The 55,797-nt window shown below is 70.6% G+C and carries 56 protein-coding genes (2 of these 56 cut by a window edge); 11 read left to right on the top strand and 45 right to left on the bottom strand.

The annotated features are described in order from the left end of the window. The 8 genes from LG391_RS25990 to paaZ form a co-directional block, all read right to left on the bottom strand. Positions 1–381 carry the 5' portion of a glutathione S-transferase family protein gene (locus tag LG391_RS25990; protein ID WP_225770962.1) on the bottom strand. Its footprint begins 243 nt before the window's first position, so 381 of the gene's 624 nt are visible here — the first part of the coding sequence; its start codon is at positions 379–381; its stop codon lies beyond the left edge, outside the window. A 110-nt stretch (positions 382–491) separates the two neighbouring features. Further along, a complete protein-coding gene (pqqE, locus tag LG391_RS25995) occupies positions 492–1,619 on the bottom strand; it encodes a pyrroloquinoline quinone biosynthesis protein PqqE (RefSeq protein WP_225770963.1) in 1,128 nt (375 codons plus the stop codon). Further along, entirely contained in the window at positions 1,616–1,900 is a 285-nt protein-coding gene (pqqD, locus tag LG391_RS26000; protein ID WP_225770964.1) for a pyrroloquinoline quinone biosynthesis peptide chaperone PqqD, read from the bottom strand. The genes pqqE and pqqD overlap by 4 nt, the downstream gene beginning before the upstream one ends. Further along, entirely contained in the window at positions 1,897–2,634 is a 738-nt protein-coding gene (pqqC, locus tag LG391_RS26005) for a pyrroloquinoline-quinone synthase PqqC (protein ID WP_225770965.1), read from the bottom strand. Before pqqC ends, pqqD begins: the two co-directional genes overlap by 4 nt. Before the next feature lie 10 nt (positions 2,635–2,644). After that, positions 2,645–3,562 carry a pyrroloquinoline quinone biosynthesis protein PqqB gene (gene pqqB, locus LG391_RS26010; protein WP_225770966.1) on the bottom strand — a complete coding sequence of 306 codons (918 nt, stop codon included), beginning with the start codon at positions 3,560–3,562 and terminating at the stop codon, positions 2,645–2,647. Between the two features lie 60 nt (positions 3,563–3,622). Further along, positions 3,623–3,703, bottom strand: a complete 81-nt coding sequence (gene pqqA / locus LG391_RS35080) for a pyrroloquinoline quinone precursor peptide PqqA (RefSeq protein WP_034852526.1) — start codon at positions 3,701–3,703, stop codon at positions 3,623–3,625. Between the two features lie 165 nt (positions 3,704–3,868). Further along, complete coding sequence (locus LG391_RS26020) at positions 3,869–4,306, bottom strand: YidH family protein (RefSeq protein ID WP_225770967.1); 438 nt, start codon at positions 4,304–4,306, stop codon at positions 3,869–3,871. Between the two features lie 70 nt (positions 4,307–4,376). Further along, positions 4,377–6,401 (bottom strand): phenylacetic acid degradation bifunctional protein PaaZ, encoded by a 2,025-nt coding sequence (gene paaZ / locus LG391_RS26025; RefSeq protein ID WP_225770968.1) that lies wholly within the window; start codon positions 6,399–6,401, stop codon positions 4,377–4,379. A 133-nt stretch (positions 6,402–6,534) separates the two neighbouring features. Here paaZ and paaG point away from each other — a divergent pair, with 133 nt between their 5' ends. The 3 genes from paaG to paaK are packed head-to-tail and all read left to right on the top strand — an operon-like array spanning position 6,535 to position 9,096. Continuing rightward, complete coding sequence (gene paaG / locus LG391_RS26030; protein WP_225770969.1) at positions 6,535–7,323, top strand: 2-(1,2-epoxy-1,2-dihydrophenyl)acetyl-CoA isomerase PaaG; 789 nt, start codon at positions 6,535–6,537, stop codon at positions 7,321–7,323. Continuing rightward, the gene (gene paaI / locus LG391_RS26035; RefSeq protein ID WP_225770970.1) at positions 7,320–7,772 is read left to right on the top strand and encodes a hydroxyphenylacetyl-CoA thioesterase PaaI; all 453 of its coding nucleotides are present in this window, start codon (positions 7,320–7,322) and stop codon (positions 7,770–7,772) included. Before paaG ends, paaI begins: the two co-directional genes overlap by 4 nt. Before the next feature lie 22 nt (positions 7,773–7,794). After that, complete coding sequence (paaK, locus tag LG391_RS26040; protein WP_225770971.1) at positions 7,795–9,096, top strand: phenylacetate--CoA ligase PaaK; 1,302 nt, start codon at positions 7,795–7,797, stop codon at positions 9,094–9,096. A gap of 133 nt (positions 9,097–9,229) precedes the next feature. On the opposite strand, the gene paaE is transcribed toward paaK, so the two are convergent. The 10 genes from paaE to LG391_RS26090 form a co-directional block, all read right to left on the bottom strand. Next, the gene (gene paaE / locus LG391_RS26045; protein ID WP_225770972.1) at positions 9,230–10,309 is read right to left on the bottom strand and encodes a 1,2-phenylacetyl-CoA epoxidase subunit PaaE; all 1,080 of its coding nucleotides are present in this window, start codon (positions 10,307–10,309) and stop codon (positions 9,230–9,232) included. Further along, positions 10,309–10,797, bottom strand: coding sequence for a 1,2-phenylacetyl-CoA epoxidase subunit PaaD (paaD, locus tag LG391_RS26050; protein WP_225771254.1), 489 nt, complete (start codon positions 10,795–10,797; stop codon positions 10,309–10,311). Before paaD ends, paaE begins: the two co-directional genes overlap by 1 nt. 170 nt (positions 10,798–10,967) lie before the next feature. Then, complete coding sequence (paaC, locus tag LG391_RS26055) at positions 10,968–11,732, bottom strand: 1,2-phenylacetyl-CoA epoxidase subunit PaaC (RefSeq protein WP_225771255.1); 765 nt, start codon at positions 11,730–11,732, stop codon at positions 10,968–10,970. Further along, positions 11,732–12,019, bottom strand: coding sequence for a 1,2-phenylacetyl-CoA epoxidase subunit PaaB (gene paaB, locus LG391_RS26060; protein ID WP_138888754.1), 288 nt, complete (start codon positions 12,017–12,019; stop codon positions 11,732–11,734). The genes paaC and paaB overlap by 1 nt, the downstream gene beginning before the upstream one ends. Before the next feature lie 13 nt (positions 12,020–12,032). After that, the gene (gene paaA, locus LG391_RS26065; protein WP_225770973.1) at positions 12,033–13,031 is read right to left on the bottom strand and encodes a 1,2-phenylacetyl-CoA epoxidase subunit PaaA; all 999 of its coding nucleotides are present in this window, start codon (positions 13,029–13,031) and stop codon (positions 12,033–12,035) included. Positions 13,032–13,142: 111 nt separating this feature from the next. After that, entirely contained in the window at positions 13,143–14,009 is an 867-nt protein-coding gene (gene paaX / locus LG391_RS26070; RefSeq protein WP_225770974.1) for a phenylacetic acid degradation operon negative regulatory protein PaaX, read from the bottom strand. A gap of 5 nt (positions 14,010–14,014) precedes the next feature. Further along, positions 14,015–14,659, bottom strand: a complete 645-nt coding sequence (locus LG391_RS26075; RefSeq protein WP_225770975.1) for a TetR/AcrR family transcriptional regulator — start codon at positions 14,657–14,659, stop codon at positions 14,015–14,017. 81 nt (positions 14,660–14,740) lie between these two features. Then, the gene (locus tag LG391_RS26080) at positions 14,741–15,769 is read right to left on the bottom strand and encodes a YihY/virulence factor BrkB family protein (protein ID WP_225770976.1); all 1,029 of its coding nucleotides are present in this window, start codon (positions 15,767–15,769) and stop codon (positions 14,741–14,743) included. 65 nt (positions 15,770–15,834) lie between these two features. Further along, positions 15,835–16,446: a LysE family translocator gene (locus LG391_RS26085; protein WP_225770977.1), complete on the bottom strand. Its 612-nt coding sequence runs from the start codon at positions 16,444–16,446 to the stop codon at positions 15,835–15,837. 225 nt (positions 16,447–16,671) lie between these two features. Further along, positions 16,672–17,145, bottom strand: coding sequence for an Lrp/AsnC family transcriptional regulator (locus tag LG391_RS26090; RefSeq protein WP_225770978.1), 474 nt, complete (start codon positions 17,143–17,145; stop codon positions 16,672–16,674). 158 nt (positions 17,146–17,303) lie between these two features. On the opposite strand from LG391_RS26090, the gene LG391_RS26095 reads away from it, so the two are divergent. The 3 genes from LG391_RS26095 to LG391_RS26105 all read left to right on the top strand — a co-directional run bounded on the left by LG391_RS26095 (position 17,304) and on the right by LG391_RS26105 (position 20,933). Next, positions 17,304–19,394, top strand: coding sequence for a transketolase C-terminal domain-containing protein (locus tag LG391_RS26095; RefSeq protein ID WP_225770979.1), 2,091 nt, complete (start codon positions 17,304–17,306; stop codon positions 19,392–19,394). A 160-nt stretch (positions 19,395–19,554) separates the two neighbouring features. After that, positions 19,555–20,115 carry a biotin/lipoyl-containing protein gene (locus LG391_RS26100; RefSeq protein ID WP_225770980.1) on the top strand — a complete coding sequence of 187 codons (561 nt, stop codon included), beginning with the start codon at positions 19,555–19,557 and terminating at the stop codon, positions 20,113–20,115. After that, entirely contained in the window at positions 20,070–20,933 is an 864-nt protein-coding gene (locus LG391_RS26105) for a 2-oxo acid dehydrogenase subunit E2 (RefSeq protein ID WP_225770981.1), read from the top strand. Before LG391_RS26100 ends, LG391_RS26105 begins: the two co-directional genes overlap by 46 nt. A gap of 159 nt (positions 20,934–21,092) precedes the next feature. Here the strand turns inward: LG391_RS26105 and LG391_RS26110 are convergent, their stop codons facing one another. The 9 genes from LG391_RS26110 to LG391_RS26150 all read right to left on the bottom strand — a co-directional run bounded on the left by LG391_RS26110 (position 21,093) and on the right by LG391_RS26150 (position 30,196). Then, the gene (locus LG391_RS26110) at positions 21,093–22,142 is read right to left on the bottom strand and encodes an S-adenosylmethionine:tRNA ribosyltransferase-isomerase (RefSeq protein WP_225770982.1); all 1,050 of its coding nucleotides are present in this window, start codon (positions 22,140–22,142) and stop codon (positions 21,093–21,095) included. Continuing rightward, entirely contained in the window at positions 22,139–22,864 is a 726-nt protein-coding gene (locus LG391_RS26115) for an SDR family oxidoreductase (RefSeq protein ID WP_225770983.1), read from the bottom strand. Before LG391_RS26115 ends, LG391_RS26110 begins: the two co-directional genes overlap by 4 nt. Positions 22,865–23,069: 205 nt before the next feature. Then, a complete protein-coding gene (locus tag LG391_RS26120) occupies positions 23,070–24,170 on the bottom strand; it encodes a 5-methyltetrahydropteroyltriglutamate--homocysteine S-methyltransferase (RefSeq protein ID WP_225770984.1) in 1,101 nt (366 codons plus the stop codon). Between the two features lie 137 nt (positions 24,171–24,307). Next, on the bottom strand, positions 24,308–25,036 hold the full coding sequence (locus LG391_RS26125) for an ABC transporter ATP-binding protein (protein ID WP_225770985.1): 729 nt from the start codon (positions 25,034–25,036) through the stop codon (positions 24,308–24,310). Then, positions 25,029–25,781 (bottom strand): ABC transporter ATP-binding protein, encoded by a 753-nt coding sequence (locus LG391_RS26130; protein ID WP_225770986.1) that lies wholly within the window; start codon positions 25,779–25,781, stop codon positions 25,029–25,031. The genes LG391_RS26125 and LG391_RS26130 overlap by 8 nt, the downstream gene beginning before the upstream one ends. Next, on the bottom strand, positions 25,778–26,788 hold the full coding sequence (locus LG391_RS26135) for a branched-chain amino acid ABC transporter permease (protein ID WP_225770987.1): 1,011 nt from the start codon (positions 26,786–26,788) through the stop codon (positions 25,778–25,780). Before LG391_RS26135 ends, LG391_RS26130 begins: the two co-directional genes overlap by 4 nt. Further along, positions 26,785–27,645 (bottom strand): branched-chain amino acid ABC transporter permease, encoded by an 861-nt coding sequence (locus LG391_RS26140; RefSeq protein ID WP_225770988.1) that lies wholly within the window; start codon positions 27,643–27,645, stop codon positions 26,785–26,787. Before LG391_RS26140 ends, LG391_RS26135 begins: the two co-directional genes overlap by 4 nt. A gap of 7 nt (positions 27,646–27,652) precedes the next feature. After that, on the bottom strand, positions 27,653–28,822 hold the full coding sequence (locus LG391_RS26145; RefSeq protein ID WP_225770989.1) for an ABC transporter substrate-binding protein: 1,170 nt from the start codon (positions 28,820–28,822) through the stop codon (positions 27,653–27,655). A gap of 54 nt (positions 28,823–28,876) precedes the next feature. Beyond that, on the bottom strand, positions 28,877–30,196 hold the full coding sequence (locus tag LG391_RS26150; RefSeq protein WP_225770990.1) for an MFS family transporter: 1,320 nt from the start codon (positions 30,194–30,196) through the stop codon (positions 28,877–28,879). Between the two features lie 78 nt (positions 30,197–30,274). Between LG391_RS26150 and LG391_RS26155 the strand changes: the two genes are divergently transcribed. Next, positions 30,275–31,177 carry an IclR family transcriptional regulator C-terminal domain-containing protein gene (locus LG391_RS26155; RefSeq protein WP_374200785.1) on the top strand — a complete coding sequence of 301 codons (903 nt, stop codon included), beginning with the start codon at positions 30,275–30,277 and terminating at the stop codon, positions 31,175–31,177. Here the strand turns inward: LG391_RS26155 and LG391_RS26160 are convergent. The 5 genes from LG391_RS26160 to LG391_RS26180 all read right to left on the bottom strand — a co-directional run bounded on the left by LG391_RS26160 (position 31,174) and on the right by LG391_RS26180 (position 35,393). Beyond that, positions 31,174–31,947, bottom strand: a complete 774-nt coding sequence (locus LG391_RS26160; RefSeq protein ID WP_225770991.1) for a coniferyl-alcohol dehydrogenase — start codon at positions 31,945–31,947, stop codon at positions 31,174–31,176. The two genes, LG391_RS26155 and LG391_RS26160, sit on opposite strands and share 4 nt — an antisense overlap. A 4-nt stretch (positions 31,948–31,951) precedes the next feature. Then, positions 31,952–32,533, bottom strand: a complete 582-nt coding sequence (locus tag LG391_RS26165; RefSeq protein WP_225770992.1) for a histidine phosphatase family protein — start codon at positions 32,531–32,533, stop codon at positions 31,952–31,954. A 40-nt stretch (positions 32,534–32,573) separates the two neighbouring features. Further along, a complete protein-coding gene (locus LG391_RS26170; protein WP_225770993.1) occupies positions 32,574–32,972 on the bottom strand; it encodes a Rieske (2Fe-2S) protein in 399 nt (132 codons plus the stop codon). Beyond that, positions 32,969–34,093: a 4-hydroxyphenylpyruvate dioxygenase gene (gene hppD / locus LG391_RS26175; RefSeq protein WP_225770994.1), complete on the bottom strand. Its 1,125-nt coding sequence runs from the start codon at positions 34,091–34,093 to the stop codon at positions 32,969–32,971. Before hppD ends, LG391_RS26170 begins: the two co-directional genes overlap by 4 nt. A gap of 526 nt (positions 34,094–34,619) precedes the next feature. Then, the gene (locus LG391_RS26180) at positions 34,620–35,393 is read right to left on the bottom strand and encodes a ferredoxin--NADP reductase (RefSeq protein WP_225770995.1); all 774 of its coding nucleotides are present in this window, start codon (positions 35,391–35,393) and stop codon (positions 34,620–34,622) included. 220 nt (positions 35,394–35,613) lie between these two features. Between LG391_RS26180 and LG391_RS26185 the strand changes: the two genes are divergently transcribed. Then, on the top strand, positions 35,614–36,813 hold the full coding sequence (locus LG391_RS26185) for an amidohydrolase family protein (RefSeq protein WP_225770996.1): 1,200 nt from the start codon (positions 35,614–35,616) through the stop codon (positions 36,811–36,813). 18 nt (positions 36,814–36,831) lie between these two features. Here LG391_RS26185 and LG391_RS26190 read toward each other — a convergent pair whose 3' ends face one another. Beyond that, positions 36,832–38,022: a calcium-binding protein gene (locus LG391_RS26190; protein WP_225770997.1), complete on the bottom strand. Its 1,191-nt coding sequence runs from the start codon at positions 38,020–38,022 to the stop codon at positions 36,832–36,834. A gap of 231 nt (positions 38,023–38,253) precedes the next feature. On the opposite strand from LG391_RS26190, the gene LG391_RS26195 reads away from it, so the two are divergent. After that, the gene (locus tag LG391_RS26195; RefSeq protein WP_225770998.1) at positions 38,254–39,774 is read left to right on the top strand and encodes a calcium-binding protein; all 1,521 of its coding nucleotides are present in this window, start codon (positions 38,254–38,256) and stop codon (positions 39,772–39,774) included. 123 nt (positions 39,775–39,897) lie between these two features. Further along, positions 39,898–40,524: a hypothetical protein gene (locus LG391_RS26200; RefSeq protein WP_225770999.1), complete on the top strand. Its 627-nt coding sequence runs from the start codon at positions 39,898–39,900 to the stop codon at positions 40,522–40,524. Positions 40,525–40,762: 238 nt separating this feature from the next. Here LG391_RS26200 and LG391_RS26205 read toward each other — a convergent pair whose 3' ends face one another. From LG391_RS26205 to LG391_RS26260, 12 genes are all read right to left on the bottom strand, one after another. Next, the gene (locus LG391_RS26205; protein ID WP_225771000.1) at positions 40,763–41,209 is read right to left on the bottom strand and encodes a MarR family winged helix-turn-helix transcriptional regulator; all 447 of its coding nucleotides are present in this window, start codon (positions 41,207–41,209) and stop codon (positions 40,763–40,765) included. Positions 41,210–41,221: 12 nt separating this feature from the next. Beyond that, entirely contained in the window at positions 41,222–41,926 is a 705-nt protein-coding gene (locus LG391_RS26210; protein ID WP_225771001.1) for an ABC transporter ATP-binding protein, read from the bottom strand. Continuing rightward, positions 41,923–42,717, bottom strand: coding sequence for an ABC transporter ATP-binding protein (locus tag LG391_RS26215; protein WP_225771002.1), 795 nt, complete (start codon positions 42,715–42,717; stop codon positions 41,923–41,925). The genes LG391_RS26210 and LG391_RS26215 overlap by 4 nt, the downstream gene beginning before the upstream one ends. Next, a complete protein-coding gene (locus LG391_RS26220; RefSeq protein ID WP_225771003.1) occupies positions 42,714–44,600 on the bottom strand; it encodes an ABC transporter permease in 1,887 nt (628 codons plus the stop codon). Before LG391_RS26220 ends, LG391_RS26215 begins: the two co-directional genes overlap by 4 nt. A 107-nt stretch (positions 44,601–44,707) precedes the next feature. Further along, entirely contained in the window at positions 44,708–45,910 is a 1,203-nt protein-coding gene (locus LG391_RS26225; protein WP_225771004.1) for an ABC transporter substrate-binding protein, read from the bottom strand. 52 nt (positions 45,911–45,962) lie between these two features. Beyond that, positions 45,963–46,547: an amino acid synthesis family protein gene (locus tag LG391_RS26230; RefSeq protein WP_225771005.1), complete on the bottom strand. Its 585-nt coding sequence runs from the start codon at positions 46,545–46,547 to the stop codon at positions 45,963–45,965. Then, the gene (locus tag LG391_RS26235; protein ID WP_225771006.1) at positions 46,544–47,128 is read right to left on the bottom strand and encodes an amino acid synthesis family protein; all 585 of its coding nucleotides are present in this window, start codon (positions 47,126–47,128) and stop codon (positions 46,544–46,546) included. The genes LG391_RS26230 and LG391_RS26235 overlap by 4 nt, the downstream gene beginning before the upstream one ends. Further along, entirely contained in the window at positions 47,121–48,005 is an 885-nt protein-coding gene (locus LG391_RS26240) for a UPF0280 family protein (protein WP_225771007.1), read from the bottom strand. Before LG391_RS26240 ends, LG391_RS26235 begins: the two co-directional genes overlap by 8 nt. 9 nt (positions 48,006–48,014) lie before the next feature. After that, positions 48,015–49,502 carry a 6-hydroxynicotinate reductase gene (locus LG391_RS26245; RefSeq protein ID WP_225771008.1) on the bottom strand — a complete coding sequence of 496 codons (1,488 nt, stop codon included), beginning with the start codon at positions 49,500–49,502 and terminating at the stop codon, positions 48,015–48,017. Between the two features lies 1 nt (position 49,503). Beyond that, on the bottom strand, positions 49,504–52,260 hold the full coding sequence (locus tag LG391_RS26250) for a molybdopterin cofactor-binding domain-containing protein (RefSeq protein WP_225771009.1): 2,757 nt from the start codon (positions 52,258–52,260) through the stop codon (positions 49,504–49,506). Position 52,261: 1 nt separating this feature from the next. Continuing rightward, the gene (locus LG391_RS26255) at positions 52,262–53,098 is read right to left on the bottom strand and encodes a xanthine dehydrogenase family protein subunit M (protein WP_225771010.1); all 837 of its coding nucleotides are present in this window, start codon (positions 53,096–53,098) and stop codon (positions 52,262–52,264) included. Positions 53,099–53,235: 137 nt separating this feature from the next. Continuing rightward, positions 53,236–54,012 (bottom strand): MOSC domain-containing protein, encoded by a 777-nt coding sequence (locus LG391_RS26260; protein ID WP_225771011.1) that lies wholly within the window; start codon positions 54,010–54,012, stop codon positions 53,236–53,238. 260 nt (positions 54,013–54,272) lie between these two features. On the opposite strand from LG391_RS26260, the gene clpB reads away from it, so the two are divergent. Next, on the top strand, positions 54,273–55,797 hold the 5' portion of the coding sequence (gene clpB, locus LG391_RS26265; protein WP_225771012.1) for an ATP-dependent chaperone ClpB. The gene runs 1,082 nt beyond the window's last position; only the first 1,525 of its 2,607 coding nucleotides appear in the window; the start codon lies at positions 54,273–54,275; its stop codon lies beyond the right edge, outside the window.

Consider the following 55,797-nt stretch of genomic DNA (forward strand, 5'->3'; position numbering starts at 1 on the left):
CAGAGCCTTCTGGTTGGCGGGCCGCGACATGAATTGCGGCCGGATCAGGTTCTCGAAATAGAACACGTCGCCGGCCCGGGTGAAGTGATGGGGGCCCCAGCTGACCCAGCGCAGCATCTCGACCATGCGCTCGTCGGTCGGCCAGAACTCGCCGCCGGCCAGGGTCGACAGCCGGTAGGCGATGGCGTCGGTCTCCCACAGCGGGGCACGGCCCTCCTCGACCAGGATCGGCACCCGGGTGTTCGGGTTCAGCGGCCGGAACTCCTCCCGGTAGCGCGGGTCCATCGGGCGGGCGCGGACGAACTCGACCGGCGAGCCGAGATATTTCGCCACCGCCACGGCGACGCGCGGGTTGAGGTTCGGAGAATAATAGAGCTTCACGGCGCTGCCTCCTGTCCGGCACGGGTCGCGGGTTGATCACCTCGCAGCCATGGTCGTGGCGGAGTGGACGGAATCGACAGTACCAGATCGAAATATCGACTTGCGGGCGATCACCCCCGTGACGCCGGCTCCACGGGGCTGCGCATGCGCCGGTAGACGAAGTCGGGCGGCGCCTCGCTGTGCGCCGCGGTCTCGGCCAGCCCCAGCATGGCGTCGTGGAAGGGCGACAGCACGCAGGCCGGGTCGGTCGCGTCGGCCTGGCCGGTCAACGCCAGGGCCTGGCAGCGGCAGCCGCCCCAGTCGACCTCGCGCTGCGAACAGCTGCGGCACGGCTCCGGCATCCAGGCGGTGCCGCGGAAGCGCTGGAACGCGTCCGACGCCGCCCAGATCCGGGCCAGCGGCTGGTCGCGCACCGATTCGAAGCCGAGGCCGGGAATGGTCTCGGCGGCATGGCAGGGCAGCACCTTGCCCGACGGCGTGATGTTCAGGAAGCGCCGGCCCCAGCCGCCCATGCAGGCCTTGGGTCGCCGGGCGTAGTAGTCCGGCACGACATAGTCGATCACCAGGGCGCCGCGCAGCCGCTCCCGCGCCGCCTCGACCACGGCGCTGGCCCGGTCCAGCTGCTCCCGGCTCGGCATCAGCGCGTCGCGGTTGTGCAGGGCCCAGCCATAGTACTGGACATGGGCGACCTCGATCCGCGCGGCGCCGATCTCGACCGCCAGCTCGATCATCTCGCCCAGCCGGTCGAGATTCTGCCGGTGGACGACCGCGTTCAGGGTCAGCGGCAGGCCTTCCTCCCGCACCCAGCCGGCGAAGGCCAGCTTCTTCGGCTGCGCCCCGGGATAATGGCCGATGCGCTCCGCCGACTGCGCTTCGGTGTCCTGGATGCTCAGCTGGGCATGGTCCAGCCCGGCCTCGACCAGGCCGTGGAAGCGGTCGCGGTCGATGGCGACGCCGGAGGTGATCAGGTTGCTGTAGAGGCCGGCCTCCCGGGCGCCGCGGACGAGATCCTCCAGGTCGCGCCGCACGGTCGGCTCGCCGCCGGAGAAATGCACCTGCAGGATGCCGAGATCCGCCGCCTCCCGGATCACCCGCAGCCACTCCTCGGTCGACAGCTCGTCGCGCGCCCGGTCCATCTCCAGCGGGTTGGAGCAGTAGGGGCATTGCAGCGGGCAGCGATGCGTCAGCTCCAGGAGCGCGGCGAGAGGTGGCTCGAGGCGGGGGGCGATGTGGTTCATGGCAACATGACCCGCTTGGTCAGGAGGTCGTCCAGCAGCCGGGCGACATCGGCTTCGACCTCGTCCGGATCGGCCTCGAATTGTTCGACCAGGTCGGTGACGACATCGCCGAAGGTATGGGTGCCATCGAAGCGCCGGACGATCTCGTAGGCGATCTCGTCCAGCAGGATCACCCGCTCCGGCGCCAGCAGCACCCAGCTCTGCCGCGCCTCGTCCCAGCGCAGCCGCGATCCCGGCGCCAGCCGCGGGCGAGGGAAGTCGTCTTCGGTCGCCGTCGTCACCGCCGCCCCTCGGGCACGAAGGCGCCGGGCGGGATGTTGCCGGGCTCGACATAGGCGTGGTGCAGCGCGTCCAGCTGGGCCCACAGCACGTCGCATTTGAAGATCAGCGCGTTCATCACGTCCTGCTGCTGGTCCGGCCGCCGCGCCTCGCGCTTGACGTAGTCGAGGGCGAAATCGGCGTCGCGCGGCGCCTGGGTCAGGCGCTTGTCGAAATAGGCCAGGGCCTCGCGCGACACGAAGTCGTAATTCGCCAGCATGCCGGCGACGCGGTTGCCGATGATGGTCGGCGCGAACAGCTCGGTCAGGGAGGAGGCGATGGCCTCCAGCAGCGTGCGCTCGCGCACGAAGCGGACATAGGCGTCGACCGCGAAGCGGGTGGCCGGCAGGATGCCGCGGCCGTCGATCACCTGGGCGCGGTCCAGCCCCAACGCATCGGTCAGGTGCAGCCAGCGGGCGATGCCGCCTTCGCCCTCCTGCTCGCCGTCATGGTCGACCACGCGCTGGCGCCAGGCGCGGCGCAGCGCCGGATCCTCGACACGCGACATCAGGGCGGAATCCTTCAGCGGGATACGGCTCTGGTAGTAGTAGCGGTTCAGCGCCCAGGCCTGCACCTGCCCTCGGTCCAGCTTGCCGCCGTGCAGCAGGGCGTGGAAGGGATGGCGGTCGTGGTACCGCTCGCGCCCGATCGCGCGCAGCGCCGCCTCAAGCCGGTCGGGGGTCATGAGCTCGGTCATCGGCGCATCCTCACAGGGCGATCTCCATGCCGTCCTCCGCCACCTCCCAGCCGGCTTCGGCCAGGGCGGCGCGCTCGGGCGAGTCCTCGATCAGGACGGGGTTGGTGGTGTTCACATGGATCAGGATCCGGCGCCGGGCGTCGAGATCGGCGAAGGCCGCGATCGTGCCGTCCGGGCCGTCGATGCTCATATGGCCCATCCGTCGGCCGGTCTTGGCGCCGACGCCGGTCGTGATCAGCTCGTCGTCGCGCCACAGCGTGCCGTCGAAGAACACCAGCGGCGATCCCTGCAGCCGGGCCCGCAGCTGCGGCGTCATCGCGGCGCAGCCGGGGATGTAGTGGAACCGCGCGCCGTCGGCGGCGATCTCCAGCCCCAGCGTCTCGTCCGGCGCGCCGGACAGGTCGTCGCCGGCCTGGCCCTCGAGGTACAGCGGCACCTTGCCCGGGACCGGAAAGGCGGTGATGGTCAGGCCCAGCCCGCCGCCGGGGCCGGCGATCGGGAAGGGGCCGTTCGGCACCACGGCGTGGCGCTCGACGGAACGGGGGCTCAGCGCGTCGAAGATCGGATTCGCGGCCAGGGCGGCCAGCACCGGCGGCGCCGCCCACAGGGCGAAGGGCTGGGATTCGCGCATCGACAGCAACCCGGCGACGTGATCGATCTCGCCGCTGGTCAGGATCACCGCCGCGATCGGGGAATGGCGCAGCCCCTGCTGCGGCCACAGCGCCGGCGTCGCCGCCACCTGCTGCCGGAAATCGGGGGAAGCGTTCAGCAACAGCCAACGCTCGCCGTCCGCACTGACGGCGAGGGAAGCCTGGGTGCGCGGTTTGGCGCGCAGACTGCCTGTTCGCACCCCCCGGCTGGTGGGCGCGTTGCAGTTCCATTGGGGAAAACCTCCGCCGGCGGCGGAACCGAGGACGACGATGCGCATGGTCTCAGCCCCGCTTTCGGCAGCCTCGCCGGATCCGCCGCATGGCGGAGGTTGGTCGACTTACACGGTCGCGCAGGCGTAGGCGTTGATCTCGCAGCCCACGGAGATTTCGCGGATCTTCGGTGTCTTCCAGCGCTTCATGAGGCTCCTCCAGTCAGGGCAAGCTCTCCCGGGATGACGCCTCGACCCGGACCTTGGTTCCGGGCCGCGAGCATCATGAGCATGATGCGCCTTCCACGCGTCAGGGGAATACTACTTTGGAGCCATGTCCGGCGTTTCTTGTCGCACCGGCGCGGGCCGGCACACTCAGCCCGTCACCGGGCCGAGCCAGACGCCGATCATGGCGGCGACGCTGACCAGGGCCAGGAAGCCGTTGACGGCGATCAGCAGGGCCGCGGGCAGGCGCTGCACGTCCGGCCGCGGCGGCGGCACTCCCGGCGACAGGTTGCGCCAGACCGCGGCGGCGAAGCAGAAGGCGCTGAACAGCACCAGCAGCATGCCGGTGCCGAAGATCATCCACTCCGCCACCAGGCCTTCCAGCAGCTTGCGGCTGCCGATGCCGGCGGCCAGCGCGCCGAGGCCGAGCTGGGTCCAGGAGGCGTAGGTCCGTTCCGCCGCCAGCACCGTCCTCGTCGCCGCCAGTTCGGTCCGGCGGTCTGCCGAATCCGCCATGTCCACCGTCATCGTGGTGCGCTGGGCGGCCATGCGCGTCCGCCGCGCCTCCTCTCTGCTGCTGTCCGCCATCGGGATCTCCGGCAAGGCTCTGCCGTGACAACACGACGGCACGGCCGGCAATCCCGCAAAAGGCGGGATCTCAGGCCGCCGCCGGTCTGGCGCTCATGGTCAGCAGGTCGTAGCGGGCGACCGTTTCGTCATTCTGGTTGAACACCTCGACGTCCCAGCGCACCTCGCCGTATTCCGGCATGCGGGCGGCGGTCTTGCGCTTGACCGTCAGCCGCACCCGGATCGAGTCCCCGGGCGACACCGGCTTCAGGAAGCGCAGGTTGTCGAGGCCGTAATTGGCCAGCAGCGGCCCGGGCGCCGGGTCGACGAACAGGCCGGCGGCGAAGGACAGGATCAGATAGCCATGCGCCACCCGGCCGGGGAAGAACGGGTTCGCCCTGGCCGCCTCCTCATCCATATGGGCGTAGAAGGCGTCGCCGGTGAATTCGGCGAAATGCTCGATGTCCGCCAGCGTGATGGTGCGCGGCCCGGTCTCCACCGTCTCGCCGATGGTCAGCTCGTCATAGTTGCGGCGGAACGGGTGGGTGGCTGGCACCGGCGCCGGGGCGCCGTGCAGCCAGGTGCGGGTCAGGGCGGAGAGGCGGGCCGGCGATCCCTGCAGGGCGGTGCGCTGCAGGTAGTGATGCACGCCGCGGATGCCGCCCAGCTCCTCGCCGCCGCCGGCGCGGCCGGGGCCGCCATGCACCAGCCCGGGCAGGGGCGAGCCGTGGCCGGTCGATTCGCCGGCGCAGTCGCGGTCGACGATCAGGATGCGGCCATGGAACGGCGCCAGGCCGAAGACCAGGGCATCGGCCACCGCATTGTCATGGGTGAAGACCGAGGCCACCAGGCTGCCCTCGCCGCGGCGCACCAGCTCCACCGCCTGGTCCAGCCCGTCATAGGCGATCACGGTCGCCACCGGCCCGAAGGCCTCGACCGTGTGCACCTTGCGCGCCCGGGCCGGGTCGGTGCAGCGCAGCAGCACCGGGTTCATGAAGGCGCCGCCGGGGGCGTCGTTGGCAGGCTCGCCCAAGACGATCTCCGCCTCCTCCACCAGCTCGGCGATGCGGGCGCGCACGTCGTCGCGCTGGGCGGTGCTGACCAGCGGTCCCATCCGCGTGCTCTCCAGCCGCGGGTCGCCGATGGCGAGGCCGGACAGCTTCTGCGACAGGGCGGCGACGACGTCGTTCTCCAGCGCCCGCGGCACCAGGATGCGGCGGATGGCGGTGCATTTCTGACCGGCCTTCGCCGTCATCTCGCGCACCACCTCCTTGACGAACAGGTCGAACTCCGGCGTGCCCGGCGTCGCGTCCGGGCCCAGCACCGCGGCGTTCAGCGAATCCCGCTCGGCGACGAAGCGCACCGCGTTGCGCGAGATCGCCGGGTGGTTGCGCAGCTTTTCCGAGGTCTCGATCGACCCGGTGAAGGCCACCAGGTCCTGGCCGGTCAGGTGGTCCAGCAGGTCGCCGGCGCCGCCGGCCACGAATTGCAGGCTGCCCGCGGGCAGGATGCCGGACTCGGTGATCAGCTTCACCAGCGCTTCGGCGACATAGGCGGTGGCCGAGGCCGGCTTGGTGATCACCGGCACCCCGGCCAGGATCGCCGGCGCCAGCTTCTCCAAGAGGCCCCAGCACGGGAAGTTGAAGGCGTTGATGTGCACGGCGACGCCGGTCAGCGGTGTCAGCACGTGGACGCCGACGAAGCTGCCGCCCTTGGACAGGCGCTCGACTCCATCCTCCAGCAGGAAGCGCTCGCTCGGCAGCTCGCGCCGCCCGCGCGAGGCATAGGCGAACAGGGTGCCGATGCCGCCGTCGATGTCGATCAGGTTGTCGCGCTTCGTGGCGCCGGTGTCGGCGGCGAGGGCATAGAGCGGCTCCTTGCGCTCGGACAGGTACAGCGCCAGCGCCTTCAGCATGTCGGCGCGCCGGTGGAAGGTCAGCCGGCGCAGCGCCGGGCCGCCGACCTCTCGGGCATGGCCGACCATCGCCGCGAAGTCCAGGCCGCGGCTCGACAGCCGGGCCACCACCCGGCCGTCGATGGCGCTGGCGATGTCGGCCAACCCCTCGGTCGGGGCGATCCAGCGGTCCTCGGCGTAGTTCTGCAGGATGGCGGTCATGGCGTCCTCCCAATGCCCCGGCCTCGGCGTCGGTTGGCGATTGACAGGCCGGGTCTCGGGCCTAAGAATTAACCGACCGATCGTTCAATTCAAGAGGCCCGGCGCAACCGGCCCTGCTGGAGGAGGATGCCCCGTGGAGCCAACGGTTCTGGTCGACCGCCGTGACGGCTGGAGCGTCCTGACGCTCAACCGCCCGGACCGGCTGAATTCCTTCAATGAGGAGATGCACCGCGCCTTGGCCGAAGCGCTGACCGGGGTCGAGGCCGATGCCGGCTGCCGGGCGGTGCTGCTGACCGGGGCGGGGCGCGGCTTCTGTGCCGGGCAGGATCTGAACGACCGCGCCACCAGCGGCCAGGCGCCCGATCTCGGCGCCACGCTGGAGGGGATGTACAACCCGCTGATCCGCCGCCTGCGGGCCTTGCCGAAGCCGGTGGTCTGTGCCGTCAACGGCGTCGCCGCCGGGGCTGGGGCCAACATCGCCCTGGCCTGCGACATCGTGCTGGCCGCGCGCTCCGCCAGGTTCATCCAGTCCTTCGCCAAGATCGGCCTGGTGCCCGATTCCGGCGGCACCTATGTGCTGCCGCGGCTGGTCGGCGCCGCCCGCGCTCGCGGCCTGGCGCTCTTGGCCGAGCCGCTGCCGGCGGAGAAGGCGGAGGAATGGGGCCTGATCTGGAAGGCGGTGGACGACGGGGCGCTGATGATGGAGGCCGAGGCGCTGACCGCCCACCTGGCGTCCCAGCCGACCCAGGGTCTGGCGTTGATCAAGCAGGCGCTCGATGCATCGGCCGACAACAGCCTCGACGCCCAGCTCGACCTCGAGCGCGACCTGCAGCGCCGGGCCGGGCGCACACCGGATTATGCCGAGGGCGTGCGAGCCTTCATCGAGAAGCGGCCGGCCAGGTTCACGGGGCGGGCGGAATGAAGGCGACGACAGGGGCCGAGGCCGAGGCGGTCGCGAAGGCCGCGGCCGAAACGATGTGGCGCGACGACGGCGCCAGCCGGGCGCTGGGCATGGAGATCCTGGAGGTCGGACCCGGGCGGGCCAGGCTGGCCATGACCATCCGGCCGGACATGACCAACGGCCACGGCACGGCCCATGGCGGCTTCATCTTCACCCTGGCGGATTCGGCCTTCGCCTTCGCCTGCAACTCCGGCGGAGAGCGCACGGTGGCGGCGCATTGCAGCATCACCTTCCTGCGCCCCGGTGCGCTCGGCGACCGCCTGGTGGCGACGGCACGGGAGGTGTCGCGCTCCGGCCGCTCGGGCCTCTACGACGTCAGCGTCGCGGTCGGCGAGACGGTGATCGCCGAGTTCCGCGGCCATTCCCGAACCGTCGGCGGCTCGTTCATCGACCGGGCGACAGAAGACTAAGAAGCAGCACGGGGAGGAGACGATGACGGAGATCCCGGGGCTGGATGCGGCCGAACGGGCCTCGCGCGACGAGATCATGGCGCTGCAGCGCGAACGTCTGTCCTGGACGCTGCGCCACGCCTACGACAACGTCCCGCATTACCGCCGGGCCTTCGATGCCGCCGGCGTGCACCCGTCCGATTTCCGCGACCTGCTGGATCTGGCGAGGTTCCCCTTCACCACCAAGCAGGACCTGCGCGACGCCTATCCCTTCGGCATGTTCGCAGTGCCGCGCGAGCGCATCGCCCGTATCCACGGCTCTTCCGGCACCACCGGCAAGCCGATCGTGGTCGGCTACACCCGGGCCGATCTCGACATGTGGGCGGAGGTCATGGCGCGCTCGATCCGCGCCGCCGGCGGCCGGTCCGGCATGATGGTGCATGTCGCCTATGGCTACGGCCTGTTCACCGGGGGCTTGGGCGCCCATTACGGGGCGGAGCGGCTGGGCTGCACCGTGGTGCCGATGTCGGGCGGCATGACCGAGCGCCAGGTCCAGCTGATCACCGATTTCCGGCCCGACATCATCATGGTGACGCCCAGCTACGCGCTGGCGATTCTCGACGGCTTCCGGGCCCGGGGGCTGGACCCGCGCGACAGCTCGCTGCGCTTCGGCATCTTCGGGGCGGAGCCCTGGACCAACGCGATGCGGCAGGAGATCGAGCAGGCCTTCGCCCTCGACGCCACCGACATCTACGGCCTGTCGGAGGTGATCGGCCCCGGCGTCGCCCAGGAATGCGTCGAGACCAAGGACGGGCTGCATGTCTGGGAGGACCATTTCCTGCCGGAGGTGATCGACCCCGAGACCGGCACGGTGCTGCCGGACGGCGAGATCGGCGAGCTGGTCTTCACCTCCCTGACCAAGGAAGCCTTCCCGGTCATCCGCTACCGCACGCGGGACCTGACCCGCCTGCTGCCCGGCTCTGCCCGGCCGGGCATGCGGCGGATGGAGAAGGTGACCGGCCGTTCCGACGACATGATCATCCTGCGCGGCGTCAACGTCTTCCCGACCCAGATCGAGGAGGCGCTGCTGGCCTGCGACTGGTGCGGCGGCCACTTTCTCATCGAACTGAGCCGCCCCGGGCGGCTCGATGAGATGACGGTGCTGACGGAGGCGCGGCCGGAGCATTGGGACGGCGCCGGCCTGACCGTGGCGGCCGAGCGGCTGACGCTGCGGATCAAGGACACGGTCGGGGTCTCCGCCCGGGTGGTGATCCAGCCCCCCGGCACGATCGAACGCTCCGCCGGCAAGGCGAAGCGGGTGATCGACAGGCGGCCGAAGGGGTGAGCTGGCGGACAATGCCCCCTTTTCTGTCATGCCCGGGCTTGACCCGGGCATCCAGGAAATGCCGAGGCCGTTCTGGATGGCCCCTGGATTGCCGGGTCAAGTCCGGCAATGACAACGAAGAAGGCGGGCCACCTCACACCTGGTCGTAGTCCACCACCACCCGGTCGGTCCTCGGATGCGACTGGCAGGTCAGGATGAAGCCGGCCTCGAGCTCCCAGGGCTCCAGCGAGTAGTTCAGGTCCATCGCCGCCTCGCCTTCGACCAGCCTGGCCCGGCAGGTCGAGCACATGCCGCCCTTGCAGGCATAGGGCAGGTCCATGCCGGCGCGCAGGGCCGCGTCCAGAATGCTCTCGCCGTCCGCCACCGGCACCTCGCGGCGCTTGCCGTCGACGGTCAGCACGGCGGTGCGGCTCGGCGCGTCGGGGGCAGGGGCTACGGGTTTCGGCCGCGGCCGGCCGCCGAGGGCGGAGACGAACAGCTCGACATGCACCTTTTCGGGTGCCACGCCCAGCTCGGTCAGCACCGCCTGGATCTCGCGGCTCATGCCTTCCGGCCCGCAGAGATAGACCTCGTCGACCGCCTCGGCCGGCACCACCAGACGCAGCAGGCGCCGCGCCTTGTCGCCGTCCAGCCGGCCGGAGAGGACCGGCAGGGCCTGCTCCTCCTGCGACAGCACGTGGAACACCGAGAGCCGGCCGAGGAAGCGGTCCTTCAGCTCCTCCAGCGCCTCGCGGAACAGGATCTCGCCGGTGGAGCGGTTGCCGTAGAACAGGAAGAAGCGGCTCTCCGGCTCGCGCGCCAGCACGCCGCGCAGGATCGACAGCACCGGGGTGATGCCCGACCCGGCGGCGAAGCCGACATGAATCCGTGGCTGCTCGGAAATGCCGGATGCGCCGAAGCGGCCGGTCGGGGTCATCACCTCGATCGCGTCGCCGGGCGTCAGCATGCGGTTGACCCAGTCGGAGAACACGCCGCCTTCGACCCGCTTCACCGCGATCCGCAACTCGCCGTCATCGGGGCCGGAGCAGATCGAGTAGGAGCGGCGCAGATCCTCGCCGTCGACGGTGGCGCGCAGGGTCAGGTACTGGCCGGGCGTGAACCGGTAGTCGTCGGCGAGCGTGCCCGGCACGTCGAAGGCGATCGAGACCGCGTCGGCGGTCTCGCGCCGCACGTCCTGGACCGTCAGGCGATGGAAGCGCGGCGTGGCGGACATCAGTGGCACTTGAAATAGTCGAACGGCTCGCGGCAGTCGGTGCAGCGCCACAGCGCCTTGCAGGAGGTCGAGCCGAACTCCGACAGCCGCTCGGTCCGGGCCGAGCCGCAATGCGGGCAGGGCACGGATTCGGCTCCGAACAGGGCGCGCCGACCGGCGCCGTCCTGCGGCGGGGCCACGCCGTATTCGGCCAGCTTGCGGCGGCCTTCCGGCGTCAGCCAGGCGGTGGTCCAGGCCGGCGACAGCACGGTGCGCACCCGGGCGCCGCCGATGCCCGCTCGCTCCAGCGCCAGCCCGATCTCCAGCGCGATGACGCTCATCGCCGGGCAGCCGGAATAGGTCGGGGTGATCGCCACCTCGACCTGACCATTCCGCACCGTCACGTCGCGCAACACGCCGAGATCGGCGATGGTCAGCACCGGCAGCTCCGGGTCGACCACCGCGGCCGCGGCTTCCCGGGCGCGCCGGCGAAGAGTGTCCGAGTCCAGTTCTTTGCGTTGCCTCTCCCGCGTGGCGGGAGAGGTCGGGCTCGCGGAGCGAGACCGGGTGAGGGCTGGCACCGGCCTCGACAAACTCCCCTCACCCGGAGTCGCTGGCGCGGCTCCGACCTCTCCCGCAAGCGGGAGAGGCAACGCATAAGCCTGGTCCGTCTGCCTGCTCACCACGTCGCCCCCGGATAGGTCCGCTGCAGATATTGCAGCTCGCTCAGCAGATGGCCGAGATGTTCGCTGTGCCGGCCGTCGCGGCCGCCGCGCTGGGACCAACCGGCGGGCGGGGCGGCCAGGGTCGCCTCGGCCAGCACCGTGGCCACCGTGCGCGACCAGGCCTCGCGCAGGCTCTCGGGATCGACCGCGACGCCCTGGGCGATCAGCCCACGCTCGGCCTCGTCCGGCAGGAAGATCTCGCCGGTGTAGGGCCACAGCTCCTCCACCGCCGCCTGCGTCCGGGCGTGGCTCTCCTCGGTGCCGTCGCCGAGGCGGATCACCCATTCGGCGGCATGGCGCAGGTGATAGGCGCTCTCCTTCTCCGACTTCGCAGCGATCGCCGCCAGGGTCGGGTCGGTCGAGGCGATCATCGCCCGCCAATAGGGATCGGCGAAGGCGGAATAGAACAGCTGGCGGACGATGGTGCGGGCGAAGTCGCCATTCGGCTGCTCGACCAGCAGCAGGTTGCGGTACTGCCGCACGTCGCGCAGATAGGCGTAGCGGTCCTCGTCGTTGCCCGCCGCCTCGACCTCGGCGGCGTAGCCGTAGAGGGCGCGGGCCTGGCCGATCAGGTCCAGCCCGATATTGGCCAGGGCCATGTCCTCTTCCATCATCGGTGCGTGGCCGCACCATTCCGACAGGCGATGGCCCAGGATCAGGGCGTCGTCGGCCCGCGCCAGGGCGTAGCGGACCAGCGGCGTCTCGGCGACGGTGATCATCACATGTGCCCGATCTCGTCGGGCACGTCATAGAAGGTCGGGTGGCGGTAGATCTTGCTGGCCGCCGGCTCGAACATCATGCCCTTGTCGGCGGGGTCTGACGCGGTGATGGCGTTGGACGGCACCACCCAGATCGACAGCCCCTCGCCGCGGCGGGTGTAGAGGTCACGCGCCGCCTGCAGCGCCATGGTCGGGTCCGCCGCGTGCAGCGACCCGACATGCTTGTGCGCCAGCCCGTTGCGGCTGCGGATGAAGACTTCCCAGAGGGGGAAATTCTGCGTCGTCATGGCGTCTCCTCCCTCAGGCCGCCGCCCGGGCGCGGCGCTTTTCGGCATGGGCCAGCGCCGCCTCTCGCACCCAGGCGCCGTCGTCATGCGCCTTGCGGCGCGCGGCCATCCGGTCGCGGTTGCACGGGCCGTTGCCGGCCAGCACCCGCTTGAACTCCTCCCAGTCGATCGGCCCGTGCCGCCAATGCCCGGTCTCCTCGTCGAAGCGCAGCTCCGGGTCGGGCGGGAACAGGCCGATGAACCGGGCCTGCGGCACGGTGGCGTCGATGAACTTCTGGCGCAGCTCGTCGTTGGAGAAGCGCTTGATCTTCCACTTCATCGAGGTGTCGCTGTGCTGGCTGGCCGAATCCGGCGGGCCGAACATCATCAGGCAGGGCCACCACCAGCGGTCCAGCGCGTCCTGCGCCATCGCCTTCTGCTCCGGCGTGCCACGGGCCAGGGTGACCATGATCTCGTAGCCCTGGCGCTGGTGAAAGCTCTCCTCCTTGCACACCCGGATCATGGCGCGGGCGTAAGGCCCGTAGGAGCAGCGGCACAGCGGGATCTGGTTCATGATCGCGGCGCCGTCGACCAGCCAGCCGATGGCGCCGATATCGGCCCAGGTCAGGGTCGGATAGTTGAAGATCGAGGAGTACTTGGCGCGGCCGGTCAGCAGCTGGTCCACCAGCTCCTCCCGCGCCGTGCCCAGCGTCTCGGCGGCGGCGTAAAGGTACAGGCCGTGGCCGCACTCGTCCTGCACCTTGGCCAGCAGGGCCGCCTTGCGCCGCAGCGTCGGCGCCCGGGTGATCCAGTTGCCCTCCGGCAGCATGCCGACGATCTCGGAATGGGCGTGCTGGGAGATCTGGCGGGTCAGGGTCTTGCGGTAGGCCTCGGGCATCCAGTCGTTCGGCTCGATCCGCTCCTCGGCATCGATCCGCTCCTGGAACCGGGCGGCGAGGGCGGCGTCCTCGACCGGCCCCTTGGCGCTTGGGCGGGCAGCCTGATCGGCGGCGTTGAGGGCCTGCGTGTACATGGGCGTCCTCCCTGACCTTGATCCGATCATATGTCACAGAAATATAGGTAGTCAACAATTTTGGTAACATATCGTAGGTTGGGTTCGCCGTGGCGAACCCAACCTACGATACTATCGGAACCGGGCGTGCAGCTCCGGGCCGGGCGGGGGCAGGGGGCCGGCTTCGGCCTGGCCGTTCGCATCGAGCCAGCGCTCGGAGGCCGGCAGCAGCCGGTGGTAGAGGTCGGCGCAGAGGGCGCGGGCGGCGGTGCCGGGCCAGTCCGGCGGCAGCAGGTCGGCGGGCAGCACCGGGTCGCGCAGCACGATGCGGCGCCAGGCATGGATCAGCAGGATGCGGGCGATGAAGCTGTCCTGGTCGGACAGCGTGCCGCCCGCCGCCAGCGCTGTCCGCAGCGGCTCGAACTCCGCCAGGAAGCGGCGATAGGCGGCGGCCGTCTGGTCCAGCGGCCAGCTCTGGGCCGCCAGCCGGCGCCGGGTTCCGGCGTCGGCCGAGGCGTCCAGGCGCAGCGCGTCTCCCGCTTCCGGCGGAACCGCCGTGCCGGCCGGCGCCACCCAGACGCCCGGCGCGGCGCTGCCGAAGCCGGCCGCCTGCAGCGCCGTCCGCGTGGCCTCCCGGTCGCCTCCGTTGCCGGCCAGCACCAGCACGAAGCCGCTGCCGGGCGGCGGCGGATGGGCATTGTAGATGTGCTCGGTGGCGGTGCGGAACGTCTCACGCCCGCGCTCGGCCAGACGATAGAAGCTGTTGCGGCCGACCCGGCTGCGCTCCAGCCAGCCATCGGCGGCCAGCCGCGACATCGCCGTGCGCACCACGCCGTCGCCGATGTCGATCGCGTGCAGGAAGGCGGACAGGGTGCCCAACCACAGCGACCCGCCGCGCGGCGCGATGGCGTCGCCATAGACGGTGATGATGATCGACCAGGTGCGCGACGGCTCGGCCTTCAGGCCCTCCAGGATCCGGCGCAGGGCGGTGCGGGGCATGAGGCTCAGGCGGTCTCCATCCGCCGGCGGAGCGCGGCCTTGCCCTCCACCGCCGCCACGGCGTCCGCGGCGCCGGACAGCACCAGCTCGGTCGCGAGCCGGGCATAGTCGGCGCGGCTCAGCCCCTTGCCTTCACGGAACCAGAGATAGTGCCAGTTCAGCATGCCGAACAGCGACATGGTCAGCGGCATCAGCAGCGTGCGGTCGGATCCGACCTGCGGCACCGCCGCGGCCAGCGCCTCGGCGAAGATCCGTACCAGGGTCCGCTCCATCTCCTTCAGCTGCTCCTGCTGCTCCGGCGGCAGCAGCTTCAGGCTGGTGATCTGCACCTGGTGCTCGGCATCGGCGTCGCGATAGGCGTCGAGCAGCGCGGCGACGATCGCGTGCAGCCGTTCGCGCGCGCTGGCGGGGGCGGCGGCCGCCTCCTCGACCACCGCGACCAGGGTCGACAGATGGTCGGCCAGGATGTCGAACAGCACCGCGTCCTTGTCGCGGTAATAGTGGTACAGCAGCGCCTTCGAGATGCCGCAGGCCTCGGCGATCTTGGTGATCGAGGCGCCGGTGAAGCCGTGCCGGGCGAACAGCTCCGCCGTCCGATGCAGGATCGCCCGCCGTTTCTCGTCGTAATCATGGGCGCGGGTGCGGGCCATGACCTCCGGTCCGTCTCAGATGTCGGTGGAATCAGACTCGGCGTGTCGCGGCCGCAGATCAAGAATTCTCTGAACGCTCGATCAATGAATTCCCGAGGCATCGCCGTCGGAGGGGCGATCCTGGCCCGAGGGCTCCCCGCGCCACGGCTTCGTCTTCCCCAGCGTGTCGGCCATCACCGCGCCGCGCCGGCCCATCGGCTTGTCGCCGTCGACCGTGCTGTCGCGGGCGGTCTGGTGCTCCGTCTCCGCGTTCAGCTCGGCGCCGATCAGGAACACGACGGTCGACAGCCAGATCCAGGTCAGGAAGCCGACCACGGCCCCGAGCGAGCCGTAGGTCGCGTCATAGCTGCCGAAACGGGCGACGTACCAGGAGAACAGCATCGACCCGCCGATCCAGACCAGGGCCGCGACCGCGCTGCCCCAGCTGATCCATTGCCAGCGGGGCTGGCGGCGGCTCGGGCCGAACCGGTACAGCAGCGACAGCCCGACGATCGTCAGCGCCAGCAGCGCCGGCCAGCGCAGCAGCCAGACCAGCGTGCCGGCCACCGATCCGAGGCCGACGAAGTTGAGGACGACCGGCACGACCACGACGCCGACCAGGGCCAGGACGACGAAGACCAGGGCGAGGGCAGTGAACAGCAGCGAGACGGCGTTCAGGCGGAAGAAGCCGCGCTTCTCGGTCTCGTCATAGACGACGTTCAGGGCATCGAACAGCGCCTTCATTCCCGCATTGGCGCTCCACAACGAGATGGCGAGGCTGGCGAAGAAGGCCAGCCCCAGGGCCGGGCGGGGCTGGCTGGCGATGCGATGCAGCTGGCCGCCGATCACCTCCATCCCGCCGCTCGGCAGGATGAAGGCCAGCTCGGCGACGTTCCGCTCGACCGTGGCGGGATCGGCCATGAATCCGTACAGCGACACGATCACGCCGATTGCGGGGAACAGGGCCAGAAGGGCGTAGTAGGCGACCCCGGCGGCGAGGGCGAAGATGCGGTCGTCGTCGATCTCCGCCCAGACCCGCCACAGGATGTCCAGCCAGCCGCGCCGCGGGATCTCGACCGGCGAACGCGCATAGCGGCCGTGCCTGTCCTCCGTCGACGGCGGCGTCGTCATCGGGCTCCCCAACCGATACCGGACCTCTCAGTCGAACGGTGGGGAGAGCGGAGGCGTTCCGCCGGCTACCGCTCGGTCAGGGCCAGCTTGGCGCCGAGGGCGACGAAGGCGGCGGCGAAGCTGCGGCGCAGCCAGGCCATCACCCGCGGGCGCGTGATCACGTGGTCGCGCATCGCGGCGGCGAACAGGCCGTAGACGGCGAAGACCAGGAAGGTCATCAGCATGAACACACTGCTCAGCTCCAGCATCCGGGCCAGTGGCTGGGCCTCGCCGGCGCTGACGAACTGCGGCAGGAAGGCGACGAAGAAGATCGACAGCTTCGGGTTCAGGATGTTGATCAGGATCGCGGTCACGGTGACCTGCAGCGCCGACCGGCCGCCGGCCTGCTTCTCCACCGTCAGCGCCCCGTGCTCGCGCAGCGTGGTCCAGGCCATCCACAGGAGATAGGCGACGCCGAGATACTTGAAGATCTCGAAGGCCAGGGCGCTGGCGTGCAGCAGCGCCGCCAGCCCCAGGATCGCGGCCGCCAGATGCGGCACGATGCCGAGGGTGCAGCCGAAGGCGGCGACGACGCTGGCGCGCGACCCGCGGGTCAGCCCGGCCGCGATGGTGAAGAGCGCGCCGGTGCCGGGCGAGGCGACGATGATGAACGAGGTGATCAGGAACTCGATGCTCACGCTGGCGCTCCTCCCGTCGGTCTGCGGCCGCCACGATGCCTCGGAGCCAGCGGGCGAGCAAGGGCGACGCGGATAGTCCGGAGCCACCCCCTCACCCGAAATCGCTGCGCGATTTCGACCTCTCCCCAAGGAGAGGTAAAGGGGGACGGCCTTGTTTTCCCTCTCCTCGGGGAGAGGGAGGGGCCCGTCGCGTTGGCGACGGGAGGGTGAGGGGGCGGCTCCGCCTCAGACCGGGATCGCCACGCTGTTCTTGATCTCGCGCAGCGCGAAGTTCGAGCTGATGTGCTGCACCGCCGGGCTGGTGAACACCACCTCCTTCAGGAATCTCTCGTAGTCCAGCGGGCTGCGGGTGACGATCCGCAGGATGTAGTCGGCCGAGCCGGTCATCGAATAGAACTCCAGCACCTCCGGCCGCTCGGCGATCTTGCGCTCGAAGGCCTCGATCTGCTCGCCGTCATGCTTGGCCAGGGTGACATGGGCGAAGGCGGTCTCGCCGTAGCCCAGCCGGGCCGGATCGACCCGGGCGACGTAGTCCTTGATCACGCCGCGCTCCTCCAGCGCCTTCAGCCGCCGCCAGGTCGGCGAGGTCGACAGGCCGACCGCGTCGGCCAGCTCCTGCACGCTCTGTCGGGCGTTCCGCTGCAGCGCCGCCAGGATGGCGCGCTCGAACCGGTCCAGCTCTTCGGCACCCGTGGGCATGAAACCTCCGCAATCTCCTTGATCCGGGAAAATCATACCTCAGATCAGATGGTGCTGCGCCTACATCGGCAAAACTTTTCCCCGATCCCGGCGCATCCTTTGCCTGGAGATGCGCGCTTCGCGCGTCCCGGTCGGAAACCCAGCGGAAGGACGACCCGGTGACCGCTCTCGCCTATCAGCAGCCCCGCCTCCTGGCGAACGCGCCCGACCCCGGCTTCGACTGGCGCCGCGTCGCCCACCTCCTGCACCTCTCCCGCGCCCTGGACGCGCTGGAGGAGACGGTGCTGGCGCCGCAGAAGAAGGTGCTCTACCAGTTCTCCGCCCGCGGCCACGACCTGGCGCAGATCCTGCTGGGCACCCGGCTGACCGATCCCCGGGACGCCGTCTCGGGCTATTACCGCTCCCGGCCGATCCTGCTGACTCTCGGCGTCGACCTTGTCGACGCGCTCGGCTCCGCCATGGCGCGCGACGGGGGCTATTCCGCCGGCCGCGACATCGGCGTGGTGTTCAACTTCCCGAACTCGGCCGGCCCCTCGGCGCTGCCGATGTGCGGCGGGGTCGGCACCCAGTACACCCCGGCCGCCGGCTGGGCCCAGGCGCTGGAATACGGCCGCACCGTTCTGCACGATCCGGCCTGCGACCACGCCATCGCCGTGGTGCTGGGCGGCGACGCCTCGGTCGCCACCAACGGCTTCTGGTCGGCGCTGACCATCGCCGCCACCCAACGCCTGCCGGTGCTGTTCCTGATCGAGGACAACGGCTACGGCATCTCGGTGCCGTCGCGGTTCCAGACCCCGGGTGGCGACATCGCCGCCAATCTCGCCAGCTTCCGCGGCCTGCACATTCTGGCCGGCGACGGCACCGACCCGGCGGAGGCGGCGCGTCTGGCCGACGCCGCCGTCGCCCATGTCCGCGGCCGCAAGGGCCCGTGCCTGCTGCGGCTCAGCGTGCCGCGGCTGGAGGGCCACAGTTTCCAGGATACCCAGGCCTACAAGCCGGCCGAGACCGTGGCGGCGGAATGGGCCCGCGACCCGCTGCCCAAGCTGAGGCAGTTCCTGGTCCCGGCCGTCATGGAGGCGGCGGAGTGGGACGCGCTCGCCGCCGAAGCCGAGGCGCAGGTCGAGGCGGCCCGGGCCCGGGCCGAGGCGCGCCCCGCCCCCGACGCGGCGGTGGTGACGCGCCATGTCTTCTTCGAGGGCGAGCCGCAGGCGATGGGGGGCTTGCGCAGCCTGGGCATCGTCCCGGCCGCCGGCAGCGAGACCCCGCGGCCGGAGGGGCCGCGGATCAACATGGTCACCGCCATCCGCCGCACCCTGGACCATGAGCTGTCGGTCAATCCGCGCATGGTGGTGCTGGGCGAGGACATCGGGCCGAAGGGCGGTGTCCATGCCGTGACGCTGGGACTGCAGGAGAAGTTCGGCGCCGCCCGGGTGATGGACACCAGCCTGTCGGAGGAGGGCATCGTCGGCCGCGCCGTCGGCATGGCGCTGGCCGGGCTGCTGCCGGTGCCGGAGATCCAGTTCCGCAAATACGCCGACCCGGCGGTGGAGCAGATCAACGATTGCGGCACGATGCGCTGGCGCACCAGCAACCGCTTCGCCGCGCCGATGGTGCTGCGCATGCCGGTCGGCTTCCTGAAATGCGGCGACCCCTGGCACAGCCAGACCAACGAGGTGCAGTTCGTGCACGCGCCGGGCTGGAAGGTGGCGGCGCCGTCCAACGCCGAGGACGCGGTCGGGCTGCTGCGGGCGGCTTTGCGCGGCGACGACCCGGTGATGTTCCTGGAGCACCGCGCCATGCTCGACGCCGCCTGGGCGCGGCGGCCCTATCCCGGCGACGATTACGTCCTGCCCTTCGGCCGGGCCCGGACCACGATGGAGGGCCGGGACCTCACCATCGTCACCTGGGGCGCCATGGTCGAGCGGGCGGAGGAGGCGGCGCGGAGCAGCGGCCGGTCGGTCGAGGTGATCGACCTGCGCACGCTGATGCCGTGGGACAGCGCGGCGGTGCTGGCCTCGGTGGCGCGCACCCGGCGCTGCCTGATCGTGCATGAGGATCTGCGCACCGGCGGCTTCGGGGCGGAGATCGCGGCGGTGGTGGCGGACCAGGCGTTCCTGGACCTCGACGCCCCGGTGGCGCGGCTGACCATGCCGGACATCCCCAGCCCGCACAGCCCGGTGCTGCTGGAGGCCGCGGTGCCGTCGGTCGAGCGGATCCGGGACAAGATCGTCGAGCTGACCGGGTTCTAAGAGCTGATGCCGGCCATCTTTCCCAGATTGTCATGCCCGGGCTTGACCCGGGCATCCAGAGGATGTCGAGGCCCACTGGATTGCCGGGTCAAGCCCGGCAATGACAGCAAGGGGAATGCCTCGACTGCTCAGAAGGCAACCGGACAGCAGCGGGGCTGAAATGGCCGACATCATCGAGGCGACCACGGTCGACGTGCTCGCGCCGGTCCAGCAGGAAGGCACCAAGGCGGCGGTGCGGGGCTGGCTCGCGGCCGTGGGCGACACGGTACGCGAGGGCGACCCGCTGGTGGAGTTGGAGACCGACAAGGTCACGGTCGAGGTCCCGGCTCCGGCCTCCGGCATGCTGGCCGAGATCCTGATCCCGGTGGGACAGGATGCGGCGCCGGGCGCGGTGCTGGGGCGGATCGGGACCGAAGCGGGCAGGGAGCGATCTTTCTTAGTCCCCCCTCCCCTTGCGGGAGGGGGGCGGGAGGAGTCTGCGCGCGTCCGCGCGCGAGAGCCGGCGACCTCGATGCGTTTACCCAACCCGCCATCAACTCCAGCGGAGACAACCCCCTCCCCCTACCCCCCTCCCGCGAGGCGAGGGACTCGGATGGGGCGAGCAGGAGAGGCGGAGAGGCATCCCCGAATAGGTCCATCGCCGAGTTCGACCCGGCCCTCCGCCTGTCGCCTTCGGTGCGCAAGCTGCTGGTCGAGACCGGGCTGGATCCCGCCGGACTGACCGGCAGCGGCAAGGACGGGCGGCTGACGCGCCAGGATGTCGAGCAGGAGGTCGCCCGTCGGCAGGCTCGGCCGGCCGCGCCGCCGGCCGAGGCGAAGCCGGCATCCGGTGCCGTCCGCTCCCGCCGCATCCCGCACGATGCCATGCGCCGGCGCATCGCCGAGCACATGGCGCACTCGGTCGCCGCGGCGCCGCATGTCACCGCCGTGTTCGAGGCCGATTTCGGCGCCGTGCTGGCGCATCGTCAGGCGCACAAGGCGGCGTTCGAGCGCCAGGGCGTGGCCCTGACCGTCACCGCCTATCTGGTCCAGGCCTGCGTCGCGGCGATGAAGGCGGTGCCCACGGTCAACAGCCGCTGGCACGACGACGCGCTTGAGGTGTTCGACGACGTCAATATCGGCATCGGCACCGCGCTTGGGGACAAAGGCCTCGTGGTGCCCGTGGTGCACCGGGCGCAGTCGCTGTCGCTGCTCGGCATCGCCGCGCGGCTGCAGGAGGCGACGGCCTTGGCGCGTTCCGGAAAGCTGGCGCCGGCCGACGTCCAGGGCGGCACCTTCACCATCTCGAACCACGGCGTCTCCGGCTCGCTTCTGGCCGCGCCGATCATCATCAACCAGCCGCAGGTCGCGATCCTCGGCGTCGGCAAGGTCGAGAAGCGGGTGGTGGTGCGCGAGGTGAACGGCGCCGACGCCATGCTGATCCGGCCGATGGCCTATGTCTCGCTGACCATCGACCACCGCGCCCTGGATGGCGCCCAGACCAACGCCTGGCTGACCCGCTTCGTCGAGACCATCGAGACCTGGCCGCTGGTGGACTGACGGCACGGCCGGAGCCACCCCTCACCCGAAATCGCCATCGCGATTTCGACCTCTCCCCAGGGGAGAGGTAAAGCAAGCCTGGGTCTGATATCCCTCTCCTCGGGGAGAGGGAGGGGCCCGGCGCGAAGCGACGGGAGGGTGAGGGGGAGAGCCGGCGGCTCAGGCCGCGACCGACCCTGCCGCCCGGGCCAGTCGCTCGATCAGCATCACATCCCCGAACTCATGGCCGCGATAGCCCTCGGCAGCGAGAACGGCCGGCAGCCCCTCCAGCACCCCGTCCGGGGCGAAGGCCCGCAGCAGCTCGAAATGGCTCTCGCCCGGCTGGTGCATGCCGGTGAGCAGGGCATCGACCACGCGCAGCCGCGTGCCGGGCCCGATGCGGTTGGTCGCGATGCCGTCGCCGGCCCGGACCGCGCCGTCGGGCTCGGCCGCGGCTTCGAGGGCACGGACCACGGTGGTGCCGATGGCGACGACGCGGCCGCCCGCCGCCTTCGTCCGGGCGATCACCGCGGCGGTCCCCTCGGGGATCCGGTAAGGCTCGTCGAAGGGCAGGCGGCGGTCGAGCGCCGGGTCGCCGGTCGAGGAGATGCCGGCGGCATGGGTCAGCGTGGCGAAGCTGACGCCGCGCCGGCGCCAGGCGGCGAGCAGCGCCCAGTCCAGCGCGAAGCCGGCCGAGGGCGGCTCGAACGCCACCGGGGCGGCGGCGATGCGGGTCCAGACGTCCCACAGCGCCAGCGGCGCCGGCACATGGGCGTACTGGATCGGCTTTCCGTGCCGTGCCAGCCCGGCCAGGATCCTGTCGCGCCGGCCCAGGAAGCGCAGCCGGACCAGCTGCGGATGATCCAGGCGGCGCTCGACCACGGCATTCAGCGGGCCGAGCGAGAGATGGTCGCCGGCCGCAAGCGGCGGCGGCGCCGGCCGGTCCTCGGTGCGGGTGCGGTGGTCGCCGGCGCCGAAGGCGACGGCAACGAAGCGGGTCGGATCGCCGGCCGCGACCCAGCCGGCCAGCCGCACCTCGATCGGCCGGCCGCTGGCGGCATGGAGGCCGTGCAGGCTCGCCGGCAGGGTCGCGGCGTCGTTGGCGACGACGAGGTCGCCTGGCGCCAGCAGCGTCGCCAGGGCCGCGCGCGGCAGATGTCGGGCCTGGCCCTCGGTATTGATGGCGCAGAGCCGGACGGCCGGCCGGTCGGCGCGGTCGGCGGCGATCATGCGGATTCCCCGACCCGCTGGTCCGCGGCGCGGGCCGGCAGGGCGGCCAGCACGGCCTGCACGATCTCCGAGGCGGAGAGCTCGGGCAGCTTCAGGGTCGAGGGATCGGCGTCGGGCACGGCCAAGGCGTGCAGCGGCGTGTCCATGTCGCCGGGGTCGATCGACAGGAAGCGCACGCCCTCGGCCTTGGCCTCCTCGGCCCAGATCGCGGTCAGGTGGCGCAGCCCGGCCTTGCTGGCGCCGTAGGCGCCCCAGCCGGCATAGGCGCTCACGGCCGCGTCGCTGGAGATGTTGACCACCACCGCGCCGCGGCCTTGGCGGGCGGAGGCGGCAAGGGCGCCGAACAGCGCCTTGGTCAGCCGGAACGGCCCGACCAGATTGACCGCCAGCGCCTGCTCCAACTCCTCGCACTCGGTGTCGGCCAGGAGCGCGAGCGGGACCGGACCGAGGCTGGAGGCGTTGTTGATCAGCACGTCGAGCCCGCCCAGCCCGGCGGTGACCTGCAGCGCGATCGGGTGGATGTCCTCCTTGCGGCCGACATCGCCGATGATGCCCTGGGCGCCGGTCTCCCGCGCCGTGCGGCCCACGGCCTCGGCGCCGCGGGCGACGAAGGCAACCCGCGCGCCCATCGCGGTCAACAGCCGCACCAGGGCGAGGCCGAGCCCGGAGGTGCCGCCGGAGACCGCCACGCGCAGCCGCCGCAGATCGGTGTCGATAGACATGATGGATGCTCCTCTCGTCGGGAGCCTCCATCGGTACAAATTCAAGTGCAGTTCAGGTCAAGGGGATTTTGCAAGAACTGACTTTGACAATCTTGAGCCGTCATGGCGAGCCCCGAAGGGGCGTGGCCATCCAGGGCGGCTCGCACCGGCCTCTGGATGGCCACGTCGGCTTCGCCTCCTCGCCCCATGACGGTGAGGGAGTGACTTACCCCCAAACCTCCCTTGCGATCTCCACGATCATCGCCAGCTTGGCCCATTGCTCGTCCTCGGCCAGGACGTTGCCCTCCTCGGTGCTGGCGAAGCCGCATTGCGGGCTGAGGCACAGCTGGTCCAGGTCGACGAATTTCGCTGCCTCGTCGATCCGGCGCTTGATGTCGTCCTTCTTCTCCAGGGTGCCGGTCTTGGAGGTCACCAACCCCAGCACCACGGTCTTGCCCTTGGGCAGGAAGCGCAGCGGCTCGAACCCGCCGGCGCGCTCGGTGTCCCATTCCATGAAATAGCCGTCGGCGCCGATCTCGTTGAACAGCCGTTCCGCCACCGGCTCGTAGCCGCCCGAGGCGATGAAGGTGGAGCGGAAATTGCCGCGGCAGAGATGCATGGTGATGGTCATGTCCTTCGGCCGCCCGGCGATGGCGGCGTTCAGCATGCCGGCATAGATCGCCGGCTGCTTCACCGGGTCGTCGCCGCGCTCGGCCAGCATCCGCCGCTGCTCCGGGTCGCAGAGATAGGCGAAGCTCACGTCGTCCAACTGCAAGTAGCGGCAGCCCTCGGCGGCGAAGGCGGCGACCGCGCCGGCATAGGCCCGGCCGAGATCGGCGTAGAACGCCTCCATCTCCGGATAGACCGCGGCGTCGATCACCTGCCGCCCGCCGCGATAGTGCAGCATGCTGGGCGACGGGATAGTCATCTTCGGTACCCGGCCGGTGTTCGCCTTCAGGAACCGGAAATGCTCCAGCATCGGGTGGCCGGAAAAGCCCAGCTTGCCCTTGACGCGGATGCCCTTCGGCTTCAGCTGGGTGCCCTGGAACTGCACGCCATGATCGGCCCAGTAGCCCTCGACGCCGTCGAGGTGCTCCAGGAAGTCGAAATGCCAGAAGGCGCGGCGGAACTCGCCGTCGGTGACGGCCTGCAGGCCGATCTCCTCCTGCCGGCGGATGATCTTGCGGATCTCCTGGTCCTCGACCGCGCGCAGCTCGCCGGCGCTGATCGCGCCTTGCTCGTGCTGGGCGCGGGCGGCCTTCAGGGGCGCGGTGCGCAGCAGGCTGCCGACCATGTCGGCACGGAACGGCGGAGTCTGGCGCGGCATGAGATGGTCCTCCTCAGATGGCAGTTTTCTTGAACTGTCATCCTCGGGCTTGACCCGAGGATCCAGGGGCCGCCAGAGCGGATCTCTGTGGCCCTGGATTGCCGGGTCAAGCCCGGCAATGACAATGAAGAGAGATGCTACGACGCAGCATGGATTGATCCCTTGCGGGTCACGCCGAGATGGCGGGTCAGGGCGGCCTCGTCGGCCTTGAGGGCGGCGCTGGGCGCGGCGTGGACGATCGCGCCGCGCTCCAGGATCACCGCCTGGTCGGTGACCGACAGGATCTTCTGGGCATGCTGCTCGACTACGACAGCCGCGACGCCCTCGTCGCGCAGGATCCGCTTCAGCGCGGCCAGAAGCTCCTCGACGATGATCGGCGCCAGGCCCTCGGTCGGCTCGTCCAGCAGCAGCAGCTTCGGATTCAGCATCAAAGCGCGGGCGATGGCCAGCATCTGCTGCTCGCCGCCCGACAGCTGGCTGCCCAGATTGCCGCGCCGCTCCTTCAGCCGCGGGAACAGGGCATAGGCGCGCTCCGGCGTCCACGGGCCGGGCCGGGCCACCGCGGTCATGTTCTCCTCGACCGTCAGCGACCTGAAGATGTTGCGCTCCTGCGGCACCCAGCCGATCCCGGCCAGCGCCCGGTCTTCCGGCCGCGCCCGGGTCAGGTCGCGGCCGGCCAGACTGACGGTGCCGGCGAAGCGGCGGGTGACGCCGATGATGCTGTTCAGCAGCGTGGTCTTGCCGGTGCCGTTGCGGCCCAGCAGGGCCAGCGCCTCGCCCTCGGCCAGGGTCAGCGACACGCCGGAGACGACGACGGCCTCGCCATACCCGGCGATCAGGTCGCGCAAAGCGAGGAGCTCAGCCATCCACCGCCTCCCCGAGATAGACGGCGCGGACCCGGCTGTCGGCAGCGATGGCGTCGGGCGGGCCTTCGGTCAGCAGGGCGCCGTTGACCAGCACCGAGATGCGGTCGGCGAAGCTGAACACCAGGTCCATGTCGTGCTCGATCAGCAGCACCGAGACATCCGGCGGCAGCTCGGCGATGGTGGCCAGCAGCTCGTGCCGCTCCGCCTCCGGCACGCCGGCGGCCGGCTCGTCCAGCAGCAGCACGCGCGGCCGGCAGGCGAAGGCGGTGGCGATCTCCAGCAGGCGCTGCTTGCCATAGGCCAGGGTGGCGGTGCGCGCCTGCAGCACGTCGGTCAGGCGGAAGCGCTCGGCGACGGCCAGGATCTCGTCCAGCACCTCGGCCTTGCCGCCGGCCACCCGCCACCAGTCGCCGCCGCGGCCCAGGCGCTCGGCCACGGCGAGGCCGATGGTGTCGAGCGGCGTGATCTCCGGAAACAGCTGGTTGATCTGGAAGGTGCGGGCCAGGCCGCGGCGGACGCGCAGATGCGGCTTCAGCCCGGTGATGTCCTCGCCGCCCAGCAGCACCCGGCCGCCGCTCGGGGCCAGCACGCCGGTCAGCAGGTTGACGAAGGTGGTCTTGCCCGCACCGTTCGGGCCGATCAGCGCGTGCCGGGCGCCAACCTCGATCCTGAGCGACACGTCGTTGGTGGCGACGAGGCCGCCGAAGCGCTTCCGCAGGCCGATGGTCTCGAGCGCCGCGGTCATCGCCCGCCTCCGACGCGGGAGAGGAGAGAGGCGAGGGGGCGGCGGACGCCCTGCACCAGCCGGTCGCGCCCGACCAGCACCAGCAGCACCAGGAAGGCGCCGAGCCAGAAGGACCAGTATTGCGGCGTCAGGCCGGCGATCCAGTCCTGCAGGAAGCGGAACAGCACCGCGCCGATCGGCCCGCCATAGAGGGTGCCGGCGCCGCCGATCACCAGCACCAGCAGCACATCGGCCGAGCGGTGGAAGTCGAACACGTCGAGCGAGACGAACTGCGTCGTCTGCGCCAGCAGCGCCCCGGCCACCGCGGCATAGGCGGCCGACAGCGTGTAGACGCCGACCAGCCGCCGCGCCACCGGCACGCCGACCGCGGCGGCGCGCAGCCGGTTGTCGCGGATCGCCTGCAGCGACAGGCCGAAGGGCGAATGCACCAGCCGCCGGGCGAACAGGAACAGCCCGAACAGCACGGCGAGGCTGTAAGCGTAGGCGGTGGTGCCGAACAGGTCGAACTCGAACCGGCCCAGGATCGGGCCGACGATCATGCCGTTCAGCCCGTCGGCCCCGCCGGTCAGCCCGGCCGCCTGGTTGGCGATCTCGAACAGCAGCAGCGACACGCCGAGCGTCACCATCAGCCGGGTGAGGTCGCTGCCGCGCAGCACCAGGAAACCGGTGGCGAAGCCCAGCACCGCCCCGGCGATCGCGGCGGCCACGAGGCCCAGCAGCGGCTCGCCGGCGACATGGATGGTCAGCAGGCCGGCGACATAGGCGCCGAGGCCGAAGAAGGCGGCATGGCCGAGCGAGACGATGCCGGCATAGCCCAGGATCAGGTCGAGCGAGAGGGCGAACAGCGCCAGGATCGCGATCTCGTTCAGGATCAGATGCTGGTCCGGCAGCAGGAACAGCGCGGCCAGCGCCGCCAGCCAGAACACCGCCTCCGGCCAGCGCCAGCGCGCGCGAGACGCGGCCGGAGAGAGCCGCGCGGCTTCGGAGGGCAGCGGGGCGGCAGTCATCGGCTTCCTCCGCGGGCGAACAGCCCCTGCGGCCGCAGCCGCAGCACCAGGATCATCACCGTGTAGATGACGAAGGATCCGAAGGCGGGGACGTAGTACTTGCCGGCGACGTCGGCGATGCCGAGCAGCAGCGCCGCCACGAACGGCCCGGTCAGGCTGGTGGTGCCGCCGACCGTGACCACGATCAGGAAATAGATCATGTATTTCAGCGGAAAGGTCGGGTCGACGCCCAGGATCTCCGCCCCCAGCGCGCCGCCGAGCCCGGCGAGGCCGCTGCCGGCGGCGAAGGTGACGGCGAAGACGGCGTCGACCCGGATGCCCAGGCCGCGCGCCGCCCGCGGGTCGTCGACCGCGGCGCGCAGCCGGCTGCCGAAGCGGGTGCGGGCCAGCACCCCTTGCAGCGCCAGCACCAGCACGCCGCAGACGGCGATGATCAGGGCCCGGTAGATGCCGATGCCGACGCCCAGCACCTCGACCCGGCCGCGCAGGTAATCGGGCAGCTGGATGATCTGCTGCTCCGACCCCATCAGATAGTCGGCGGCGGCCACCGCCATGAACACGATCCCGATCGAGAACAGCACCTGGTCCAGCGGGCTGCGGCTGTACAGCTGCCGGTACAGCGTGCGCTCCAGCACCAGCCCGACCGCCGCCGCGGCCAGGAAGGCCGCCGGCAGGCACAGGAAGAACGGCACCTGCCAGCGGCTCATCAGGGTCGCGGTGACATAGCCGCCGAGCATGGCGAAGGCGCCGTGCGCCAGGTTGATGAAGTTCATCAGCCCCAGCGTCACCGACAGGCCGCAGGCCAGCACGAACAGCAGCATGCCGTAGGCGATGCCGTCGAACAGGATCGTCGCCATGGCGGGCTTACTTCGCGGCCTTGACCGGGTCCTTCACCGCCTCGATGGTCGCGAACTCGACGTTCCAGAGCGCGCCGTCGCGCTTCTCGACCTTCCGGACGTAGACGTTCTGGATGATGTCGCGGGTCTCCGGGTCGATCGAGACCGGGCCGCGCACGCTGGTCCAGCTCATGCCCTTCATGGCGTCGACCAGGCCCTGGCCGTCGGTGGCGCCGCCGGTCTTCTTCAGCGCCTCGACGATCAGGTGCATGCCGTCATAGCCGCCGACCGCCATGAAGTTCGGCCGCATCCCGCCATTGGCCGCCTGGAAGGCCTGGACGAAGGCCTTGTTCTCCGGGCTGTCATGCGCCGCGGAATAGTGGTGGGTGGTGATGGTGCCCAGCGCCACGTCGCCGATCTTGTCCAGCAGCTCGTCATCGGTGACGTCGCCGGTGGCGATCAGCCGGATGCCGGACTTGTCCAGCCCGCGCTCGACGAACTGCTTCATGAACACGGCGCCGAAGCCCGAGGGCACGAAGACGAAGACCGCATCCGGCCTGGCGTCGGCCACGCGCTGCAGGAAGGGCGCGAAATCCGGGTTCTTCAGCGGCACCTGCAGCTGCTCCACCACCTGCCCGCCGGCCTTGCCGAAGCGTTCGGTGAAGGCTTTCTGCGCATCCAGGCCGGGGGCGTAGTCGCTGACCAGCGTGACCACGGACTTGATGCCGTTCTGGGCGCTCCAGTCGGCCAGCGGCACGGTCACCTGCGGCAGGGTGAAGCTGGTGCGGACGATGAAGGGCGACGCCTCGGTGGTCGCCGCGGTGGCGGCGGCCATGATCACCTGCGGCACCTTGGCCTGGGTCGCGATCGGCGCCGCCGCGGCGGCCAGCGGGGTCAGGCCGAAGCCGGCCAGCACCGACACCTTGTCCTTCACCACCAGCTCCTGCGCCAGCCGCTTGGTGACGTCGGCGGTGCCGGTGTCGTCCCGGACGATCAGCTCGACCGTCTTGCCGGCGACGGTGGCGCCGTTCTGCTGCAGGTACAGCTTGGCCGCGGCCTCGATCTCGCGCCCGGTCGAGGCGGAAGGGCCGGTCATCGGCAGGATCAGGCCGATCCTGACCGTATCCTGCGCGGCGGCCGGCAGGGCCGCCAGCAGGGCCGCGCCCAGGGCGGCGGCGGTGAAATGGCGTCGGTGCATCTTGGTCCTCCCCGTTCGTTGCGGGCCGGCGGGTTGTCCCGCCGGCCGGTTGGATCAGTTGTCCTCGATCATGCCCTCGCGGCGGCTGTCCGGCATCAGGATGGCGACGACGAAGGCGATGGCGCACAGGCCGGTGACGTACCAGGCGAACCAGGCTTCGACGCCGATATCCTTCAGCCACAGCGCCACATATTCGGCGCTGCCGCCGAAGGCGGCGTTGGCGATGGCATAGGACAGGCCGACGCCGAGCGCGCGCACGCCCATCGGAAACAGCTCGGCCTTCACCAGCCCGCTGATCGCCGTGTAGAAGCTGACCGCCGCCAGGCCGCACAGGATCAGCCCGAAGGCGGCGATCGGGCTCGCCACCGTGCCGATGGCGCGCAGCAGCGGCACCGTGGTCAGCGTCGTCAGCGCGCCGAAGATCAGCATGTTGCTGCGCCGGCCGATGCGGTCGGACAGGGCGCCGAAGACCGGCTGCGCCACCATGTAGACGAACAGCACCGCCGCCATCACCAGGCTCACCGTCTTCGTGTCCATATGGGCGGTGTTGACCAGGTATTTCTGCATGTAGGTGGTGTAGGTGTAGAAGATCAGCGACCCGCCGGCCGTGAACCCCAGCACCGTCAGGAAGGCCCGCGGATGCTGGAACAGGGCCCGGATCGTGCCGGCGTCGCGCGACTTGCGCACCTCCTCGGTGCTGGTCTCGATCAGCGATCGGCGCAGATAGAGGGCGATCACCGCGGCCGCGGCGCCGACCACGAAGGGAATGCGCCAGCCCCAGGCCCGGATCTCGCCCTCGGACAGGGTCAGCTCCAGCACCACCACGACCAGCGTCGCCAGAAGCTGCCCGCCGATCAGCGTGACGTATTGGAACGAGCCGAAGAAGCCGCGGTGCCGGCGGGCCGCCACCTCGCTCATATAGGTGGCGCTGGTGCCGTATTCGCCGCCGACCGACAGGCCTTGCACCAGCCGGGCCAGCAGCAGCAGGACGCCGGCCGCGGCGCCGATCGATTCATAGGTCGGCAGCACCGCGATCGCCAGCGACCCGGCGCACATCATCAGCACCGACAGCATCATCGAGGTGCGGCGCCCGTGACGGTCGGCGATCCGGCCGAACAGCCAGCTGCCGATCGGCCGCATCAGGAAGCCGGCGGCGAAGATGCCCGCGGTGTTCAGCAGCTGGCTGGTCGGGTCGCCCTTCGGGAAGAAGGCGCTGGCGAAGTACAGCGAGGTGAAGGCGTAGGTGTAGAAATCGTACCACTCCACCAGATTGCCGGAGGAGCTGCCGACGATCGCCACGATCCGGTCGCGTGTGCTCATCGCGGCGATCGCCGTGGTCTGCGCCGGCCGGTGGTCGGAGGCGGTCACGTCCATGCGGAGGTCCTCGATCTCGTCAGGTTCGAGCCCGTCCCGGCCGGCCGCCCGTCGCGGCGGTCCCGGCCCGTTCGGACGGTGACGCTGTTCGTCATCCCGGACGCTCCCTCGATCTTCTTTTCTCCCCTGATCTCTTGTGCCCGGTCCCGGATCCGGTCAAGAATCCGTGCGCATAGCGAAACTCTTGTTCGCAATACGAACAAGCCGGGGAGGAAAATCCTGCGCGAGGAGCAGGTCGTCTCGTTCCGCAAGGGGCTCGACATCATCCGCAGCTTCGGCGCGGGCCACCGGCGGCAGACCATCACCGAAGCGGCGTCGCGCACCGGGATGACGCGGGCCGCGGCGCGGCGCTTCCTGCTGACCCTGTGCGAGGCCGGCTACGCCCGCAGCGACGGCAAGCATTTCGAGCTGACGCCGGCGATCCTGACGCTCGGCCACAGCTTCCTGTCCGGCATGGGCGAGATCGAGCGGGTGCGCGACGCCTTGCTGGGCCTGACGCGGGCCCTGGGCGAATCCGCCTCCGCCGCCATGCTGGACGGCACCATGATCACCTATGTCGCCCGGTCGCCGGCGGCGCACCGGATCATGACGGTCGGCCTCGGGGTCGGCACCCGGCTGCCGGCGCACGCCACCTCGATGGGCCAGGCCCTTCTGGCGGCGCTGCATCCGCGCGAGCTCGAGCGCTATTTCGAGTCGGCGGTGCTGGAGCGGTTCACCGGGCGCACGCTGACCACGCGCGCGGCTCTGACCGACCGGCTGGCCGAGGTGCGCGGCCGCAGCTATGCGCTGGTGTCGGAGGAGCTGGAGACCGGGCTGAACTCGATTGCGGTCGCGGTGCCCGGCGGCATCTCCGCCGGCCACCTGGCGATCAATATGAGCGCCCCGGCCGGGCGGGTCGGGGCGGAGGAGATGCGCGAGCGCTTCCTGCCGGCGCTGCAGGAGGCCGCGCGCGCCGTCGCGCTGGCGGTGCAGCGGGGCTAGAGCCGGTTCCGGCGGTCCAGCACATGGGCGTAGAGGCCGCCGTCGACCGGCAGGTTGGCGCCGCGGATCCAGGCCGAGGCGTCGGACAGCAGGAAACCCACAACGGGGGCGATGTCCTGTGGCCGGCCGGGCCGGTCCATCACCGCCATGTCCTCCTCGGCCCGGGCGCCGAGCGTCGCCACGAAATCGGGCAGGATCGGGGTCTCGACCGGCCCCGGGCTGACCGCGTTCATGCGGATGCCGCGGTCGCGCCAGCTCCAGCGGTTCCGGTGGGTCCAGGCGATCAGCGCTTCCTTCGAGAAGAAGTAGCTGCGGGCGCCCTCGATGCCGTGGCGCTCGCAGAACGCCTCGACGCCGTCGAAGCCGAGGTCCTCGCTGGCTCGGACCGCCGGCAGCGCCTCGGCCCAGTCCAGCCCGGCGATCGGGGCGAGGTTCACGATCGAGGCGCCGTCGGCCAGCTTCGGCACCAGCCGCAGCGTCAGGTGCTTCAGCCCGACCAGGTTGACCTTTAGCACCTCCGCCGCCGGCCGGGTCGGCGGCACGCCGGCGATGTTGGCCAGGCCATGCGCGCCGGCGGGCAGCGCTTCCGCCAGGGCGTCGATCGCGGCCCGGTCGGACAGGTCGGCGGCGAAGAAGGCGTCGACCGGGCCTGCCGGCTCGTGCCGGTCGACCGCGATCACCCGGCCGCCCCAGGCCTGCACCAGCCGCGCGGTCTCGGCGCCGATGCCGGAGGCGGCGCCGGTGACGATGATGGTCTTGCCGGTCAGCATGCGGCTATCCCTGGTTCCAGCGCCGGACGACCGGTTCGGTGAGGTCGTGCTCGTAGCCCAGGACGCTGAGGCTGGCGGTGTCCAGCACGAAGCGCGATCCGTCCTGCGGCGGCAGGCCGATCCAGCGCGCCGCGAGGACCCGGAGGAAATGGGAGCTCGAGAACACCAGGACCGTGCCGGCCGCCTGCTTGAACTGGCCGATCACGGCATCGGCCCTGGCGCCGACCTGCGCCGCGTCCTCGCCCTGCGGGCAGCCGTCCCGGAACAGCTGCCAGCCCGGGCGCTCCGCCAGGATCTGCCTGGTGGTGATGCCCTCATAGGCGCCGTAGTCCCACTCCGCCAGCTCGTCCTTGACCACGGCGCCGTCGCCGAAGCCGGCCAGCGCGCAGGTGGTCCGGGCCCGCAGGGACGGGCTCGACCAGACCGCCGCGAAGGCCGGGCCCCGCAGCCGTTCGGCAAGCCCGCGCGCCGCCGCCTCGCCCGTCTCGGTCAGCGGGATGTCGGTGCGGCCGGTGTGCCTGCCGGACCGGCTCCATTCCGTCTCGCCGTGCCGGACGAGATACAGTTCGGGGAAGGGGCTGCTCATGGGCTCGTCTCTCGATCGCGCAAACTTCGCGGAGAGGATCCTAGCCCATCACGATCGTGCCGTCGGCCTCCACCCGCACCGGGATCGCATCGAGCCCGCAATCCGCCGGGCCGGAGATGGGGCTGCCGTCCCCGGCGTCGAATTCGGCGAAGTGGTTGGAGCAGACGAGGCGCTGCCCGTCCGCGCTCAGCACGCTGCCGCCGCGCCAGGTCAGCGGCAGGAAGGCGTGCGGGCAGGCATCGAGGAAGGCGCGCACCGTGCCGCCGCGGCGGACCAGCAGCATGGAGAAGACGCGGCGGCCGGCGCCGAAGGTGAGGGCGCGGACGCCCGGATCCTCGATCTGGTCGAGGCGCCCCAGCGCCGTGCCCGGCGCCGGGGCATGGGGATGCCGGCGCCAGGCCGGCCCCTCGTCCGGCGGTGCGAACGGGTTGCCGGTCACGCTGCCTGGGTGCCGTCGGCGGACAGCACGCCGCGCCGGATCTGGTCTTCCTCGATGCTCTCGAACAGGGCGCGGAAATTGCCCTCGCCGAAGCCGTCGTCGCCCTTGCGCTGGATGAACTCGAAGAAGATCGGGCCGATCACGGTCTGCGAGAAGATCTGCAGCAGCACCTTGGTGTGCGCGCCCTCGACCACGCCCTCGCCGTCGATCAGCAGGCCCAGCTCGCGCAGCTTCTCCACCGGCTCGCCATGCTTCGGCAGGCGGCTGTCGATCTTCTCGTAATAGGTGTCGGGCGGGGCCGGCATGAAGGCCAGGCCGTTGTCCAGGAGCCGGCTGACCGAGGCGTAGATGTCGCGGCTGCCCAGCGCCACGTGCTGGATGCCCTCGCCCTTGTATTCGCGCAGATATTCTTCGATCTGGCTCTTCTCGTCGGCGCTCTCGTTGATCGGGATGCGGATCTTGCCGTCCGGGCTGGTCAGGGCGCGGGAGTACAGGCCGGTCAGCTTGCCACTGATGTCGAAATAGCGGATCTGCCGGAAGTTGAAGAGCCGGCTGTAGAAATCGACCCAGACATCCATCTGGCCGCGATGGACGTTGTGGGTCAGGTGGTCGACATAGTAGAGGCCGGCGGGCTCGGGGTGCGGCTCGGCCTCGCCGATCCAGTCGAAATCGACCTCGTAGATCGAGCCCTTCGGGCCGTAGCGGTCGACGAGGTACAGCAGCGACCCGCCGATGCCCTCGATCGCCGGGATGCGCAGCTCGCCGGCATTGACCCGGGTCTCGACCGGCTTGGCGCCCAGCGACACGGCGCGCTTGAAGGCGTGGCCGGCATCGGCGACGCGGAAGGCCATGGCGCAGGCGCAGGGGCCGTGCCGGCGGGCGAAGTCGCTGGCGAAGCTGTCCGGCTCGGCATTGACGATGAAGTTGATGTCGCCCTGGCGGTACAGCGTCACCCGCTTCGACTTGTGCCGGGCCACCGGGACGAAGCCCATGGTCTCGAACAGGGTTCCCAGTGTCTCCGGCTCGGACGAGGCGTATTCGACGAACTCGAACCCGTCCGTGCCCATCGGGTTGGATTCGGTGATCTCGGCCGGCGGGGCATCGTGCGGATAGGGGCCCATGCTGCTCTCCTGGCGTGGCGGTCCGGGAAGAATGATAGCAGCGGGGGCGTGGCCGTTCCGTGCGAAACGAGGGTCCGGGAGGGGCTGGATGCGCAGTCCAGGCATGGATGCAACACTGTGTGCAAGAAATGTGCATCCTTCCTGCCTGTCATGCCCGGGCTTGACCCACGGCTGTCCGGTTGAGGATTTTCGGGGCGCGGACGAGGAGTAAGGCTCAATTTATATTGTTATCGCCGGGCTTGACCCGGCGATCCAGGGGCCGCCCAGAGCGGCATCGACATTCCTGGATGCCCGGGGCAAGCCCGGGCATGACAGTTATAAATAGAAGATCATGATCTGAAATTCTTCCACTGGTTGCTGCTGAACCTCAACCGGACAGGCCTGGGCTTGACCCGGGCATCCAGAGAGCGTCGACACCCTCTGGATTGCCGGGTCAAGCCCGGCGTTGACAAGGGGAGGGGAAGGCAAAAGGAAAAGGCCGCCGGATCGCTCCGGCGGCCTTGGCGGCGGCGGGTGAAACCGCGTATTACTTCTCGACGAAGGCCTTCTCGATGACGTAGTCGCCCGGCTCGCCGTGATTGCCCTCGACGAAGCCCCGCTCCTCCAGGATCACCTTGAGGTCGGCCAGCATCTGCGGGCTGCCGCACAGCATCACGCGGTCGTGCTCGACCGCCAGCGGCGGCAGGCCGATATCCTCGGACAGCTTGTTCGAGACGATCAGGTCGGTGATGCGGCCGCGGTTGCGGAACGGCTCGCGCGTCACGGTCGGGTAGTAGATCAGCTTGCCGCGGATCTCCTCGCCCAGGAACTCGTCCTGCGGCAGCTCCTGCGTGATCAGCTCGCCATAGGCCAGCTCGGCGACCTGGCGGCAGCCGTGCAGCAGCACGACCTTCTCGAAGCGCTCATAGGTCTCGGGGTCGCGGATCAGGCTCAGGAACGGCGCCAGGCCGGTGCCGGTGCCCAGCAGGTACAGGTTGCGGCCGGGCTTGAGGTTGTCGAGCACCAGCGTGCCCGTCGCCTTGCGGCCGACGATGACCGGGTCGCCTTCCTTCAGATGCTGCAGCCGCGAGGTCAGCGGCCCGTTCTGCACCTTGATCGAGAAGAATTCGAGCCCGTCCTCGTAGTTCGGGCTGACGACGCTGTAGGCGCGCAGAAGCGGCTTGCCGTCGACCGGGATCCCGATCATCGTGAACTGGCCGTTCTTGAAGCGGAACGTCGGGTTGCGGGTCGTCTTGAAGCTGAAGAGCGTGTCGGTCCAGTGATGGACGCTGAGAACGCGCTCCTCATTGAAATTGCTCATGCCTCGTCACCCTTCGCTCGCGACCACGCGCAGAATGTGGGAAATAGCCTCGCCGGTGTCGAGCCGATGCGTGTAGATTCTTCCGGCGAAATTTGCAAGGCGGCCTTGCTGCGGCATAATTTGTTTGTATACTAACAATAAATGCGGGCGGCTGATGTTGTCAACGGTCCGCGGCAGGCGAGGCGCCCCGCACGGCGGGGCAGCGGAAAAGGAACGTCCCATGGCGCATGACGAGCCGCAGAAGCCGGCCGGTCCGGCCAAATTGGTCATCCGCAACATCGGGTTGCTGCTCAGCGGCAGGCTGGAGGCGCCGATCCTCGAGGCCGACACGGTGGTCGCGGTCGACGGGCGCATCGCCGCGGTCGGGCGCGAGAAGGATGTCGACACCGAAGGCGCCACCACCCTGATCGACGCCCATGGCACGACGCTGGCGCCAGGCCTGATCGATAGCCATGTCCATCCGGTGATCGGCGACTGGACGCCGCGGCAGAACCAGATCGGCTGGATCGACAGCAGCCTGCATGGCGGCGTCACCACCATGATCTCGGCCGGCGAGGTGCACCTGCCCGGCCGGCCGCGCGACGTGGTCGGGCTGAAGGCCCTGGCGGTCACGGCGCAGCGCAGCTTCTCCGCCTTCCGCCCCTCCGGCGTGAAGATCCATGCCGGCGCGCCGGTGATCGAGAAGGAGATGGAGGAGCAGGACTTCAAGGACCTGGCCGCCGCCGGCGTCACCCTGCTCGGCGAGATCGGCCTCGGCGGGGTCAAGGACGGGCCGACCGCCCACCGCATGGTGGAATGGGCCCGCAAATACGGGATCCAGAGCACGATCCACACCGGCGGCCCGTCGATCCCCGGCTCCGGCCTGATCGACAAGGACGTGGTGCTGGAGACCGACGCCGATGTCGTCGGCCACATCAATGGCGGCCACACTGCCCTGCCGGACGGCCAGATCCGCTGCATCTGCGAAGGCTGCCGGCGCGGGCTGGAGCTGGTGCACAACGGCAACGAGCGGGCGGCCCTGTTCACCCTGCGCATGGCTCGGGAGATGGGGCAGCTGGAGCGGGTGATCCTGGGCACCGACGCGCCGGCCGGCTCCGGCGTCCAGCCGCTCGGCATCCTGCGGATGATCGCGATGCTGTCCTCGCTCGGCGAGGTGCCGGCCGAGACCGCCTTCTGCTTCGCCACCGGCAACACCGCGCGGATGCGCAAGCTCGACGCCGGCATCATCGAGCCCGGCTGGTCGGCCGATTTCGTCTTCCTCGACACCGCCCAGCACTCCGCCGGCACCTCGCTCCTGGAGAGCGTGCAGCTGGGCGACCTGCCGGGCGTCGGCATGACCGTGATCGACGGCGTTGTGCGCAGCCAGCGCAGCCGCAACACCCCGCCGGCGACCCGGGTCCCGGTGGTGGTGAGGGGGTAGGGGCGGCGGCCGGCCCGGCTACAGCACGAAATCGGCCGCGGTCAGCTGGGTGTCGGCGGAGACCTGCACCAGGAAGTCGGTGCGGCGGGCGCCGTCGACATCCGCCTTGATCTGGAAGTTGCGCCCCGACGGCCCGAACGGCACCAGTAGCAGCTCCGCCCCGGCGCCGGTGAAGCTGCCGGTGACGATGGTGAAAGCGGTGTCGCCGTTGCCGGTATCGTCGTCAGCGTCGACGGCGCCGAGATCGATAATGTCGCCCTCGGCGGCGGAGAAGCCGGTGATGCTCTCGCGGTTGCCGTTCGCGTCGGGAAGCGGCGCGTCGGTGATCGCGGTGTAGACGTGGCGGTCCGCGCCCTCCCGTCCCTCCTGGGAGTCCAGGCCGGCGCCGCCGATCAGGACGTCGTCGCCCTCGTATCCATGCAGGTAATCGTTGCCGTCATTGCCCGAAAGCCAGTCGTCGCCCAGGCCGCCGACCAGGATGTCGAGGCCACCGGCCCCCTCCAGGATATCGTCCCCGCCCTCGCCGTTGATCCCGTTCGACCCGCCCGTGGCGCGGAAGTGGTTGGCCTCGGCATCGCCGCGCAGCGAAGACCCGATCCGGCTGCCTTCGATGATCTCGATGCCGCTCAGATACCGGTCGCTCTCGGCGTCGCCGAAGTTGCGGCCGGGGTCGGTCAGATCGACTGTGACGCCGACCGTGCTGTCGGCATAGCTGACGATATCGGTGCCGTCGCCGCCGATGAAGCGGTCGGCCCCGGCACCGCCCACGAGCACATCGTCCCCGGCCCCGCCGTTCAGCGTATCGGCGCCGGCGCCGCCCGAAAGGGCGTCGTCCCCGGCCAGGCCGCGCAGCGCATTGTCGGCCGCATCGCCGGCGATGGCGTCGTCGAACAAGCTGCCGCGCACGATCTCGAAGCCGTCGAGCAGCACGTCACCCTCGGCGTCGCCGCCATGGGTGGCGCCGGTGGTCAGATCGACGGAGACGCCGGCGGCGCTGTCGCCGTAATTGAGGATGTCGGTGCCCGCCCCGCCGCTCAGCATGTCGGCGCCGGCGCCGCCGTAGAGAGTGTCGTCGCCGTCGCCGCCCTCGAGCCGGTCGTCGCCGTTGCGGCCGCGCAGCACGTCGTCGCCGCCGAGGCCGTACAGGCTGTCATCGCCGTCGCCGCCGAACAGCCGGTCGTCGCCTTCGGTGCCGATCAGGATCGTCATCTTTCCCTCCCCAATAGATTGGGCTATCCCGGTTGCCCTGCAGTGCACTGCATGAAATCTTATTTCAGTAAGAAGTTTATGGATTTCGGCCGAATGGAGTCCATCGCCGTCGTATGAAATCTTCCAAGCCGGATGCCGGCAGGCACCGGCCATATCGTATGTTCGGCTGATGTGGCGGACGGCTCGGGACGCTACGGTTCGCGCCAGAGGCGCCGCGGGGCGGCGGCGGGCATGGGGGTGATCCCGGTGGGCAACATCTTCGGCGACGACAATCCCAACACCCTGTCCGGCACGGCGGCGGCCGATTCCGTGTACGGCCGGGGCGGCAACGACACGCTGATCGCGGTCGACGGCTATGACGAACTCTACGGCGAGGCCGGTGACGACATCCTGTTCAGCGGCGGCAGCAACAATGATCTCTATGGCGGGGACGGGAACGACACCGTCGACTACAGCCGTGCCGATCTCCTCGAGGGAGGCGCGCGTGCCAGGATAGGCATGCAGGTCGCCGGCAGCGGAGCCTCGTTCGCCGACACGATCGGAGCGGACGTGGAGAATCTCACCGGGACGCCGTTCAGCGACTGGCTGATGGGATCCGCTGCGGACAACATCCTCAAGGGCGAAACCGGGATCGACCCCTTCGGCTCTGGCGACGAGCTTTACGGCGAAGACGGTAGCGACAGGCTCTACGGCTACTACGGCGACGACAAGCTCTACGGCGGCGCGGGCGCCGATCTCCTCTATGCGGGCGACGAGGACGACAGGCTCTACGGCGATGCCGGCGCGGACGGTCTGAGCGGCGAGGAGGGCGATGACGTCCTGCGCGGCGGCGACGGCGACGACGGGCTGGAAGGCGGGGCCGGCACCGACATCCTGCTGGGCGGCGCCGGCTTCGACACCGCCCACTACTCGACCAGCCTCGCCGGCGTGGCCGTGACGATCGGGGCCTATGGCTCCGGCGGCGACGCCGAGGGGGATCTCGTCGGGCCGGATGTGGAGAATATCGGCGGGTCGAACCATGCGGACGTGCTGGTCGGCTCCGCCGCCGACAACCGTCTCGACGGCGAGCCGACACGCACCCGCACGGGCGGGAACGACAGGCTCTCCGGGTTCGGCGGCAACGATACGCTTTCCGGCGGGCTGGGCGACGATATCCTCAACGGCGGCACCGGCGCCGACCGGCTCTCCGGCGGGGCCGGCATCGACACCGCCAGCTACTACGCCGGCACGGCCGGCGTCGCGGTCAACCTGGTCACCGGCGCCGGCAGCGGCGGCGAGGCGCAGGGCGACAGGCTGGCCGAGATCGAGAACCTCTCCGGCAGCCAGGGCAACGACAGCCTGGTCGGGGACACCTGGGCCAACACGCTGCTGGGCTGGAACGGCAATGACGTGCTCGCCGGCGCGGGAGGCAGGGATATCCTCACCGGCGGTGCCGGGGCCGACCGCTTCGTCTATGGCAGCGCGGCGCAGAGCGTGGTCGGCGCCAATGCCGACCGGATCACCGATTTCAGCCATGCCCAGGGCGACAGGATCGACCTGTCGGCGATCGACGCCAACACCGCGGCTGCCGGCAACCAGGCGTTCGGCTTCATCGGCACCGCCGCCTATGGCGGCGTCGCCGGGCAGCTGCGCTATGTTGCGCGCGACGGTGTCACCACCATCGGCGGCGACATCGACGGCGACAGGATCACCGATTTCCATATCACCCTGACCGGCATCAGCGCCCTGGTTGCCGCGGATTTCGTGCTGTAGCGGCCCGCCTTGGGGCGGGTGGGCTCATATCGGCCACCCATTGCCGGACGCCGGGATCCAGCCTGCCGGCCGGGACCACGATCGCAGTGGTATTATCGGTCATCTGCGTTCATGCTATGTTCCATGGACGCGACGCAGACCGATCATGCAATGGAGGCCGCGCCCGCTCTTCAGGAGGAGCGGGCGGCACGGCATCTGCGCATGCTCGCCCGGGCGGCGGACGTCCATATGGAGATCATCGAGGCCACCCGCACCGAAGCGGTGGAGGCGCCGCAGCCCGGGGTCGACTATGGCCAGCGGATCGCCGTCGTCACCCGGTCGCTGCGTCTGACCCTGCTGCTGGAGGACAAGCTGTCGCGGCAGGCGGAGGAGAAGCGCAAGGCGGCGGCGCAGCGGGAGGCGGCGCAGGAGGACTGGCACGGGCTGCGGGTGAATCTCGCGATGATGGCGGCGGCCTATGAGGCGTCCGGGGACGGCGAGGAGGCCGACCGCCGTGAAGCCGAGATGCATGAGCGGCTGGAGCGGCCGGAGGTGGTGGAATTCATCGAGGCCAGCCGTCCGGAGGTGGCGGTGGCGGCGCTGTGCCGGCGCTGGGGCTATCCGGTGCGGGTGGAGCAGTGGCTGGAGATGGCCGACGAGGCGATGGAGGAGCTCGGCTTCCTGCCGCCGCAGGACGGCGAGGACGCCGAGGATCCGCCTGAGCCCCGCTCGGCTGCCGCCCACAGACCGAAGGCGCCGGACACGGGATGACCGCGTCGGTCGGGTTTGCCCGTGGCGAACCCGACATCCGGCCGCCGTCGCGGCCCCCGAACCTGTTGGATTCGCTGCCGCGAACCCAACCTACGAAATCCGGTTCCTCTCGCCTCTCCCGCCCCGCGGGAGGGGTCGGAGGCGCTCGGCACCTCCGGGTGAGGGAGGACCGGCCTTCCCGGCGAAGATGCTCGCCGGTATCAGGCCATGATGCGACCGGATGTCAATTCATCCGGCCCTAGCTCAGCCGGCGCAGCAGGTCGACCAATGTCGCCCGCTCGGCCTCGTCCAGCGGCGCCAGGGTCTCCTCGGTGATGCGGAACGCATTCGGCACGATGCGCTCGGCCAAGGCCTGGCCGGCGGGGGTCAGGGCGACCTCGAGGCGGCGGCCGTCCTCGGGATCCGGCCGGGTCTCGATCAGGCCGCGCCTGACCAGCCGGTCGACCACGCCCTTGATCGTCGCCGCGTCCATGGCGGTGCGGCGGCCGAGGCGGTTCTGCGAGCAGGGGCCGCGCTCCAGCAGCTTGGCCAGCACCGCCCATTGCGTCGCGGTCAGGTCCGGGTCGCCGATGCCGGCGGCGAAGATCGCGGCATGGCGCTGGCTGACCTGGCGCAGGATGAAGCCGATCTGGTCGTCGAGGATATAGGGGCTCGCCCCTGATCCGCGTGTCGCGGTGATGATCATGGCCGCCTCATATCACACCGCGAGATAGGCGTCGCGGATCTCCGGCTGCGCCTCCAGCTCGGCCATCGTGCCGCCGAAGCGGATGCGGCCGGTCTCGATGATGTAGGCGCGGTCGCTGATCAGCCGCGCGAAATGCAGGTTCTGCTCGGACAGCAGCACGCTTAAGCCCTCGCGCTTCATCGCCAGGATGGCGTCGGCCATCTGTTCGACGATCTTCGGCGCCAGCCCCTCCGACGGCTCGTCCAGCAGCACCAGCGACGGGTTGCCCATCAGGGTCCGGGCGATGGTCAGCATCTGCTGCTCGCCTCCGCTCATCCGCCCGCCGGGGCGGCGGCGCATCTCGGCCAGGTTGGGGAACAGGGCGTAAAGCCGCTCCGGCGTCCATGTCGGCGCTCCCGGCCGCGGCGGCTGCTGGCCGACCGCCAGGTTCTCCTCCACCGTCAGGTCGGTGAAGATCCGCCGGTCCTCCGGCACATAGCCCAGGCCGGCGCGGGCGATCTCATGCGTCGGCTTCGCGGCGATGTCGGCGCCGCGGAACAGGATCCGCCCCTCGCGCCGCGGCACCAGCCCGACCAGGGACCGGAAGGTGGTCGACTTGCCGGCGCCGTTCCGGCCGAGGAAGGCGACGACCTCGCCTTCGCCGACCTCGAAGCCGACATCGAACAGGATATGCGCCGGGCCGTAATGGGCGTTGAGACCGGAGACCGAGAGCGTCATGCGGGCACCTCCGTCCGGTGGCGGGCGTCGTAGACCAGGCCGTCGCCGAGATAGACCGCGCGCACCTGCGGGTCGCGGCGCACCGCCTCGGGCGCGCCCTCGGCGATCAGCGCGCCGCGGTTCAGCACCATGATCCGGTCGGCATGCTCGAACACCACATCCATGTCGTGCTCGGTGAACAGCACGCCGATCCGCCGCTGCCGCGCCACCTCCGCGGTCAGGCGCATCAGCGCCACCCGTTCCTTCGGCGCCATGCCGGCGGTCGGCTCGTCCATCAGCAGCAGCTTCGGCGCATTGGCCAGGGCGATCGACAGCTCCAGCCGCTTGACGTCGCCATAAGCCAGCTCGCCGCAGGCTCGCTCCGCCGCGCCGCCCAGCCCGACGAGGTCGAGCAGCGCGTCGGCCTCATCCGGGTAGGCGCGGCCAGCGAAGCTGAGACCGAACCGGCGGTGATGCGACAGCAGCGCTGTCTGCACGTTCTCGCGCACCGTCATCGAGGCGAAGGTGGCGGCGATCTGGAAGGTGCGGCCGACGCCCAGGCGCCAGACCCGGCGTGGCGCCAGGCCGGTGATGTCCCGCCCCTCCAGCCGGACGCGGCCGGCATCGGGGCGGATCTGGCCGTTCAGCATGTTGAAGCAGGTGCTCTTGCCGGCGCCGTTCGGGCCGATCAGGGCCAGAATGCCGCCGGCCTCGAGCGTGAAGTCGCCGCCGCGCACCGCCTGAACGCCGGCATAGGATTTGGCCAGGCCCTCGCCCGGCAGCAGCGGCCCCATCACTTGTTCGGACTTCATCCCGCGGCCTCCAGGCGGGGGGGGGCGGCGGAGATCGGGGGGGGGGGTTTTCGTCGCCTGGCCCGCCCCTCCTCGACGAAGCCGACCAGGCCCTTGGGGGAGGCCACGACCAGCAGCACGATGATGCCGCCCAGCACCAGCTTCGACAGGTCGGTCTGGCTGACCAGCCAGATCGCCAGCGCCTTGTAGACGATGGCGCCGATCACGGCGCCGGACGCGGTCTCGATGCCGCCCAGCAGCACCATGACCAGCCCGTCGATCGACAGCGGGATGCCGAGATTGTCCGGGAAGACGCTGCCCTTGAGGAAGGCGAACAGCGCCCCGGCCAGCCCGGCGGTGGTGCCGGCGACCAGGAAGGCGGCCCATTGCACGCCGGCCCGGCCGATGCCGATGGCCTCGGCCCGCTGGGTCGAATCCCGCACCCCGCGCAGGGCGAAGCCGAAGGGCGAGAAGGTCAGGATCCGCAAGAGCGCGATGCCTGCGGCCGCCACGGCCAACGCCAGCCAGTAGAAGCCGGCCGGGCTGGCGGCCCATGACGAGGGCCAGATCCCCAGCATGCCGTTGTCGCCGCCGGTCAGCTCGACCCACTGCGTCGCCACCGACCAGGTGATCTGGGCGAAGGCCAGGGTCAGCATGGCGAAGTACACGCCGGACAGGCGCACGCAGAAGGCGCCGAACAGCGCCGCCCCGGCCAGCCCGAACAGCGGCCCGGCCAGCAGCGCCACCTCCATCGGCAGGCCCATCGCCCTCACCGCGAAGGCGGCGCCATAGGTGCCGAGGCCGAAATAGGCGGCATGGCCGAAGGAGGCGAGGCCGCCGGTGGTCATCAGGAACTGCAGGCTGGCGGCGAACAGGGCGAAGATCGCGATCTCGGACGCCACCGCCAAGGCGTAGCCGCCGGCGACCGTCGGCAGCAGCGCCGCGGCCGCGAGGGCGACGAGCAGGGCGATGCGCTCCCCGGTGCCGAAGGGCCGCCAGGGCCGGATGGCGATACCGATGGTCGGCCGCGCCGGCCCCTCCGCCTTGCCCAGCAGGCCCCAGGGCCGCACCACCAGCACGCAGGCCATCACCAGGAACACCAGCACCAGAGAGATGGTGGGGAAGACCAGGATGCCGAAGGCGTTCAGCTCCGACACCAGCACCGCGGCGATAAAGGCGCCGGGCACGCTGCCGAGGCCGCCGATCACCACCACGACGAAGACCTCGACGATGATGCGCAGATCCATGGTGTGGGTGACCGCGTCGCGCGGGATCTGCAGCGCCCCGCCCAGGCCGGCCAGGAACACGCCGAGCGCGAAGACGCTGGTGAACAGCCATTTCTGGTTCACGCCCAGCGCCGCGACCATGTCGCGGTCCTGGGTCGCCGCCCGCACCAGCACGCCCCAGCGGGTGCGCCGGAACAGCAGCCACAGCAGGCCGAGCACGACGGGGCCGAGGACGATCAGGAACAGGTCGTACAGCGGCAGCCTCTGGCCCAGGATCTCGACCGCGCCGCGGAAGCCCGGCGCGCGGCGGCCGACCAGGTCCTCCGGCCCCCAGATCAGGACCGCGAGGTCCTGCACCATCAGGGTGACGCCGAAGGTGGCCAGCAGCTGGAACAGCTCCGGCGCCCGGTAGATCCGGCGCAGCAGCACGATCTCCAGCAGGGCGCCGAGCGCCGCCACGATCAGCGCCGCGGCGACGAGACCGCCCCAGAAGCCGAGGGCGCCGGAGAAGCGCTCGGTCAGGGTGTAGGCGAGATACGCGCCCAGCATGTAGAAGGCGCCGTGCGCGAAGTTCACGATCCGCGTCACGCCGAAGATGATCGACAGGCCCGACGCCACCAGGAACAGCGAGGCGGCGCTGGCGAGTCCGGTCAGGAACTGGGCGACGAGGAAATCCACCAAGCCTCTCCCGTTACTTATTCTAGTCCCCCCTCCCCCTGCGGGAGGGGGTAGGGGGAGGGGGTTTTCGATGCGGGACTCCGGCGGTGCCGGTTCAACAAGGACGGCTATTCCGCCGGCCGCAGCTTGGCGACCTCGGCATCGGACGGCAGGTAGTTGGCGCCATCACGGTACTGGAAATCGGTCATCACGCCCTTGCCGTCCTCGACCGTGGTCTTGCCGACGAAGGCGCCGAGCGTCGACTGGTGGTCGATCTTGCGGAAGGTGATCGGGCCGAACGGGCTGTCGACGCCAATGCCCTCGGCCGCCGCGATCATCTTGTCGGGATCGGCCGACCCGGCCTTGGCCAGGATCGCCGCGATCGACTTCATGGTGGTGTAGCCGACGATCGAGCCGAGCCGCGGATAGTCGTCGTACTTGGCCTGGTAGGCCTTCAGGAACGCGTCGTGCTCCGGCGACTTGATCGCGTACCAGGGATAGCCGGTGACGATCCAGCCCTCCGGCGTCTCGTCCTTCAGCGGATCGAGGTACTCCGGCTCGCCGGTCAGGAAGCTGACCACCGAGCGGTCGTCGAACAGGCCGCGGGTGTTGCCCTCGCGCACGAACTTCACCAGGTCGGCGCCGAAGGTGACGTTCAGGATCGCCTCGGGCTGCGCCGCCGCCAGCGCCTGCACCACCGCGCCGGCGTCGATCTTGCCCTGCGGCGGCCACTGCTCGTTGACCCATTCGATGTCCGGCCGCTTGGCGGACAGCAGCTGCTTGAACACGGCCACGGCCGACTGGCCGTATTCGTAGTTCGGCGCCACCGTGGCCCAGCGCTTGGCCGGCAGCTTCGCCGCCTCCTCGGCCAGCATCGCCGCCTGCATGTAGTTCGACGGGCGCAGCCGGAAGGTGTAGCGGTTGCCGTTGGCCCAGGTGACGGCATCGGTCAGGGGCTCCGCCGCCATGAAGAACACCTTCTTCTGCTTGGCGAAATCCGACACGGCGAGGCCGATGTTGGAGAAGAAGGTACCGGCCAGGATGGTCACGCCTTCGCCCGAGACCAGCTCGTTGGCCGCGGTCACGGCATCGGCCGGCTTGCCGCCGTCGTCCTTGGAGATGACGACCAGCTTCTGGCCGTTGACCCCGCCGGCGGCGTTGATCTCCTCGATCGCCAGCTGCCAGCCCTTGCGATAGGGCTCGGTAAAGGCCGGCAGGCCGGCATAGCTGTTGATCTCCCCGATCTTGATCTCCTGCGCTCCGGCCGAAGCCGGCCCGCAGAGGGCGGCGGCCAGCGCCAGGACCGCCGCGACGTGAAACCCTGCCTTCATCCCTGTCTCCTTCGTGTCCTTGTCGGTCGGGCTGCCTTGTGGTTTGCCCGATTCAGCGGAGGCCGTCCTCCCCCTTGATCTGGTCCTTGGTCAGTCCGCCGACCCGGGGCAGGGGGCGGCCGCTGTCGGTCACCGCCACCGCGATCATGATCTCGCCGGCCCGCGGCGCATCGGCGATGCGCACCTCCATGCCGTCGAAATGGCTGCGGACATAGGCTGCGTCCTTGTGGCCCAGCGGGATGTCCAGCGCCACGCCCGGGCCGCCGCGCTTCTTCGAGGACGGGATCAGCGCGGCGCCCTTGCCCAGCACGCGGCGCACCGGCGTGCCCAGCTTCGGGTGCAGGATGGCGGCGGCATGCTCCAGCTCGCCGTTCTCACCGACAGCCGCGGCCTTGCCGTAGCTCTCCGCCGCCGGGCCGTCGATGCCCAGTGCCGCCACCGCCTTCTCGGCCAGCAGGCCGCCCAGCTCCTCGCCGATCTCCATCAGCTCGGTCAGGTCCTCGGCATAGCGGCCGGCGAAGGGGTTCTCGATCACCGCCACCGCCGCGGCGCGGCGGGTCGGCGGGGTGACCGGCCGGCCCATCTCGGTCACCGTCTCCTCGACCACGGTGACGATCTTGCGGATCCTCGCGCTCATCGCAACCTGTCCTCGCCCTTGATCTCGCTGGCCTTCAGCCCGCCGACGCGGGCGTGGACGCGGGCGCCGGTGGTCATCACCAGCACCAGCGCGATCTCGTCCGCCTTCGGGCCGTCCGGCACGCCCACCTCCATCGCGTCGAAATGGCTGCGGACATAGGAGGCGTCGATATGGGTGACCGGCACGTCCAGCCGCGCGCCGGGGCCGCCGACCTTCTTGGCCGAGGGCACGATCGCCTTGGCGCCGCCCAGCGCCTCGCGCATCGCATAGCCGCCGGGAACATGCCACAGCGCGCCGTGCTCCAGCTCGCCGGCGGCGCCGACGATGGCGCCCTTGCCATAGCCCTCGATCGCCTTCGGGTCGCCGCCCAGCGCCCGGATCAGCTGCTGCGCCATGGCCAGGCCCAGCGGCTTCAGGTCGTCCATGAAGCCGGCGATCTCCTCGACATAGCGGCCGGCGAAGGGGTTGCGGATCACGGCGACGATCGCCCCGCGCCGCAGCGGCGTCGCGGCCGGCGGCCCGCCCTCGTGGAAGATCTCCTCGACGGTGACCAGGCGCTTGCGGATCTCGACCTCAGGCATCGATCAGGCTCTTTGGTTGCGGAGACATGCGTGCGTCCAGCCCCACCGCCCGCGTCTCGCCAGCCAGATGCAAGGCGGCGGCGCGGATCAGGCCGCGGGCGATCAGGGGCTCGGCTCGGGCCGCGCCGGCGGCCAGGGCAGCGTCGATCTCGGCCGGAACCAGCGGGCCGACGCCGCGGGTCACCAAGCGGTCGCCCAGGTCGCTGTCGGGCTGCAGTTCCCGTGCCGGAACGCGCTGAATCGCGGGATGGCCGGGCAGGTCGACGGCATTGGCCACCACCGTGGCCGCGGCATCGGCATCGGCGGCGCCGGCCGCGAGGATGGTCACCGCATCGGCGATGCCGAGCGAGAAGCTGCGGCCGCGCCAGCCGCTGGTGGCGATGCCGCGGATCCCGTCCCCGGCCGCCAGCGCGGTGGTGCCGAACAAGCCGGGCTGGTCCGGCTTGTCCACCAGGCCGACGGTGAAGCTTTGGCCCGGCGCCAGATGCAGGGCGATGTCGCCGCCATTGTTGACATAGGCGCGGTCCACCGGGGCCGTCCCTGTCATCACCGCCAGCACGGCCTCGGCCACGGCACCGGCCACCGCCGCCATGGGGGTGATGAAGGTCTCGGCGGCATAGGGCGCCACCGCGTCATGCATGCGGCGGGCGACCGGGCCCTGCAGCGGGCAGCGGTCCGGCCGGGCCGGGGCGCGCAGCAGGGCCAGCTCGTCGCACAGCTCGTCCAGAAGGCCGGTGAAGCGCCGCGCCGCCGCCTGATAGGCCGCCTGCACCGCCTCCATCGTCCCATTGGCCTCGACGATCAGGTCGATCGGCCCGTCCTGCAGATGCAGGCGCCGCCCGTCGGGCAGCAGCGCGATCTGCGGGAGGCGGGCCATCGGCGTGCCTCAGCCGTGCGACCGCTTCGCGCCCTGGGGCGCGAAGGGCCAGGGGTTGTCGCGATAGGGCGCCACCGGCCGCCGCGCCGCGTCGACGCCGAGGGAGGAGAGGGGGCGGACATGGTCCATATGCCCCTCCAGCGCCTCGTAGTCGGACAGGCGCAGCGTGAACTCGATCGGCGCCACCAGGGCGGGGGTCGGGACATAGCCGAAGGCGTTCTCCGGCACCCGGGTGACGTCGACCATGAAGGTGATGCCGCCGCCCGGCCAGACATAGACCGGGGCGCCGCCGCAGGTGACATAGGTCAGCGCCTGCTTCACCGACCGGGTCAGCCGCACCGGGTTCTCGGTGACGCCGGAGCGCAGCGAGCCGCCGGCGCCGCCCATGAACAGCACGGTGCACAGCGCCGGCTCGCAATTCTCCTCGATCCGCGCGATCGACTGCCGCAGCGCCGCCGGCAGCTCCTGCTGCACCGGCTTCAATTCGTCGTCCAGCACGTAATAGGCGAAATGCTCGCCGGTGGTGCTGACCATCAGCATGGTCAGGCCGGGCCGCGCCGCCTTCGGGTTGAACGGGCCCAGGATCGACAGCGGGTCGGAGATGTCGGTGCCGCCCCAGCCGGTGCCGGGCTGCGCCACCTGGAAGTAGCGGCCGGGGGTGGAGCGGCGGCCCTTCATGTGGATGCCGGTGTCGGGGATGCCCAAGAGCTTGCCGGCCTGGTGCTCCGACAGCACGCCGGTGATGTGGTCGTCGACCACCACCACCTCGTCGACCTTACCGTGCCACTGCTTGGCGAACATGCCGATGGTGGCGGAGCCGCAGCCGACCCGCATCCGCTCCTCGGCGGCGCCATTGACGATCGGCGGCTTGCCGGCCTGCACGATCACGGTGGCGCCGTCATCGATGGTCAGCTCGACCGCGCGGCCGTTGCTCAGCTCCAAGAGGGTGTCGCAGGTGACGCGACCTTCCTTCTTGCTGCCGCCGGTCAGGTGGTGCACGCCGCCCAGCGACAGCATCTGCGACCCGTACTCGCCGGTGGTGACATGGCCGACCGGCTCGCCCTGGGCGCGGACCAGGCTGCGCTCCGGCCCCAGATGGCGGTCGGTGTCGATCTTCACCTTGACGCCGCAATAGCTGAAGATGCCCTCGGTCACCACCGTGACCATGTCGACTCCGTCGACCTCGGCCGAGACGATGAAGGGGGCCGGCTTGTAGTCCGGATAGGTGGTGCCGGCGCCGATCGCGGTGACGAAGGTCTCTGGCCCGCGCACCAGCTTGCCGTCCCAGTCGCCGCCGCCGCGGTTGAACGGCACCACGCTGCCGCCCTGCTGCAGGGTGCGGTCCAGCACCACATGCGGGTCGACCCGCACCAGCGTGCCGTCATGGTTGGCGTAGCGGTCGCAGGCCCCGGCGGCGCCGGGCTTGATGTAGCACATCACCGGACAGGCATCGCAGCGGATGCGGCCGTCCTCGGTCTTTTCCGTGGGCTGGGACATGTCAGTCCTTCTGTCCGGCCGCCAGGATCGCGGCGCGGACGCGGTCCGGCGTCGCCGGCACCCGGCGGATGCGCACGCCGGTGGCGTCGTGGATGGCGTTCAGGATGGCGGGGGCGGTCGGGATCAGCGCCTGCTCGCCGATGCCCTTGGCACCGAAGGGGCCGACCGGGGCGGCGTCCTCGATCAGGATCGATTCCACCGGCGGCATGTCGCCGGCCGATGGGATCAGGTAGTCGTGCAGGTTCTCGCCGCGGCCGGGATGGAACTCCTCCATCAGCGCCAGGCCCAGCCCCTGGGCGGCGCCGCCCTCGATCTGGCCTTCGACCAGGGTCGGGTTGATCGCCCGGCCGACATCGTGCGCGGCGGTGATCTTGAGCACCCGGACGGTGCCGAGCTCGAGGTCGACCTCGACCTCCGCCATGTGGGCGCCGAAGCCGTAGACGGCGTAGGGCACGCCCTGGCCGTCCGCATCCAGCGGGCTGGTCGGCGGGTCGAAGGTGGCCTCTGCCGCCAGCACATAGCCGCGCTCGTCCTGCGGCAGGGCCGCCAGGTCCAGGCTGCGCGCGTGCTCGCCCTCGGTCACCGTGACCCGGCCGTCGGCGAAGGTGATGTCCGCGCCCTCGCCGGCATTGGCCAGGCGCAGCAGGGCGCGGCGCAGATCGCGGCCCGCCAGCTCCGCCGCCTTGCCGGTGACGAAGGTCTGGCGCGAGGCCGAGGTCTTGCCGCAGTCCGGCGTCAGGTCGGTGTCGGCCGAGACCAGGTCGAAGCGCCCGATCGGCGCCCCTAGCGCGTCGGCGCAGATCTGGGTGACGACGGTGTTCGAGCCCTGGCCGATATCGACCGCGCCCTGGTGCAGCGCGATCCGCCCATCCGGCTTCAGCCCGACGCGGATGGTCGACGGGTTGGGCAGCGAGGTGTTGCCGCAGCCATACCACATGCCGGCGACGCCGGCGCCGCGGCGCAGCGGGCCGGTGGTGGCCCGGTTGAAGGCGGCGGCCTCCTCTCGCGCCCGGCGCCAATGCGGCCGCAGCGCTTCCAGGCAGGCGCGAATGCCGGTGCCTTCGCCCAGCACCTGGCCGGTCACGGTTGGCTGGTCGGGCCGCAGCGCGTTGGCGATGCGGAACTCCAGCCGGTCCAGCCCCAACCGGTCGGCCAGCTCGTCATAGAGCTGCTCCTGCGCCACCCCGGCCTGGGGCACGCCGAAGCCGCGGAAGGCGCCGGCCGGCACCAGATGGGTGTGCACGGCGCGGGTCAGGGCCCGGTAATGCGGCACGTAATAGGGACCGGAGGCGTGCACCGGCACCCGGTTGGCCACGGTCGGGCCCCAGGAGGAATAGGCGCCGGTGTTGAAGTCGCCGGCGAAATCCATCGCTGCCAGCTTGCCGTCGCGGGTGGCGCCGACCCGCACGCGCATCCGCGACGGGTGGCGCTTGGTGGTGGTCATGATCGACTCGGTGCGGGAATAGACCATGCGCACCGGCCGCTTCAGATGCCAAGCTGCGATCGCGACGAAGGGCTGCAGCGACAGGTCGAGCTTGGAGCCGAAGCCGCCGCCGACCGCGGTCGGGATGATGCGCACGGCCTCCGGCGCGATGCCCAGGATCCTGGCGACGTCGTCGCGGTCCATATAGGGCGCCTGGGTGCAGGCCTGGATCTCGATCCGGTCGCCGACGCGGCGGGCGAAGCCGGCCTCGGGTTCGATATAGGCGTGCTCGACGAAGCCGGTCTCGAATTCGCCCTCGACCACGACGTCGGCCGCGTCCAGCGCCGCCTCGACATTGCCGCGCACGACGCGGCCGCGCACCAGGATGTTGCCGGCCCGGTCGGGATGAACCAGGTCGGCGCCGGGCGCCAGCGCGGCATCGATGGTGGTGTGCGCGGGCAGGGGCTCCCACGCGACCGGAAACTCCGACAGGTCGAGCGACTCGATCGCCCAGCTCTCGCCGACCACCGCGGCCACCGCCTCGCCGCGGAACCGGGCCTCGGTCTCGGCGAAGACCGGCTGGTCGGCGAAGGGGCCGATCACGCCGAAGCGGTTCTCGCCCGGCACGTCCTTTGCCGTGAACACCCGGACGATGCCGGGATGGGCGGCGACGAAGCCGTCGAGGTCGCCGAAGGCGAAGCGGGCGCGGTGATGCGGGCTGCGGACGGCGCGCACCGACAGGGCGCCGGACGGGATCTCGTCGGCGCCGAACACGTCGCGGCCCTCGACCTTGCGGCGGCCGTCCAGCCGGTCGATCCGGGCGCCGACGGCGCGGCCGGCCTCGGGTGGTTCCGCCGCGACAGGCTCGGCACGGGCGTCGAGGATGGCGACGACGATCTTGCGATAGCCGGTGCAGCGGCACAGCACCCCGCCGATCGCGTCCATCACCTCGGCCTCGCCCGGCTCCGGATTCCGGTCCAGCAGGGCGGCGGCGGCCACCAGCATGCCGGGGGTGCAGATGCCGCACTGGGCGGCGCCGTGGCGCAGGAAGGCGGATTGCAGCCGCGACGCCGTGGGCGACTGCGCCGGCAGCCCCTCGATGGTGGTGACGCGGCGGCCCTCGACCTGGCCAGCAGCGACCAGGCAGCCGCAGACCGGGGTGTCGTCCAGCAGCACGGTGCAGGCGCCGCAATCGCCGGCATCGCAGCCGACCTTGGTGCCGGTCAGGCCCAGATCGTCGCGCAGCAGGCGGGTCAGCCGGCCGGCCGGGTCGGCCGGCACCTGCACCGGGCGGCCGTTCAGTGTGAAGCTGAGGACGGGACGGGAATCCAGCATCTCAGATCTCCGCCGCGCAGCAGTCCAGCGCGCGGCGCACCAGGGTCAAGGCCGCATCCAGGCGGTAGGCCGCGCTGGCGCGGACATCGTCGATCGGCGACAGCGGTGCCAGATGCTCCGGCCTGACCAGCGCGCCGAGGCCGGGGCGCGCCGGGGCGCCGACCAGCTCCTGCTCCAACGCCGACAGTCGTTGCGCGACGGCGGAGCAGGCGCCGACCGCAACCCGGGCCTGGGCGACCCGCCCATCGGCATCGGCTTCGACCACCGCCGCCACCATGGCGATCGAGATCACGAGATAGCGGCGGGCGCCGAGCTTAAGGAAGGCGGAGGCGCCGGCATCGATCGTCCGTGGCACGATGACTGCGGTCACGATCTCGTCGTCGCGCCGGGCGGTGCGGCGGTTGCCGGAGATGAAGCCGGACAGGGGCAGGGTGCGGTTGCCGGCCTGCGAGCGCAGCTCCACCGCGGCGTCCAGCGCCAGCAGCGGCGGCACGCCATCGGCGGCGGGGGAGGCGTTGCACAGGTTGCCGACGATGGTGCCGAGGTTCTGGATCTGGATCGAGCCGACCTCCCGCGCGGCGGCCTTCAGCGCATCGAAGCAGCGCGGCAGCGGCGCGGCGATGATGCTGCTCCAGCTGGTGCGGGCGCCAATGCGGATGCGGTCGTCGCCGAGGACGATGCCGTCCAGCTCCGCGAGCCGCGAGATGTCGATGATCGGCCCGGCCAGCGGCCGGTCTCCCGCCGCCGGAAAGATGTCCGTTCCGCCCGCCAGGATGCGGCCGCCCGGCGCCGAAAGCGCCGCCACCGCCTCGTCCAGCGTGCCTGGCCGGAGGTACATGCTGATCTCCCTGGCCTGATCCTGTTCCGAAGATCCGCCGTTCTCCAGCGGTCATTTCATTCGTATACAAACGATCTTCATCCGCGCCGGCAGGGCTGTCAAGGCGGGATCGGACAGGGGGAAGCGGAGCCGCGCCGCTACGCGATCGTCAGCGTATCGCCTTCCGCGATATGGCCGCCCGCCAGAACCTCGGCGTAGATGCCACAATCGGCGTGGCCGAAGCCGCTGATCAGGGCCTTGGGGATGTTCAGGTCGCGATCGCCGGTCGCCGGATTGACGTTGGTCGCGGCGCAGCGGCCGATGCGCGACACGACGCGGAGCCGCGCCGGCCCGATGGCCAGCTCCTTTCCGACCAGCTCGAACTCCGACCAGGCCGGCAGGCCGTCGAGATAAAGATTGCCGCGGAAACGCCGCGGGTCGACCGGCGCGCGCGTCACCCGCTCGATGTCCTTCACCGACGCCAGGTTGATCAGCGAGACCAGCTTTTCCGGCTTGTCGGTGAAGGCGATGCCGGGGGCGGAGACGATCTTCAGCGCGCCACGCGGGTCCTTCATGAAGGCATTGAGGAACTGGTTGATCAGCTCCTGCCCGATCGGCAGGGACAGCAGGCCGCGTGCCACCTGCTTGCCGTCGCGCTTCAGCGTCAGGGCTTCCGTGGCGTCGTCGTAGTCGATGCCCAACTGAGCCAGCCGCTCGTCGGTCATCAGCTGCAGGAACTGTCGCTTCGGCTGCCAGCTGGGCGCCGTCGGGTCGCATTGGCTGGCGCCGTGCACGATGGCGAAGCGCCGGTCGTGCGGCAGCGTCTCCCCGGCGGCGAGATCCGTGACGGCGAGTTTCTGCCCGGCCAGGCCCTTGACGGGATAGCGGTACAGGTCGGCGGGGCGGGCGGCGGTCCTGGGCGGGCTGGCTGGCAACGGGGCGGGGACATGGCCCTAGCGCCTTAGGGCGCGGGGGAACATTCGGCGCCCCGGGGACCGCCGCTATGCGCGAATGGGACCGGCTTCGGATCGGCGCGTTCGCAGCGCATGCGGTCCCGGACGCCTCCGGAAGGCCTTGTTGCTGTCGGGCCACACTCCTACATCAGTCCTGCATCCTCCCGGATCGCACTGATGTGGATCAAGGCGGGGTCGGGCTTCGTGCAAGACGACCGCGCCGGACAGTGGAGACAGAGTTTATGGATCTTCAGAAGTTCACCGAACGCAGCCAGGGATTCCTGCAGGCGGCTCAAACCGCAGCGCTGACCCGCGGCCACCAACAGCTGCTGCCCGAGCACCTGCTCAAGGGGCTGCTCGACGACGAGGAAGGGCTCGCGGCCAACCTGATCCGCAGCGCCGGCGGCCGGCCCGAGGCGGCGGCCCAGGCGGTGGAGCAGGCGCTGGCCAAGCAGCCCAAGGTCGAGGGCGGCGGCCAGGTCTATCTGAGCCGCGAGCTGGCGCGGGTGCTGGACCAGGCGCAGGAGCAGGCGAAGAAGGCCGGCGACCAGTATGTCGCGGCCGAACGCCTCCTGCTGGCGCTCGCCATCGCCAAGGAGACCGAGGCCGGCCGCGCCCTGGCCCAGGCCGGCGTAACGCCGCAGACGCTGAGCCGCGCCGTCGACGCCATGCGCAAGGGCCGAACCGCCGACAGCCCCGGCGCCGAGGGCCAGTACGACGCCCTGAAGAAATACGCGCGCGACCTGACCGAGGCCGCGCGGTCGGGCAAGCTCGACCCGGTGATCGGCCGGGATGAGGAGATCCGCCGCACCATCCAGGTGCTGTCGCGCCGGACCAAGAACAACCCGGTGCTGATCGGCGAGCCCGGCGTCGGCAAGACCGCGATCGTCGAAGGACTGGCGCTGCGCATCGTCAACGGCGACGTGCCGGAGAGCCTGAAGAACAAGCGCCTGCTGGCGCTCGACCTCGGTTCGCTGGTGGCGGGCGCCAAGTTCCGCGGCGAGTTCGAGGAGCGGCTGAAGGCCGTGCTGCAGGAGGTGACGACGGCAGCCGGCGAGATCGTGCTGTTCATTGACGAGATGCACACGCTGGTCGGCGCCGGCAAGGCGGACGGCGCCATGGACGCGTCGAACATGCTGAAGCCGGCCCTGGCGCGCGGCGAGCTGCACTGCGTCGGCGCCACCACGCTCGACGAGTACCGCAAGCATGTCGAGAAGGACGCGGCGCTGGCCCGGCGGTTCCAGCCGGTCTTCGTCTCCGAGCCGACGGTCGAGGACACCATCTCGATCCTGCGCGGCCTGAAGGAGAAGTACGAGCTGCACCACGGCGTGCGCATCACCGACGGCGCGATCGTGGCTGCGGCTACCTTGTCGAACCGCTACATCACCGACCGGTTCCTGCCGGACAAGGCGATTGATCTGGTCGACGAGGCCGGGTCGCGGCTGCGCATGCAGGTCGACAGCAAGCCCGAGGAGATCGAGGCGCTGGACCGGCGCGCCATGCAGCTGAAGATCGAGCGCGAGGCCCTGAAGAAGGAGACCGACGCGGCCTCGAAGGACCGCCTCGCCAAGCTGGAGCAGGAGCTGGCCGAACTGGAGGAGCAGTCCTCCTCGCTGACCGCCGCCTGGACCGCGGAGAAGGAGAAGCTGTCCGCCGCCACCAAGGTGAAGGAGCAGCTCGACCAGGCCCGCGGCGAGCTGGAGCAGGCGCAGCGCGGCGGCAACTGGGCCCGCGCCGGCGAGCTGACCTATGGCGTGATCCCGGAGC

It is taken from the genome of Inquilinus sp. Marseille-Q2685, from assembly GCF_916619195.1.
Classification (GTDB): Bacteria; Pseudomonadota; Alphaproteobacteria; order DSM-16000; family Inquilinaceae; genus Inquilinus.

Bases quoted from the DNA above. Each gene is read 5' to 3' on its own strand.
- pqqE (WP_225770963.1), bottom strand. From the start codon at position 1,619: ATGAACCACATCGCCCCCCGCCTCGAGCCACCTCTCGCCGCGCTCCTG.
- pqqC (WP_225770965.1), bottom strand. From the start codon at position 2,634: ATGACCGAGCTCATGACCCCCGACCGGCTTGAGGCGGCGCTGCGCGCG.
- pqqB (WP_225770966.1), bottom strand. From the start codon at position 3,562: ATGCGCATCGTCGTCCTCGGTTCCGCCGCCGGCGGAGGTTTTCCCCAA.
- pqqA (WP_034852526.1), bottom strand. From the start codon at position 3,703: ATGAAGCGCTGGAAGACACCGAAGATCCGCGAAATCTCCGTGGGCTGC.
- LG391_RS26020 (WP_225770967.1), bottom strand. From the start codon at position 4,306: ATGGCGGACAGCAGCAGAGAGGAGGCGCGGCGGACGCGCATGGCCGCC.
- paaZ (WP_225770968.1), bottom strand. From the start codon at position 6,401: ATGACCGCCATCCTGCAGAACTACGCCGAGGACCGCTGGATCGCCCCG.
- paaI (WP_225770970.1), top strand. From the start codon at position 7,320: ATGAAGGCGACGACAGGGGCCGAGGCCGAGGCGGTCGCGAAGGCCGCG.
- paaK (WP_225770971.1), top strand. From the start codon at position 7,795: ATGACGGAGATCCCGGGGCTGGATGCGGCCGAACGGGCCTCGCGCGAC.
- paaE (WP_225770972.1), bottom strand. From the start codon at position 10,309: ATGTCCGCCACGCCGCGCTTCCATCGCCTGACGGTCCAGGACGTGCGG.
- paaC (WP_225771255.1), bottom strand. From the start codon at position 11,732: ATGATCACCGTCGCCGAGACGCCGCTGGTCCGCTACGCCCTGGCGCGG.
- paaB (WP_138888754.1), bottom strand. From the start codon at position 12,019: ATGACGACGCAGAATTTCCCCCTCTGGGAAGTCTTCATCCGCAGCCGC.
- paaA (WP_225770973.1), bottom strand. From the start codon at position 13,031: ATGTACACGCAGGCCCTCAACGCCGCCGATCAGGCTGCCCGCCCAAGC.
- paaX (WP_225770974.1), bottom strand. From the start codon at position 14,009: ATGCCCCGCACCGCCCTGCGCCGGATCCTGGAGGGCCTGAAGGCCGAG.
- LG391_RS26075 (WP_225770975.1), bottom strand. From the start codon at position 14,659: ATGGCCCGCACCCGCGCCCATGATTACGACGAGAAACGGCGGGCGATC.
- LG391_RS26080 (WP_225770976.1), bottom strand. From the start codon at position 15,769: ATGACGACGCCGCCGTCGACGGAGGACAGGCACGGCCGCTATGCGCGT.
- LG391_RS26090 (WP_225770978.1), bottom strand. From the start codon at position 17,145: ATGCCCACGGGTGCCGAAGAGCTGGACCGGTTCGAGCGCGCCATCCTG.
- LG391_RS26100 (WP_225770980.1), top strand. From the start codon at position 19,555: ATGGCCGACATCATCGAGGCGACCACGGTCGACGTGCTCGCGCCGGTC.
- LG391_RS26110 (WP_225770982.1), bottom strand. From the start codon at position 22,142: ATGATCGCCGCCGACCGCGCCGACCGGCCGGCCGTCCGGCTCTGCGCC.
- LG391_RS26115 (WP_225770983.1), bottom strand. From the start codon at position 22,864: ATGTCTATCGACACCGATCTGCGGCGGCTGCGCGTGGCGGTCTCCGGC.
- LG391_RS26120 (WP_225770984.1), bottom strand. From the start codon at position 24,170: ATGCCGCGCCAGACTCCGCCGTTCCGTGCCGACATGGTCGGCAGCCTG.
- LG391_RS26125 (WP_225770985.1), bottom strand. From the start codon at position 25,036: ATGGCTGAGCTCCTCGCTTTGCGCGACCTGATCGCCGGGTATGGCGAG.
- LG391_RS26130 (WP_225770986.1), bottom strand. From the start codon at position 25,781: ATGACCGCGGCGCTCGAGACCATCGGCCTGCGGAAGCGCTTCGGCGGC.
- LG391_RS26135 (WP_225770987.1), bottom strand. From the start codon at position 26,788: ATGACTGCCGCCCCGCTGCCCTCCGAAGCCGCGCGGCTCTCTCCGGCC.
- LG391_RS26140 (WP_225770988.1), bottom strand. From the start codon at position 27,645: ATGGCGACGATCCTGTTCGACGGCATCGCCTACGGCATGCTGCTGTTC.
- LG391_RS26145 (WP_225770989.1), bottom strand. From the start codon at position 28,822: ATGCACCGACGCCATTTCACCGCCGCCGCCCTGGGCGCGGCCCTGCTG.
- LG391_RS26150 (WP_225770990.1), bottom strand. From the start codon at position 30,196: ATGGACGTGACCGCCTCCGACCACCGGCCGGCGCAGACCACGGCGATC.
- LG391_RS26160 (WP_225770991.1), bottom strand. From the start codon at position 31,947: ATGCTGACCGGCAAGACCATCATCGTCACCGGCGCCGCCTCCGGCATC.
- LG391_RS26165 (WP_225770992.1), bottom strand. From the start codon at position 32,533: ATGAGCAGCCCCTTCCCCGAACTGTATCTCGTCCGGCACGGCGAGACG.
- hppD (WP_225770994.1), bottom strand. From the start codon at position 34,093: ATGGGCCCCTATCCGCACGATGCCCCGCCGGCCGAGATCACCGAATCC.
- LG391_RS26180 (WP_225770995.1), bottom strand. From the start codon at position 35,393: ATGAGCAATTTCAATGAGGAGCGCGTTCTCAGCGTCCATCACTGGACC.
- LG391_RS26185 (WP_225770996.1), top strand. From the start codon at position 35,614: ATGGCGCATGACGAGCCGCAGAAGCCGGCCGGTCCGGCCAAATTGGTC.
- LG391_RS26190 (WP_225770997.1), bottom strand. From the start codon at position 38,022: ATGACGATCCTGATCGGCACCGAAGGCGACGACCGGCTGTTCGGCGGC.
- LG391_RS26195 (WP_225770998.1), top strand. From the start codon at position 38,254: ATGGGGGTGATCCCGGTGGGCAACATCTTCGGCGACGACAATCCCAAC.
- LG391_RS26200 (WP_225770999.1), top strand. From the start codon at position 39,898: ATGGACGCGACGCAGACCGATCATGCAATGGAGGCCGCGCCCGCTCTT.
- LG391_RS26205 (WP_225771000.1), bottom strand. From the start codon at position 41,209: ATGATCATCACCGCGACACGCGGATCAGGGGCGAGCCCCTATATCCTC.
- LG391_RS26210 (WP_225771001.1), bottom strand. From the start codon at position 41,926: ATGACGCTCTCGGTCTCCGGTCTCAACGCCCATTACGGCCCGGCGCAT.
- LG391_RS26215 (WP_225771002.1), bottom strand. From the start codon at position 42,717: ATGAAGTCCGAACAAGTGATGGGGCCGCTGCTGCCGGGCGAGGGCCTG.
- LG391_RS26225 (WP_225771004.1), bottom strand. From the start codon at position 45,910: ATGAAGGCAGGGTTTCACGTCGCGGCGGTCCTGGCGCTGGCCGCCGCC.
- LG391_RS26230 (WP_225771005.1), bottom strand. From the start codon at position 46,547: ATGAGCGCGAGGATCCGCAAGATCGTCACCGTGGTCGAGGAGACGGTG.
- LG391_RS26235 (WP_225771006.1), bottom strand. From the start codon at position 47,128: ATGCCTGAGGTCGAGATCCGCAAGCGCCTGGTCACCGTCGAGGAGATC.
- LG391_RS26240 (WP_225771007.1), bottom strand. From the start codon at position 48,005: ATGGCCCGCCTCCCGCAGATCGCGCTGCTGCCCGACGGGCGGCGCCTG.
- LG391_RS26245 (WP_225771008.1), bottom strand. From the start codon at position 49,502: ATGTCCCAGCCCACGGAAAAGACCGAGGACGGCCGCATCCGCTGCGAT.
- LG391_RS26250 (WP_225771009.1), bottom strand. From the start codon at position 52,260: ATGCTGGATTCCCGTCCCGTCCTCAGCTTCACACTGAACGGCCGCCCG.
- LG391_RS26255 (WP_225771010.1), bottom strand. From the start codon at position 53,098: ATGTACCTCCGGCCAGGCACGCTGGACGAGGCGGTGGCGGCGCTTTCG.